The sequence below is a fragment of the Dyella flava genome (genome assembly GCF_016904955.1).
Classification (GTDB): domain Bacteria; phylum Pseudomonadota; class Gammaproteobacteria; order Xanthomonadales; family Rhodanobacteraceae; genus Dyella_B; species Dyella_B flava.
In genome coordinates, this window is record NZ_JADIKE010000036.1 from 115,343 (window position 1) to 172,854 (window position 57,512).

Consider the following 57,512-nt stretch of genomic DNA (forward strand, 5'->3'; position numbering starts at 1 on the left):
GTCGGCGCCAATGAGCAACCGCCAAGCAGACATGCGGCGGCGACGGCGGCTAACCGGAGATTAATGCGCCGATTCACTGCTTTTCTCCGTAGCCACGTCTTGCGTCGCCAGATTCTGATTCGTGTCGGTTTCAACACGGACCTTGTCGCCGTCCATCAGCGAATCGGGCGGATTCTCGATCACGTGGTCGGTGGGCTTGAGCCCCTGATCGATCTGCAGGCTCGAACCCAGATCCACCGCAATGTGCACATCGTGCAAGTGCGCGCGTCCATCCGGACCCAGCACCGCTACTTGTGCCCCCTTCGAACGGAAAATCAACGCACTGGCTGGCACGCTGACCATGTTCGGATCCACCGGCAGATTGAGCTTCACATCGGCGTAGTCGCCGGGCTTGAGTGCGCCATCGCTATTGTCGGCAACGAACTGCGCCAGCAAGCTGCCAGAGTTCTGATTGATGGCTTCGGATGTGCCGATCAAGGTGGCCTTGAACGTACGACCTGGCAATTCGGGCACGTTCAGCGTGACCGTCATCCCGGGCTTGATGCCGTCAGCATTGACCTCCGGTACCGGCACATACAGGCGCATACGTGTGGTGTCAGCGACCGTGAACAATTCCGGTCCACTGTCGGTGTTGGCCGTGATCAGATCACCCACGTCCGTTCGGCGCGCCGTGACAGTGCCATCGAACGGCGCGACGATCTTCTTGAACGCTTCCAACGCATTCAGGCGATCCACATCGGCCTTGGCGGCCAGCACCGTAGCCTGGGCAGCTTCGGCTTCACCGCTTTTCTCGTCGGCCTCCTGTTTGGAGACCGAGTCGGAAGAAAGCAAATGCTGCCAGCGCCGCGAGGTGATATTGGCAAGATTGGCATCGGCCTGCGCCTTGGCCAGTACGGCCTTGGCTTGCTCTAGCTGCTGGTCCAGGTCTGGCGTATCGATCACGGCGAGTACATCGCCGGCCTTGACCTTGTCGCCGATATCCTTGTACCAGACCTTCAGATAGCCGCCGACGCGCGCATAGATCGGCGCGCTGTACCAGGCATCCAGGTGACCCGGCAAGGTGATGGCGTAGTCCTTGGCGGGATCCATGGCAGGAGCCAGCCGCACGCTCGGAATCAGCTGCGCATCGGTCCACTGCACCAATTGATGATGCTCGTGGAAGCGGATCCCCAGACCAAGGGCGACGGCAAGCACAGCGACTACCGCACCGCCGATACCGACGGCCTTGAGACGTGGCGGTTTCTGCGCGACTTGCACGGTAGCGGGATTATGCGACATGGGGAAGTCCTGGGATAGAGTCCGGATTGGGAGCCACTTGTTCGCGGCCGTGAACGATGCTGAAGACCACCGGCACGAAGAGCAGCGTGGCGCAGGTGGCGAACAGCAAGCCACCGATGACGGCACGGCCCAGCGGCGCGTTCTGCTCATGCGTGATCGCCATCGGCAGCATGCCGATGATCATCGCGAGCGCGGTCATGCACACCGGGCGGAAGCGCGTAAAACCTGCCTCCAGCGCCGCCTTCAATGCGTCGCCATGCTCAGCCAGCCGTTCACGCGCAAAGCTCACTACCAGAATCGAGTTCGCCGTCGCCACGCCCATGCACATGATCGCGCCGGTCAAGGCAGGCACCGACAACGTTGTGTGCGTGACGAACAATATCCACACGATCCCGGCCAGCGCCGCCGGCAACGCCGTGATGATCACGAACGGGTCCTGCCACGACTGGAAGTTCACCACGATCAGCATGTAGATCAGCACGATCGCGCCCAGCAAACCGAACAGCAGGCCCGAGAATGCCGTATTCATGGCCGTCACCTGGCCGAACAGGCCCACCGTGGACCCTTTCGGACGCTCCTTCGCCGCCTGATCGAGCACGTGTTGGATATCGCTGGCCACCGAGCCAAGATCGCGTCCCTGCACAGCGGCGAAGATGTCGAACGACGGCTCGATGTTGTAGTGAGTAACCACGGCCGGCGCGGTCGTGCGCACAACCTTGGCGACGGCACCGAGGATCTGCTGCGCGCCGTTACCTGACGAGGTGATCTGCAAGCTGTTCAGATCAGCCATGGAGTCGACACTGTATTGCGGTGTCTGCGCCACGATCGGATACGACACACCGTTTTTCGGATTCAACCAGAACACAGGAGCTACCTGCGAGCTTCCGGCCAGCGTGGAGACCATGCTGTCGGTCACGTCGCGCTCGGTAATGCCCAGCTCGTCAGCGCGAACGCGATCCACATCCACATTCAACTGTGGCTCGCTGTCCGACTGCTGCAAGCGGACGTCGGCAATGCCCGGGATGCCGCGCATCTTGCGCATCAGCTCAAGCGCATAGGCCTGGTTCTCCTCGAAATTGCGGCCGGTCACTTTGACATCCAAAGGTGCCGGCGCACCGAAGTTGAGGATCTGGCTGGCCATATCCGCCGGCAGGAAGGCGAATTCCGTGCCGGGGAACAGACGCGGCAGCATCGCACGCAGCTTCTTGACGTATTCGTCGGTCGAAGCATGATCAGGCTTGAGCAACACCTGTATATCGCCATCCTGCGGCCCGACCGTACCGGTGTTGCTGTAGACCAAGTTGGTGCCGCTAAGCGGCAGACCGATGTTGTCGGCGATGGTGTCGAGCTGGTCCGGCGGAATGATGCGACGAATAGCCGCCTCGACATGGTCGAATTCCGCCGCTGTATCTTCGATACGCGTGCCGACCGGAGCACGAACGTGGATAGCAATGGAATCAGCCTCGACATTCGGGAAGAAATCGCGCCCCAGGAACGGCACCAACAAGAAGGACGCGAGCACCACGCCGAGAAAGCCGATGACGAAACGACGGCGGTTATCCAGCGCGAGCGACAGCGTGCCGTAGTACACCTCGCGGATTTTGGAGAAGCGATGTTCGAAACCTTGCTGGAACGACACCAGCATACTGCGCAACTTGCCGCGCTTCAGCGACGGATGCTGGTCACCGACGTGATGATTGATAAACGGATCTTCCGGATGATCGCCAGGCGCCTTCTCCAGCACGTGCGGCTTGAGCAAGTACATCGCCAAGGTCGGCACCAGGGTGCGCGACAACACGAACGAAGACATCATCGCGAAAATCACCGCCAGCGCCATCGGCCGGAACAGGAACCCGGCAATGCCGCCGAGCATGAACATCGGCACGAACACGATGCAAATGCATAGCAGCGACACAAAAGCCGGTGTCACGATCTGCTTGGCGCCATCCATGATCGCCGTATGCACATCCTTGCCTTGTTCCAAATGCCAATTGATGTTCTCGATCGTCACCGTGGCGTCGTCGACCAGAATACCTACCGCCAGCGCAAGGCCACCCAGTGTCATCACATTCAAGGTCTGCCCGAACGCCGACAGCAGCGCGATAGCGGACATCACCGCCAGCGGAATCGATACGGCAATGATGACGGTAGAGCGCCAGCTGCCTAGAAACACCAGGATCATGATCGAGGTAAGGCACGCGGCAATGATGCCTTCGCGCGCCACCGACGTAATCGCCGCGCGCACGAACACCGACTGGTCACCCATCAGGTTCAATTTCAGCGACGACGGCAGCGTTTCTTTGGCCAGTGGCAACAGTTTCTTGATGCCGGCAACAATGTCCAGCGTCGACACGTCGCCACCTTTGAGGAATGACATCAACACCGCACGATGCCCGTTCACACGCACCTCGTTAGTCTGCGGTGGCGAGCCAGCATGCACGTGCGCCACGTCACCGATGGTGATGGTGGCGCCGTTCACGGTTTTGATCGGCAGATTGTTCAGCTCTGCAATGACTTCGGGGCTATCGTTGAGATTGGCGATGTACTCGTAGTGGCCGATCTTGATCGTACCGACTGGAATGATCTGGTTCTGCGCCGCCAACGCATTGCTAACGTCTTGCGCGGAAAGACCCTTGGCGGCCAACGCCTGCGGGTCGAGGTCGATCATCACTTCAGGATTTTTACCGCCATAAGGCGAGGGAATCGCCACGCCATCTACCGACAACAGCATCGGGCGCAGGAAGTTTTGCGCGGTATCGAGAATATTTTCTTCCGACAGCTTGTTGCTGGATAGCGCCATCTGCAGGATGGGCACCGTGGAGGCGTTGTAGTTGATGATCTGCGGCGGCGTTGTGCCCGGCGGCATCTGCTTGAGCACGGTCTGCGAGATGGAGGTGACCTGCGCAGTGGCTGTGCGGATGTCCACACCTGGCTGGAAGAAAATCTTCACCACACCGAGGCCCGGCAGCGACTGCGATTCGATGTGCTCGATGTCGTTGACCGAATTGCCGAGCTGGCGTTCGTAGTAATAGATCACGCGACCCGACATATCCCTCGGCGACAGACCCGTGTAGCTCCACACCACGCTGATCACCGGAATGCCGATGTTCGGGAAAATGTCCGTCGGCGTGCGCAGCGCGGCAAGCGGACCGACCAGCAGGATAAACAGCGCGAGGACAATGAAAGTGTAAGGGCGCGCAAGCGCTATCCGGACTAGAGCCAACATTCGGTCACTTCCAGCATGCGTTAACGATGGAAGTGATTATCCGAATTGCGGCGCCGCAACACCTTTCGCCCGCATGAAGATTGTTTAATAAAGGGGCGCCAAACGGCCTCGCCGGATCATTTCCGGCCAGTCAGGCCGCTGGTTTCAGTGGGCATTCCATACCCATACGCGTGCCGGCACCATCCCCACCGATGCTCAGCTCAAAGTCATGCAATTTGGCGATGGCGGCCACAATGCTCAGCCCCAGACCGTGGCCCAAAGCATCCCGGTTGCCGTCTCCGCGATAGAAGCGCTGCCATACCGCGTGACGTTGCTCTTCCGGAATGCCGGGGCCGCTGTCGGCCACTTCGATATGCGCCAGATCCGGTCCGGTCCGCCGCACCGACAGACCAACCTGCCCACCTACCGGGGTGAACTTGATAGCGTTGCTGACCAGGTTGCCGATCGCTTCGAACAGCAGGTCCGGATCGGCTTGCACAATCAACCCGGGCTCAGTGTGAAGTTCGAACTGCAACTGCTGATCTTCGGCCAGCGGGGCATAAAGCTCATGCACCCTTTCCAGGATCTCGCCAAGATCGACATCCACAAAACCTTCGCGACGGCGACGGTCTTCCAGCTCGGAAATGCGCAGCAAGGCCCGGAATCGCGCCAGCACCTCGTCGACATCCGAAGCGCAGCGCTCGATCAGCGACGCATGCGGATCTTCTTCGCTGAGCTCTTGTTGGACGCGGTAGAGCTGCGAGCGCAGGCGCGTCAGCGGGGTACGCAGATCGTGCGCGATGCTGTCGCAGACGCCTTTCACCTCGCCCATCAGGCGTTCAATCTGATCAAGCATGTCGTTGACGATCGCCGCGAGTCGATCCAGCTCATCGCCGCGATGGCTGACCGGCAGACGCTGACGCAGATCGCCACGCATGATCGGCTGAGTAGCCGACTCAATCAATCGTATGCGGCGCCGAGGCCCCAGATTAAGAATCAAACCACCGATAAGACCCGGTACAAGGGTGAACGAAACACCCCACATCACGGCATGCGAAATGATGTTGCCAACCTGTGCTGCAATACGTGTGGTATGCGCCAGCACCAGTATCTGGCCGTTATTGAGGCGTGTAGCGATGACGGAAAGCGTCGACGTTGCAGGTGCAAACGGCCCGCTGATCACCTGCTCGGTGGGCATGCGCACGGAATCCGAATCGATCTTCAACCCGCCCGGAAATTGCAGCACGTCGCCGTAAAGCCATTTTTTGTTGGCGTCAAATAGCCCCCAAGCGTTGTAATTGGTGCGCTCCAGAATGATGTAGTCATTCAGCGCCACCAGCATATGGTCCGGGTCAAGACTACGCAGATAGGTGATCTGCTGCTTGAGCTGCATATCCGTACGCGTTTCCAGGTAATGCAGGGTTTCCCAATAGGTATAGCCCAACAGCGCCGTGCCCCAGATGACGAAAAACACACCGTAGGCAAGCAGCAGGCGCGACGTCGTCGCGCGCCAGTGGATCGACAGGTTTCTCGGGGTACTAACCAAGGCGATACCCCGAGCCGCGCATGGTGCGGATCAATGATGGCTCACCGTCGTTGTCGACCTTTCGGCGCAGGCGTGCGATATGCACATCAATCAAGTTGGTGCCTGGATCGAAGCGCAGGCCCCACACACTTTCGAAAATCATCGCCCGGGTCAGCACCTGTCCCGGGTAACGCATGAGGAATTCCAGCAGGCGATATTCGGTAGGCAACAAAGTCAACTCGCGACTGCCGCGACGCGCCGTGCGACTGATCATGTCCAGCTCCAGATCGGCGACGCGCAACCGGGTCTGCGCCGGATGCTCCTGCCGATGCCGTCGCAACAGCACCTCGACACGCGCTGCCATCTCATCCGGCGCAAAGGGTTTGGTGAGGTAATCGTCGCCGCCTGCACGCAGACCGCGCACGCGCTCATCGACATCACCCAACGCACTGATCATCAGCACCGGCGTGCGGATACCGCGCTCGCGCAACTGCGTCACGAGGGTCAGACCATCCATGCCGGGCAGCATCAGATCCAGCGTGATCGCGTCGAAGTGCGGCTCCAGCGCGCGTTGGAAACCCTGCTCGCCGTCATGCACGCGCTCGGCAGTGATGCCGTGCGAAGCCAGCTCCAGCACGATTTCGCGCGCAGTGATTTCGTCGTCTTCGATGACCAGGATATGGGACATGGGGTTATCGGCCGTTCCATCGATGCCGATAAGGGTAGGTCATGGAGGGGCTGAGGTGAATTGCGTGTGGTTTTGCTTGGGGGATCACAGGAAGAATCGACCTTGCCGTGAAATTCATCTCCCCTGACGCGTCGTCCGGATGAAGTCCGGGACGACGGCGTAACGCGGCGGCCGGCCCGATAGGCACCTTTTCCCAAACGGACGCGCAACGAAGGCGGCCTCCACGAGGGAGGCCGTCAGCGCTTGCATCGTTTTTATCGAAGGGCCGCGGATCAGGCCGCAAACAACCCGCGCATCTTCTTCATCGCGTTCGCCTCAACCTGGCGGATACGCTCGGCCGAGACCCCGTACTCATCAGCCAGATCCTGCAGCGTGGCCTTTTCTTCATTGAGCCAGCGGCGCTGGATGATGTCGCGCGAACGCTCGTCCAGCTTTTGCAGTGCGCTGGACAAGGTTTCCAACTGGTTGTCGGTCTGGTCAGCGTCGGCCACGTTCTCGTACGGATCGGCGCCTTCGTCGATCAGGAACGCCTCCGGTGCGGGCTTGGCGTCCTCGTCGGCGTCGGCCGGGGCCTCGAAACCGATGTCACGGCCGGACAGGCGGGACTCCATCTCGCGCACGGTAGCTTCCGGTACACCCAGGTCCTTGGCGACCATGCGCACTTCCTCGGCGTTCATCCAGCCCAGGCGCTTCTTGCTCTTGCGCAGGTTGAAGAACAGCTTGCGCTGGGCCTTGGTGGTAGCCACCTTCACGATGCGCCAGTTGCGCAGGATGAACTCGTGCATTTCCGCACGGATCCAGTGCACGGCAAAACTGACCAGGCGAACGCCCTGGTCGGGATCGAAACGCTTCACCGCCTTCATCAGGCCGATGTTGCCTTCCTGAATGAGGTCGGACAACTGCAGGCCGTAGCCGCTATAGCCACGCGCCACGTGAACGACAAAGCGCAGGTGCGACATCACCAGCTTGCGGGCGGAGGCAAGATCCTCCCCCTGCTGATAGCGACGCGACAGGTTCTGCTCTTCTTCCTGGCTGAGCACCGGGATACGGTGAACGGCCGAGATGTAGGCATCCAGACTGCCAACGACGCTGGGAACCGGCAAAGTAGCCGTCGCCAAGGCTTGGGACATGTTGGAACCTCCTGATAATGGGGTCAGCTTAGCACTCTGGTACTTAGAGTGCTAAAGACACCGGGTAGTTCCGGCGCCATTTATGTACCGAATAGTACATGAATGCCCCGGCCTTGTCCATGTCCATGGATGCCCAGGACCAGGGCTTCAAGCATGACTTCTGGGAAATGAAGGGGGGCCAACCGGCCCGGTTACCGTGGCCAATCGCCGCAGCCCCTCCTTACTGGGAAAAATGGCGGCGCTTATGCCAGCTGGGCGGGGCCTCGTTTTCCGCGCCATGACCCGGCGGTTCAACCCAGGTTGAGCTGCGCTCGCGGCGGCAGCGACCAATCGATGGGCTGCCGGCCGGCCTTTTCCAGGTAACGATTGGCGGCAGAGAAATGCCCGCAGCCGATAAACCCGCGATGCGCGGACAGCGGCGATGGATGCACTGACTTCAGCACCGCATGCCGGCGCGTATCGATCAACTGGCCTTTGCGCTGGGCATAGGAGCCCCACAGCATGAAGACAATGCCTTCGCATTCGCGGTTGAGTGCATCGATGGCCGCGTCGGTAAAACCCTCCCAGCCTTTGCCCTGATGCGAAGCAGCCAGACTGCGCTCCACCGTGAGCACGGCGTTGAGCAGCAGCACGCCCCGATCTGCCCACGGCGTGAGGCAGCCGTGATCGGGCGGCGCAATATTCAGGTCGCGCTGGATCTCCTTGAAGATGTTCACCAGCGAAGGCGGCGCCGGCACGCCAGGACGCACGGAGAAGCACAAGCCATGCGCCTGACCGGGGCCGTGATATGGATCCTGCCCCAGGATCACCACACGCACGGCTTCAAATGGCGTGTGTGCAAAGGCATTGAAGATTTCCGGTCCCGGCGGGTAGATCACCTTGCCGTTGTGCTTCTCGGCACGCAGAAACTCCGATAGCGCCCGCATATCCGGCCGTTGCAGGTAATCACCGATGCGTTCTTTCCAGGAAGGTTCGAGTTTGATACGTTCTTCGTCGCTCATTCCGGTGACCCAGCTTCTTCACGTGCGCGCAGATGTTGCGCCACACGCAATTGAAACAGAAGCTTGGTGACCAGCAAACGTTCTTCGACCGGTTTTTCAACCAGGTCATTGGCGCCGGCACGTATCAGCGCGGCCTGATTGTCCGGATTTTCATCGCCGGTCATGACCAGTACCGGCAGCTTGCCCTTGCCGTAGCCGAAATCGGTGCGGATGAATTTGAGCAGATCGCCGCCGGTCAATTCGCCCTTCAAGCTCACGTCGGTGAGCACGACATCGGCACCGACCGAACCTTGTGAGCGCTCGGTCTCCAGCAGTGCCAGCGCATCTTCCACACTTACGACGTGGCGCACGCTAAGGCCGATTTTTTCCAGCATGCGGCGCGTGGCCAGCGCCACCACGCGACTGTCTTCCACATAAAGCACCACGCCTTCCGCAGCGCTTTCAGGCTTGACGTAGCCACGGATGAATTCAGCGAGTGCCTGAAAGCCAAGTGACTTGTCGAAGTAGTCCGTGACGTGCTCACCCAGCGCACGGCGGTGCAGGCGAGCGTCCACGTCGCCGGATACCACCACGATGGGCACGTAGACTTGTGGCGCGGACTCGCGCACATAACGCGCCAGTTCCAGCCCGTCCATATCGGACAGGCGCAGCGCAACCGTAATGAAGTCGAATACACCTTCGCCGAGCAACTGTTGCGCTTCAGCGCCAGTACCGCAGCCCACGACCTCCGCCTGCGGCAGCTCCGCCATCAACACACGAGTAATCAGCTGGCGAACGACCTTGGAGCCGTCCACCACCAGTACTCGCGGCGCGGTGCTCAGATCGCGGCTGCTGATGCTTGCGCTCATCAAAAAAACCCCACCATCCCCCAGGCTTCCATGCTCATGCGTCAGCGGACACCCCCTGCGTCCACCGGGATACCTATGGTGCACCAGGACATCGGCGAATGGTTGCGAACAAATTCACCACCCGCCGCATCCATTCATGCGGCCCGTCGCAATTGCCAGGCGCTGACCAGCCGTGCGCCGAGCCAGCCCAGGAATGCGGCAGCTACCGGCACCGCCAGCAGCAACCACGGCGGCAAGCCGCCTACGTGCAATTTCCCTTCGTAAACCTGACTGAGGCGAGCGACCGGCTCGGCCAGGGCAAGCTCAATCGCCAAGGCCAAGCCCACCGCCAGAAGGCCACTGAACAGGCCATACCAGATGCCCGCATAAAGATAGGGGCGGCGCACAAAGGCTCGACTCGCACCAATCAGTTTCAGCACACCGATTTCCTCGGCACGGCTGGTGATATCCACGCGCACGGTATTGCCGACCACCAGCAACACAGCAAGCGCAAACATCGCCGCCAGAATCAGCACGGCACGATCGCCCACATCCAGCAAAGCATCCAGGCGCTGCCGCCAGGCGCCGCTGTCCTGCACCATATCCACGCCCTGCATGCTGCGCAGATCGTCGATGAGGTGGCTGACCGTGTCAGCAGAGATGCCATCCTGCGGCTGCACTTCCAGCACATACGGCAGCGGGTTGTCGTCCAGCGCATGCAATGAATCGGAGAAGCCTTGCATCTTGCTGAGCTCTTCCATGCCCTGCTGCGGGGTTTTCACCGTGACGCTTGCGACACCGTCATGTTGCTCGATCTGCTTGGCCAGCAACTGCGCATTGCTGGCGACCTGATCGGTTTTCAGAAACACGTTGATGACCTGGTTGCGGCCCAGTGCATCGCCCAGCGACTGCACATTGGACAGCAGTAGATAGAACGCCAGCGGCAAGGCCAACGCCAAACCCATCACCGCAATGGTCAGCAAGCTGCCGACCGGCTTGGCGCCAAGGCGGCGCAAGCTTGCACTGGCGCTCCAGCCATGATGCTCGCGCCAGCTTGCAACAGGGCGGCGGTGGCTGCGTTCGCTACGTGCCGGGGCCTGGACCGCGGCTTCGTTCGACGCCGTCATAGCACCTCCTCCGCCGCCACATCAGCGACCAGCCGACCATGATCAAGCACGACCACGCGTTTTTTCATGCGCTTGATCAGCGGCAGGTCGTGGCTGGCGATCAGGACGGTGGTGCCGATCTGTTGGAACTCGGCGAACAAACTCATGATTTCGACGGCGAGCTGGGGATCGAGATTACCGGTCGGCTCATCCGCAATCAGCACGCTCGGCTTGGCGACAATAGCGCGGGCAATGCCGACCCGCTGTTGTTCGCCGGTGGAAAGCGAAGCAGGCAGCTGGCGCTCGTAATCGAGCAGACCGACTTTCTCCAACGCCGCGCGCACGCGCCGACCACGTTCCTGTGGGGCAATGCCACCGATCACCAGCGGCAACTCGACATTGGCGAACACGGTGCGATCCATCAGCAGGCGATGGTCCTGAAACACCATGCCAAGGCTGCGACGCAACTTGGGGATGCCGCCTTGCCCGATCTTTGTCAGGCTTTGACCATCGAGGCTGATGTGCCCGTGCGAGGGGCGCTCGATCAACGCCAGCAACTTGAGCAAGGTGCTTTTGCCCGCACCGGAATGACCGGTGACGAACGCCATCTCGCCTTTGGCGACTTCGAACGTAAGCTGGGAAAGGGCTTCATGCCCCCCTTCATAACGCTTGCTGACTTGGTCGAAGCGGATCACCGCGTTCCTCACCCTTGAACCGTGTCAATGCCGGCAAGGATAAGGGATGGCTTGCTGTTCTGCGCGCCTTTGTTTATCGCTTCGCCACAAATCCGCCAGACGAAGCGATAACGGTTCAGCGACCAGTGAACAGATTGACCAGGCGACGGAAGAAACCCTGCTTCCTTGGAGCGGGCTGCTCGCCGGAGGGCGATTGCGCCACCACCTGCCGCGATGGACGACTGTTGTTGCCTGCCGAAGCAGTCAACGGATTGGCCACGGCCTCCGCACCCGGGGCACCGCCCGAACGGCGGCGACCGCGTCCACCGCGCCGGCGGCGACGTTTACCTTCGCCCGTGACATCACCCTGCGGCTGCTCGGAAGGCGATGGCGTAGGCGCTTTGTCCGTGTTTGCCGGAGCAGCTGCCTCGGCACGCGGTTTGCGCGGCCGGTCTTCGCGCCGACGCTCCGGCGACGAACCCGCGCGCGCGCCACTCCGCTCGCCAGCACGCCCATCGCGACGACGAGCCCCCCCTGGGGATTTTTCGCGCGGCGTCACCTTGTCGCCGAACGCTGCGCTGTCGGCAGCCGCCTCGGCGGCGAACTGCGGATCGACCTGCTTGGGCTCCGGCATGATCAGCAGCTCAGGTGCGATCGTTGCGGTGGGAATCTTCTGCCCGATGTATTCCTCGATGTCCGGCAGCGACATCGCATAAAGATCGCAGGCAAAGCTGATGGCATCGCCTTCGGCACCCAGGCGCGCGGTGCGGCCGATGCGATGCACGTAGTCTTCGGCGTCCTGCGGCAAGTCGTAGTTGAAGACGTGGCTGACCGCGGGAATGTGCAGACCGCGCGCAGCCACGTCGGTGCAGACCAGAATGTCGAGCTGGCCATCCTGGAAACGTTGCAGCAGTTTCTGGCGCTTTAACTGCGGCACGTCGCCGGACAGGGCGCCGACACGATAACCCTGCCGCTTGACGCGATCGGTGATGCGTTCGGCCGCGGCCTTGGTATTGACGAAGATGATGCTGCGCGACGCCGAGGCCTGCTCCAGCAGGTTCAGCAGCAGCGGCATCTTTTCTTCCTTGGCCGGGAAGTAGACCAGCTGGCGCACGCGGTCGGCGGTGACGTTATCGGTCTCCACCACCAGTTTCTCGGCGTTGTGCATGTGCTCGTAGGCCAGCTCCAGCACGCGGTGCGACAGCGTGGCCGAGAACAGCAGCACCTGGCGCTGCTCGCGTACCGGCAGGCGGCGGAAGATGAAGCGCACGTCCTTGATGAAGCCGAGGTCGAACATGCGGTCGGCTTCGTCGATCACCATCACTTCCACGCCGTTGAAGCCGAACACGTTCTGCTTGTGGTAGTCGAGCAGGCGGCCGGGGGTGGCGATGATGATGTCGCAGCCATCCTTCAGCATCTGGCGTTGCTTGTCGTAGTCGACGCCGCCGTAGATCAGCGCGGTGCGCAGGCCGGTGTAGCGGCCGATGTTCTTGGCATCTTTTTCGATCTGGATGGCCAACTCGCGGGTTGGTGCGATCACCAGCGCGCGCGGATCGGAATCCTTGCGCTCGGCCACCGCCGGCTGGGTCAGCAGGCGGTTCATCATCGCAACCAGGAAAGCGCAGGTCTTGCCGGTGCCGGTCTGGGCCTGGCCGGCGACATCGCGGCCTGTCAGGGCAACCGGCAAGGTCAGCGCCTGGATCGGCGTGCAGCGTGCAAAGCCGGCCTCGTCGAGGCCTTGCTGCAGCAGCGGATGCAAATCGAATTGGGTGAAGAAGGTTTCAGTAAGTACGGTTTGGGACATGAAAGGGGAGTCTGGTACGGGCTGGCGTGGAGCGCCCGGCCCGGTCCCGCAGTCAGTCTGGCAACTTTGGGACAGGTGGATGAAGGCGGCGCGCTTCACACAGCGGCACCGAAAGGGCGGCACGCCCCGCCGACATAGGTGAAACGGCTCGAAAACCACTTCACCTATGCCAGCCGGACCCGCCGCTTTGCCCTTGAATCGCTTGAATCGCGTCCCGACTTAGGCTGGAATGGAGCCCTGCCGCAACGGCACCGCTTCCATTCCCGGATCGACCCGCGCCTCATGGGCATTCCTATAGTGTAGCTGATGATCAGCACGCGGTCGTGAACCCTTACCCCGCCTACCTCGGAGACCCACGGTGAGCGAACTTATAAGCCATGTGAGCGACGACGCCTTCGATCAGGAAGTGCTGAAGTCGGAAACCCCCGTCCTGCTGGACTTCTGGGCCGAATGGTGCGGCCCGTGCAAGGCCATCGCACCCACCCTCGAAGATCTGGCCAAGCAGTACGAGGGCAAGCTGCGCGTGGTCAAGCTGAACATCGACCATAACCAGAAAACCCCCCGCACCTATGGCGTGCGCGGCATCCCGACCCTGATGGTCTTCAAGAACGGCAAGGTCGAAGCGACCCAGATCGGCGCGGTCAGCAAGGGCCAGCTGGTTCAGATGATCGACAAGGCGATCTGAGAGCGCCGCGTGCTCATCTCGCTGCGCAGGCCCTTTACGGCGCTGCGCGGCGAGTGCTAGATTCCTCTCAGTCGGGGCTGTCTTGCCCCCTCGCGCATTCCGCGCAACGCTCGTCCTCCCTCCTGTCATCAACGGCGCCCCGTGAGGTTTGCCCGTGTCCGATATCGAAAGCAAAGATTCTTCCGACGCCATCAGCGCCGAATCCAAACCTGTGAGTGATACGCCTACCCGTACCCGTGCGCCACGACGTTCCGCCGCCGCCGCGGCCGAAGCCAGTGCACAAAACGCGCGGCCCGCAGACGCCCCCGCTCCCGCTATCGAACGTCCGGCGCCCCCGATGGAGCGCCCCGAACTGCCCCCCATACCGGCCCCGTCGCAAGAACAACTGCGCTATGGCAATGGCCAGGGCAATGAAGGACAGGAAGCACCTCGCGACAACAACCAGGGCCAGGGCGGTCAAAACAATGGCGGCCAGAACCCTTACCAGGGTCAGGGCAACAACGACCGCCGTAATGATCGCAACGACCGCAACCGCCGCCGCCGTCACGAGCGCGGCCAGCGCCCACCGGGCCCGGGTGGCGGCCTGCCGCGCAACCCGCACGGCCTGCCGGTGGATGACGAGAACGCGGATATCGGCAGCAACGATCGCGTGATCAACCTCACCGAACTCAAGCGCAAGAATCCGGTTCAACTGCTGGAATTCGCCGAATCGCTCGGCATCCAGGAAGGCGTCGCCCGCCAGCGCCGCCAGGATGTGATCTTCAACATCCTCAAGGCACACGCCCGCTCAGGCGGTGGCATCTGGGCCGAAGGCGTGCTGGAAATCCTGCAGGACGGCTTCGGCTTCCTGCGTTCGGCCGACGAGTCCTATCTGGCCGGCCCCGACGATATCTACGTCTCGCCCAGCCAGATCCGCCGCTTCAACCTGCGCACCGGCGACTACATCACCGGACGCGTGCGTCATCCGAAGGAAGGCGAGCGCTATTTCGCCCTGCTGAAGGTCGACGACATCAACGGCGATCCGCCGGAAGCATCGAAGAACAAGATGCTGTTCGAGAACCTCACGCCGCTGTTCCCGCGCAAGGCGTTCCGCCTGGAGCGCGGCAATGGTTCGACCGAGGACATCACCGGACGCATCCTGGACCTGGTCGCACCGGTCGGTCGCGGTCAGCGCGGCCTGATCGTGTCGCAGCCGAAGTCCGGTAAGACGATGATGCTGCAGAACGTGGCGCAGGCGATCCAGTACAACCATCCGGACGTTCATCTGATCATGCTGTTGATCGACGAGCGCCCGGAAGAAGTTACGGAAATCGCCCGCACCGTGCGTGCGGAAGTGATCAGCTCCACCTTCGACGAGCCGGCCGTGCGTCACGTGCAGGTGGCCGAAATGGTGATCGAGCGCGCCAAGCGCCTGGTCGAGCACAAACGGGACGTGGTGATCCTGCTCGACTCGATCACGCGTCTGGCCCGTGCCTACAACACCGTGGTGCCCAGCTCCGGCAAGGTGCTTACCGGTGGTGTGGATGCCAACGCGCTGCAACGTCCAAAGCGTTTCTTCGGCGCCGCGCGCAATGTGGAAGAAGGCGGCTCGCTCACCATCATTGCCACCGCGCTGATCGATACCGGCAGCAAGATGGACGAAGTGATCTACGAAGAATTCAAGGGCACCGGCAACATGGAAGTGCACCTGTCTCGCCGCATTTCCGAAAAGCGCGTGTATCCGGCCATCGACATCAACCGCTCCGGCACGCGCCGCGAAGACCTGCTGATCGAGCCGGACCTGCTTGCCAAGATCTGGATTCTGCGCAAGCTGCTGCATCCGATGGATGAGCTGGCGGCGATGGAATTCATGCTCGACAAGATGAAGAACACCAAGTCCAACGACGAGTTCTTCAATTCGATGAAGCGCTGATGTTTCGCTGGAACGTATAGCAAAAGGCCGCCCGTAAAATTCGGGCGGCCTTTTTGTTTGCCGCATCACAATGCAGCGAGATAAGGTCCCGGATCCACCCGCTGACCGCTGCAATGGATTTCAAAGTGCAGATGCGGACCGGTGGAATGCCCGGTCGATCCAACCTTGGCAATCGGCTGCCCCGCCTTGACCTTCTCACCCACCTTCACCAGCAACTTCGAATTGTGCGCGTATAGCGTCTTGTAGCCGTTGTGATGGTTGATCACCACGACGTTGCCATACGAACGATCGTTGACCGCCCTGATGATGGTACCCGCCGCAACCGCATAAACCGGCGTGCCCACGGGTGCGGCGAGGTCGATACCGCGATGAAACACATGACCTTTGCCGAGCGGATTCGGGCGATCGCCGAATTCCGAGGTAACGCGCGCCATCGCAACTGGCATATGCGTTTCCATCTGATGGAATTTCGCCACTTCATCCAGTGGCATGGGCTCATTCGCCTGTACCGGCGGCTCGATGTGCGCCAGCGCATGATGATCGACTGACGCCCCATAAATGCGGGTCAACGCGCGAAAGTAGGTTCCGGGAGCGGCGAAGGACTCATTAACGTTGTCGGCCGTTGCCGCATGGGCTCGCTTGAAAACATTCGCATGGAAGAACCGGGCTTTTTCCGTCGGTCGCAAAAGATCATGCCGCTGATCGCGTGTTTGCGCACTGATGTTCTCATCAATCTGCTCGCGTTCACCTAGTGCCGCCACGGTGTAGGCCGCCAGCAAGGCGGCAAACATGCTGCCGGCAACAATGGGCCAGCGAAGCCGCGAAAGACGTTTCCTGACGGGGAAGAGAATCATCACAGACATCGTTTTTCCGGCACGCAGAAACCACATGCCCGTATTCATGGGCCCGCGAGTTTCCGTGGAGGGAATAGCGAGAATTTCCGTCATCTCGCCGGCTTGCTGAATAGCATCGCCGAGGCAGCGATCAGCGTTGATGGTCATTGAGCCAAAATTCGCCCGCCGCGAATATCGGATGAGTCTCAAAAAAATCCAAAAAACGCTCCAATGCCATTGATTTGCATCAATAAAGATGCCGGCTTAATTTTTTACTGACATTGACATAACCGAACGCCTACCTCATTCAGCAAATTCCTGGCAAGCAGAAAATGCCGCGGCAAGCCTAGGGTCCATACCAGTCTGTGTCGCCAGCGCGTCAGCTGTTAGGATCTTGCGACCCTCATTGTCCTTGGCCGTATGCGCATCCTGCTAGTTGAAGACGATCCCCTGGTATCCGACGCCATCGTGCGGGGCCTGGCCACCGCTGGCTATGTGGTAGACGCGGTCACCGACGCCGAATCCGTCCAAAGCCGCCTGGACACCACCCACTACGACCTTGCGATCGTGGATCTGGGACTACCTGGCGAAGATGGCTTCACCCTGGTCCGCCGCCTGCGCCGCGAGGGCAGTCCGCTGCCGCTGCTGATCGTGACCGCGCGCGATGGTCTGGACGACCGCGTCAATGCGCTGGACCTGGGCGCGGACGATTACCTGGTCAAACCTTTCGCCCTGCCCGAGCTGGCCGCGCGCTGCCGCGCGCTGATTCGCCGCGCCACGGCCGCCACCGCCAATGAAATGGTGGTGGGCCGCCTGCGCATTGACCTGGCTGGACGCCGCGCCATCGATGACAGCGGCCGGGTGCTCGAACTGACGCGTCGCGAATGGTCGATCCTGGAATGTCTCGCCCACCATAGTGGCCGGGTGGTCAGCAAGGAACGCCTGATCCAGGCCATCGTCAGCTGGGATGAGGAAATTTCCGGCAACGCGATCGAAGTGCATGTATCGCGTTTGCGTGCAAAACTGGGCGAGGCGGCCACGGTGCGCGGCATCCGTGGCCTCGGCTACCGCCTCGATGACGCCTAGGAAACCCTGACGATCCGACGTAGGCGGCACGATGTCCCGTTCCCACCCCAGGAGAGCTCCCAGCATTCGTGGCCGTTTGCTCGGCTATCTGCTGCTGCCTCTCGTGCTGTTGCTGATCGCCAGCATCTGGGCTGACCATCGCACCTACGTCACCCCGATGTACGACATCTTCGATCGCGCGCTCTCGCATTCCGCGGTGGCGATCGCATCGCATGTGCAAAAGGCGCCCGATGGGCGCCTTTACGTGGATAGGCAGGATCCGGGACCGCCACTAATTCATCCCCCGGGCGCGGAACCGATGCCGCCACCGCCCGGCGATGAGCCCTTTGAGCGAGCCAGACCACCTGGGCGCCTCGATCCCGAGTATCGCCCCATGTCTTGGATGCGGTTTTATTCGGGTGCGCGGGAAACCTTCGTCTACCGCGTCAGCCTGGCAGACGGGAGCACCCTGGCCGGCGAGGAAGGATTACCCATCGCTACCGGCAGGATCGTCGACAACCTCACCTATGGCGACGCGCATTACAAGCAGCGTTCCCTGCGCATAGCCAGCTATCACACCGAAGTCGGCGGCCAGCCCGTCATCGTGACCGTCGGCGAGACGGTGAATCGGCGCGACGCGGTGGTGCGGCGGCTGGATACCGTGGTCGGACTCAGCGACGGCATCCAGCTGGCGCTGGTGCTCGGCGTTTGCCTGTTCGGCATCACAGTGGCGTTGCGCCCGATCAACCGCTTGCGCGACCAGATCATGCGCCGCGAACCGCAGTCGCTACAGCCTCTGGCACTGGAGCCGGTGCCGGGCGAAGTGCGTCCGCTGGTGGAATCGCTCAATACCTTGCTGGTGACGGTGCGCGACTCCACCCTGGCCCAGCAACATTTTCTGACCAATGCCGCGCATCAATTGCGCACCCCGCTCACCGGTCTGAAAGCACAGCTGGAAGTACTTGCCAGCGAAATCCAGGACAACGCGCAGCAGGAGCGGATCAGCCGCCTGCAAGGCAGTGTGGATCGCCTTGCGCATACCGCCAACCAATTACTGGCGTTGGCGCGCGCCGAGCCCTCGGCACACGGTCCAGGCGATTTCGTCGCGATCCAGCTCGACTCGCTGATCGGCGCCGTCGTCAGCTCCCTGCTGGATCGCGCGCTGGCGCATGACATCGACCTCGGCGCCGAATGCGAACCGGCGCAGGTCCACGGCGTGTACTGGCTGCTGCATGAGTTACTGATCAATCTGCTCGACAACGCCATCCGCCACACGCCCAAGGGCGGCAATATCACTCTGCGCTGCGGTCGGCATGCAGGGGCGCCCTATCTGGAAGTGGAAGATAGCGGTCCAGGCGTTCCGCCCGCCGAGCGCGAACGCGTGCGCGAGCGTTTCTATCGCGCGGCCGGCAGCGATGGCCAAAGCAGCGGCCTGGGGCTGGCGATCGTCGAGGAAATCGCGCGTGCCCATCGCGCACGTTTCGAGATACTTGATGCCCTTGAGGGAACCGGTGCGCGCATGCGTATCGAATTCCCGGCAAATGCCTAAGGTCATCTTCACACCCGTTCGAATCCGTACCAAGGTATAGAACCCATCCAATAGAGGGGTGGGACTCGGCTTGCCGTCAAGCAAGTCCGATCGCTTTGTAGCTGTACTGTCACGTACAATTTTTTTGATTCACCCCCTTTTCAGCGCGATATCGCGCCTCCATAGTCGGAGGCCATCCCCTTGAGGCATGCCACGTGTCTATACCCAGTGCCGTCAAGAGCACCCCGATCCACGGTCGCCAGCAGTTGATCGATTACCTGGCCGCGGGCGAGAAGCCGCGTGAGGCGTGGCGGATCGGTACCGAGCACGAGAAGTTCGGCTTTCGCACGGATGATCTGCGGCCGCCGGCCTTCGAAGGCGATCGTGGCATTCGAGCCCTGCTGGAAGGCATCGCCGGACGTTACGGCTGGGACATTGCCCGTGAGGGCGAGACACCGGTGGCGCTGACGCGCGACAAGGCCAACATCACGCTGGAACCGGCTGGTCAGCTTGAGCTTTCCGGTGCACCGCTGGAAACCATCCACCAGACTTGCTGCGAAGTGAATTCGCACCTGGAAGAGGTGCGCTCTGTCGCAGACGGCCTGGGCCTGGGTTTCCTTGGCATGGGCTTCCAGCCCAAGTGGCGTCGCGACGAGATGCCGTGGATGCCCAAGGGCCGCTACAAGATCATGCGCGAATACATGCCCAAGGTCGGCTCCCTCGGCCTGGACATGATGACGCGCACCTGCACGGTACAAGTGAACCTGGACTTCGGCAGCGAAAGCGACATGGTGCGCAAGTTCCGCACCAGCCTTGCGCTGCAACCGATCGCCACCGCGCTATTTGCCGATTCACCATTTAGCGGAGGCAAGCCCAACGGTTATCTCTCGTATCGCTCGCATGTATGGACCGATACCGATGCGAACCGCACCGGCATGCTCGATTTCGTGTTCGAAGACGGCTTCGGTTACGAGCGCTATGTGGATTACATCCTCGATGTGCCGATGTATTTCAGCTATCAGGATGGCCGCTACATCGATCTCGCCGGCCAGGACTTCAAGCGTTTCATGACGGGTACGCTGGATGCCCTGCCCGGCACACACGCCACCATGAAGGATTGGGCCGATCACCTCACCACCGCGTTTCCGGAAGTGCGTCTGAAGCAATATCTCGAAATGCGCGGCGCCGATGGCGGCCCATGGAATCGCTTGTGCGCGTTGCCCGCGCTATGGGTCGGACTGCTCTATGACGACGATGCCCTGTATGCCGCTTGGGACCTGGTGAAGGATTTCACGCGCCAGGAACGTCACGCGCTGCGCGATGGCGTGCCGAAACACGGCTTGAAACTGCCATTTCGCAACGGCACCGTAGGTGATCTCGCCCGGGAAACTTTGCAGATCGCCGCCCACGGCCTGAAGCGCCGCCATCGGCTCAACCGCCACGGCGCGGACGAAAGCATCTTCCTCGAACCGCTGATCGAGATCGTCGATGCCAACCAGACACCGGCCGAACGCAAGCTCGAACTGTTCCATGGCGCGTGGAACGGCAGTGTGGATCCGGTATTCAAGGAATTCGCGTATTGATCGCCACAGGGATGGCACACGCTCCGTTTCTCGCCGGATTGCTGCTCGGCGCATCGTTGATCGTTGCCATTGGCGCGCAGAATGCTTTTGTTCTGCGTCAAGGACTGTTGCAGGCACATCGGTTCCCGGTAGCCTTGTTTTGCGCACTCTCCGATGCCGTGCTTATCGCTGCGGGAGTCGGTGGGCTGGGGATCGCGGTAGGACAGCATCCGCGTGTGCTTGCACTGATCGCATGCGTCGGCGCGCTGGTGTTGATTTGGTACGGCGTGCAGGCACTGCGGCGTGCCTTTCATCCGCAGGTGCTGACACCCGATACACACGGCAAGACCAGCAGCATGTGGCGTGTGATCGCCACATGCGCCGGATTCACCTGGCTCAATCCGCACGTGTACCTGGATACGGTGCTGCTGATCGGCAGTCTGGCCTCGGCCTGGCCTGCACCGTTGCCGCGTACGTTATTCGCCATCGGCGCCGCCACCGCATCCTTTATCTGGTTTTTTTCGCTAGCTTACGGCGCGCGCCTGCTTGCTCCATTGTTCCGTAAAGCAACCGCCTGGCGCGTGCTCGACGTGCTGATCGCCGTAGTCATGTGGAGCATCGCCATCAAGCTGTTGCTGTCGTTTCTGACAGACTGATCAGTCCCGCGTGCGAATGCCCAGCCAGCGCGCCACCAAGGTATCCAGACTGATCTTGCCGGGACCGGCCATCAGGAACCAGCAGAAGATCAGCGTGTAGACCACTTCGTCGGCTTCGACGTAATCGTCCAGCCCCATCAGGTTGCTCGACACCACCAGGGTGACGGCCACAATCATGTTGATGATCATCGGAATGGTCACCAGGCGAGTGAACAGTCCAAGCATCAACAGCAAGCCGCCCAGCAATTCCGTCCAGGCCGACAGTGCCGCACTGAACGCCGGGAATGGAATGCCCCATCCCATGAAGCGCTGGGTGAAGCCAGCCAGGTTATGCACTTTGGCGATGCCGGTCTCGAGCCAGAAGTACCCAAATACCACGCGTACCACCAGCGGCCCAAGCCAACGCCCGGCATGCAGGATGCTGAGCACTTGCGAGCACTTTTCAGCGAGAAATTGACGCATTGCACATATTCCTTGGCATGAAGTAGGTGCATGATGCGCGAACCCGCTTTAGGCCTGCCATATCCATGCGTCCAGGCTTTCTTGCTCGGAATCCGGGGCTAACAAGCCCGCATGCAAACCGGACGATCGGGCATAAAAGCGGGATGCGCAGATGCAGTCCTCTAGGCAACGAAGCAACACAATGACCCTGTCGAAGCCGGCAAGCGGATCACCCCGGTTACTGGATAAGACATTCCCAAAGCCGCATGGCGGCGAACGAAACCTTTAGGAGCCATAGACATGAATATCAAGACAGTCAACGCCAGCGCCATGGCCGTTATCGTGGCCGGCCTGTTCGCCGCTGCCGCCATGAACACCGCCGTGGCCAGCACCCCGGCCGGCGACCAGGCGGGGGTCAAGTGCCTGAATTCCTCGTCCTGTAAAGGCCAAGGCGCCTGCAAGCAAGCCACCAATTCGTGCAAGGGCCAGAATGCTTGCAAGGGTCAGGGCTTCACCATGCAGAAGACCCAGGCTGACTGTGCTGCCGCACAAGCCGCTGCGAAGAAGTAATGCTTGTAGTGGGGCGCAGTGCAAAGCAGTGCGCCCCACTCTTACATTCATTGTCCGGTAGCCCAGACCATGGCCATGAACAAGATGGAACGCGCCGATCGCCTCCCCTATCTCGGCTACGGGCTGGGTTTGCGCACCGAACATTACGAGGCACTGCTGGCCGATCCGGGCAAGGTGCAATGGCTGGAAGTGGTTTCGGAAAACTACATGGTGAGCGGCGGCCTGCCGCTGGTATGGCTGGAGCGATTTCGCGAACGCTTTCCATTGGTGATGCATGGCGTATCGATGTCGATCGGCAGCACCGATCCGCTCGATAACGACTATCTCGCGCGACTGGTTGCACTGGCGCAACGCATCGAACCGGCCTGGATTTCCGATCACCTGTGCTGGACTGGCGTACAAGGCGTGAATCTTCACGACCTGATGCCGCTGCCTTATACCGAAGAAGCCCTTGATCACGTCGTCGATCGCGTCAGGCGTGTGCAGGACACGCTCAAGCGCCGCATCTTGCTGGAGAACGTTTCCAGCTACGTGAGCTTTGCCGATTCTCAACTGACGGAATGGGACTTCCTGGCCTCGGTGGCCGAACGTGCCGATTGCCTGATTCTGCTCGACATCAACAATGTGCATGTCAGTGCCATGAATCATGGCTTCTCGCCGCAGGATTATCTGCGAGGCATTCCTGTCTCGCGCGTGCAACAGTTTCATCTCGCCGGTTATGAGCAAGGTGAGCAGCTGATCATCGATACCCATGACGCACCCGTGTCACATGCCGTGTGGGATCTGTATATCGACGCCGTACGCAGGTTCGGGCGAGTCTCGACCATGATTGAACGCGACGACCACTTTCCGCCACTGACCGAACTACTAACCGAACTTGAGCATGCACGCGCATTGGCTGAGCCCTTGCTGCGAGATGCTGCATGAATTCGTTGCAAGCCATCCAGCAGCAAATGCTGCAAGCCGTGCTGGCAGAAAGAGCGCACTTGCCTTTCACCATTCGTGGCGACGCCATTGCCGATGCCGACAGCCGGCTCGCCGTTTATCGGCACGGTTATCGAATTCGTTTGCGCGATGCCCTGAAAAACGAATTTGCCGGCCTGCGCAGCATGGCTGAACAGCGATTCCAGCGCATGCTGGACAAATACGTCGCCGCGCATCCTTCCGAGCACTACAACATTCGCTGGTACGGTGCAGGGCTGGCGGCTTTCCTCGACTATGCGCGCCCTTGGCGCGAGCAGCCGCAATGGGCCGAAATGGCTCGCCTGGACTGGGCCATCTCGACCGCCTTCGATGCCGAGGACGAAGCCTGCATCGGCATGGTCGAGCTGTCATCCGTGCCATCTGATACCTGGCCCGGTCTGCTCCTTTCGCTGCAGCAGAACCTGCACATCCTGGCCGCCCACTACAACATCGAGGCCTTCCGGCGTGCCGCCGATCGTGGCGACAAACGTCCACGCCTGCGCCGTTTTGAGCAGGCCCGCCAGATACTGGTGTGGCGTAAAGCGATGTCCGTCCACTACCGCCTGCTGGAAGAGGATGAGTGGCAGGTCCTGAGCGCCGTCATACAAGGCGAGCCCTTCGCTTCATTGTGCGAACGCATGGCCAACCTCCACGACGAAACCAGCGCGACGCCGCGCATGGTGATGCTGCTGCAAGGCTGGCTGGAAGCCGGCCTGATCCGTGGCTGGAGCTTCGGCTAACTCGTGTTTCCGCGCCTGCCGGGACCCCACCTTACCCTGGCTGATCCGCCTTGCTGCCCCTCCGAGGCGGCCTATCGCCTGCGCGAAAGGTAGACACTCCGTGTAACCCGCACCAGCTTCCGGCGAAGAAAGAGGCATAGCGCCACGTCACGGAAGCCCTGCCCATGTCGATTGAGCACCACCCCACCCTGGCCGCCCACACCCATCACCATGCTGTCGCACCTGCCCTCGAGTCCTTGCTCAATCACTCGATGCTGCGAGTCGACATAGTCGCTGAGGAGCAATACTGCGGCTCCTGGTTCATGGACGAACCTCGCTACCATTGCGGCCTTTTCCATCTCGTCGGCACCGGCGAATGCCTGGTCGAAAGCTCCGCTTTCAGCGAAGCGCTACATCTGGAAGCCGGCGATCTGGTCGTGCTTCCGCATGGCGATCCGCATCGACTTTACGCACGCAACGACCACGAAGAAACCGTCACCAGTCTTATCTGCGGCGAATTGCACTTCTCCAGCCATACCCAGCACCCGCTCAGCCACGCCCTGCCAACCTGTTTTGTGGTGCGCGCGGCGCAGGCCGATGCAGTATTCCGACATCTGACGGCCATGATGGTCGACGTTGCCCACTCCGGCATGCCAGGCCGCAAAGTGCTGTTGAACAAGCTCGCCGACACGTTGTTTACCCTGGCGGTATGTGACTACGCCCATCGCAACACCGACCATCGCGGATTGTTCGCCGCGCTGGCCGACGGCCGTATCTGCAAAGTTCTGCAGGCGGTGCACGAAAATCCCGGACAGTCGTGGACCATGCAATCCATGGCGTCGCTCGCGTGCATGTCCCGTTCCGCCTTTGCCGAACGCTTTGCACAACTGATGAAGATGCCACCGATGCAATACGTGACGCAGTGGCGTGTCAGCGTCGCCGAACGGATGCTGCGTGATAAGCAGCTATCGGTTGCGTGGATTTCCGAACAGCTTGGCTACAGCAGCGAAGCCGCGTTCAGGCGACTGTTCAAGCGTGTCAGCGGCATTTGTCCGGGACGTCTGCGCAATTTAAACGAAGAGCGTGTCTTGAACTGAGCTGCCTGCCGCACGTAGGTTCGGCATAAAAAAAGCGGGCCGTCATGCCGGCCCGCTTTTATGAAGAGACGTAAACTAAGGCTTACTTCGCCGGCGTCTGCTTCAAGCCCCGATCGATCAGCATCGGCTCGATGCTCGGATCCTGACCACGCCAATCCTTGTACAGCTTGGACAGTTCCACCGTATTGCCGCGCGAAAGAATCATGGCGCGGAAACGATCACCGTTTTCGCGGGTCAGACCACCATGCTGCTTGAAGCCTTCGAAGGCGTCGTCAGCAAGCATCTGGGTCCATAGGTAAGCGTAGTAACCGGCTGAGTAGCCGTTGCTCCAGATATGCAGGAAATAGCTGGAACGGTAGCGCGGCGGAACATAGGAAAGATCCACGCCATCTTTCTTCAGCGCAGCGGCTTCAAACTCGTCGGCATTCTGCTTCGGCTCGTCAGCGCTCAGCATGTGCCAGTTCATGTCCAGCATCGCCGCCGCGACCAGTTCGGTCATGTCATAACCCTTGTTGAACAGGCCGGCCTTCTTGAGCTTGTCGACCAGCTCCTGCGGCATCGGCTTGCCGTCCTTGTAGTTCTTCGCGTAGTTGGCGAACACCTTCGGATCGGTAGCCCAGTGTTCGTTGAACTGTGAGGGAAACTCAACGAAGTCGCGTGCCGTAGCCGTACCCGACAACGTCGGATATTCCACGTCGGAGAACAGACCATGCAGGCCGTGACCGAACTCATGGAACATGGTGACGACATCGTCCAGCGACAGCAGCGCAGGCTGGCCGTCGGCAGGCTTGGTGAAGTTGGCAACGTTGTAGATCACCGGCTTGGTGCCAAGCAGCTTGGACTGGCCGACGAAGTTATCCATCCAGGCGCCGCCGTTCTTGTTGTCGCGCTTGAAGTAATCGAAGTAGAACAGCGCCAGCGACTTGCCATCCTTGTCGAACACTTCGAACACGCGCACATCCGGGTTGTAGACCGGGATGTCCTTACGCTCCTTGAAGGTCAGGCCGTAGAGCTGGTTGGCGGCATAGAACACGCCGTTCTGCAGCACATTATTCAGTTCGAAGTACGGCTTGATCTGTGAATCGTCCAGATCGTACTTGGCCTTGCGCACCTCTTCTGCGTAGTGCTCCCAATCCCACGGCTCAAGCTTGAACGTGGGCTGGTGCAGCGCGGCTTGATCCTTGTCGATCTGTTTCTGGATATCGGCCGCTTCGATCTTGGCGCGCGCCACCGCTGCGGGCGCGAGCTTGTCCATGAAGCTCATGACCGTCTCGGGCTTTTCGGCCATCTGGTCTTCAAGCGTCCATGCCGCGTAGTTCGGGAAGCCGAGCAGTTTGGCTTCCTGTGCACGCAGCTGAGCAAGGCGTTCAATGATGTCGCGCGTGTCGTTGGCATCGCCCTTTTCGGCGCGCGTCCACGACGCTTCGAACAAGGCCTTGCGCGTGGCCCGATCGGTCAGATCCTGCAGCAGCGGCTGCTGAGTAGTGTTCTGCAGCGTCAGCACCCACTTGCCATCCAAGTGACGATCCTTGGCGGCTTGGACGGCGGCGGCGACATCTTCATCGGAAAGACCGGCAAGCTTGCTCTTGTCGTCAATGACCAGCGCACCGTCCTTCGAGGCGGCGAGCAGCTTGTTATTGAACTGTGCTTCGAGGCCGGCCTCTTCCTTGTTGTAATCCTTCAGCTTGGCTTTGTCGGCATCGGAAAGCTTGGCACCGGCCATGACGAAGTTACGGTAGACCACTTCAATCAGGCGCTGCGACTCGGGATCGAGCTTGAGCGAGTCGCGCTGGTCGTACACCGTCTGAAGACGTTGGAACAGCTTGTCGTTGAGGTGGATCGCATCCTCATGCTCCGCGAGCTTCGGAGCCTCGTCTTCCTGCACCTTCTGCAGCGCGTCGTCAGTGTTAGCGGCCGTGATGCCGTTGAACACGCCCATCACGCGATTGAGCAGCACGCCGGTTTTCTCCAGCGCCACGTAGGTGTTCTCGAAGGTTGCCGGATCAGGATTGTTGGCGATCTTGTCGACCTCGGCGAGCTGCTGCTTCATGCCCTCTTCGATCGCCGGCTGGTAGTCGCTGTCCTTGATCTTGTCGAACGGCGGCGCCTGGTACGGCAGCGTGCTGGCGGTGAAGAACGGATTGCTGGCCGGCGCCTCGGCCACGGCCGCGGTAGATGCCTTGGCTGGCGCGCTGCCCGAGGACGCCGGCGCCGAGTTGCTGGCATTGTTCGGCGACTGGGAACAGGCGGCGAGCGCGATCGATGTGGCAATCGCAAGGAAACGAAGACGAGGCATGAAAGCTCCCCAGGGTTGCGGCCCGGCTACAGGCAGGGCGTGAATAGTTAGCTTCTGACTGTAGCCAGAGCGTCCCCATCTTCCAACCCTGCCTGACGGCATGGGACGAAAACCGCCCGCGTCAAGTGCTGTAGGTACGGTCCTTCCAGCGCGAGCGGACGCCGCGCCAGTAACGGATCGCCGAGCTCCAGGTCATACCCAGGTACAGCGCGGCGCCAAACGGCAACAGCAGCGCCCAGGCTAGCCGCATGTGGTAGTAGCGCAGCATGGGCAGGTAGCTGAGCATCATGGCGACGAGAGCGATGAGCCCCAGGCGCCAGGTGGCCGCATGCGCCAGGAGCAGGAACGGCAGGCCGTAGGCAAGCACGAAGAGCACCGTGACGACCAGCAAAACAGCAGTGGAGTAGCCGAGCTGGGTGAATGCGGAGCGCGCCACCATGTCGTGGATCGAGCCCAGCGTGCCATACGGGCGCAGGCTGACCACGCCGCGGCTGAGGCCCAGCCATGTGCGATAGCCGGCGTTCTTGACCTGCCTTGCCAACGTGCAGTCATCGATCAGCGCGTTACGCAAGCTCGCGAATGCGCCGGCGCGCTGCAGGGCTTCGGTATCGACCAGAATGCAGCCGCCAGCGGCCGCCGCAACCAGGCGCGAGGATGAATTGGAGACCGAGAAGGGATACAGCAGCTTGAAGTAGTAGACGAAGGCCGGTAGCAGCAGGCGATCCCAGAAACTCGTACGGCGCAGATCGGCCATCAGCGAGACAAATTGGCGGTTGTCGCGCCGCTTGTGCGCCAGCAATGCGGCGAGCAGCCCGGGCTGAAGTTGGATATCGGCGTCCAGCAGCAGGGTGATCGGCGTGCGCACCTGCGACTTACCCTGCTCCAGCGCCCACAGCTTGCCCGCCCAGCCTTCCGGCAAAGGCTGGCCGCGGATAACGCGTGTATTCGGGAACGAAGCGGCAATCTCGGCCGTCTTGTCGCTGGACTGGTCGTCAACCACCACCACCTGCAAGCCACTACCCTGCGCTTGCAAGCCAGCCAGCGTGAGGCCGATGACATCGGCCTCATTGCGTGCGGGAATCAGTACGGTGATCTCGCTGAGATCCTCCGACCCGGCTTGCGGGTCGGGCTCAATACGCTCGCGAGTACTCCAGGGCCGCCACGGTACCAGCAGCAGGCCCAACCACATCAGCACTGGTAGCGACGCGGCCACCCATCCCAGGATGCTCATTGATGACCGTGGTCGACGTCAGGGATTGGCGTCGACGCCGGTCGTCGAATTGCGGCGCTGGATCGAGCTGATCGGAATATGGATCGCGGTGGCGTCGGCACGATTGCCATACTTCACCGGCAGATCCGGTGCCATCGGACCATCGGTACGCGGACCGAACATCGACACCTTCAGCGCCTTCAGCGGATGCGCGAACATGTCATCCACCGCCGTGCCTTCGAAGCCGCAGTGCGCCATGCAGTTATCGCACTTGGGATTGATGCCCACACCGTACTTCTCCCACTCGGTGTCTTCCATCAATTCCTTGTAGGTCTTGGCGTAGCCTTCATCCACCAGCAGGTAACACGGCTTCTGCCAGCCGAAAATGTTGTAGGTCGGGTTGGACCACGGCGTGCACTGATAGGCCTGGTTGCCCGCGATGAAATCCACGAACAGCGCCGACTGATTGAACGCCCACTTGCGCTTGCGTTCCTTACCGATCTTGAAAATGCTGCGGAACAGCTGCTTGCTTTCGCTGCGACCAAGGAACACGTCCTGACGCGGCGCATGCTGGTAGCTGTAGCCCGGCGACACGGTGATGCCTTCCACGCCCAGTTCCATCGCGTAGTCGAAGAAGTCGGCGACCTCTTGCGGCGGCTCGCTGTTGAACAGCGTGCAATTGACCGTCACGCGGAAGCCCTTCGAGAGCGCCAGCTTGATCGCGGCCACGGCCTTGTCGAACACACCGTCCATGCAGACGGATTCGTCATGGCGCTTTTCAAGGCCATCGAGGTGCACCGACCACGTGAAGTACGGCGACGGCTTGTATTCGTCGATGTGCTTGGGCATCAGGATAGCGTTCGTGCACAGGTACACGAACTTCTTGCGCGCCACGATACCTTCGACGATCTTCGGCAGATCCTTGTGGATCAGCGGCTCGCCACCGGGAATCGAAACGACGGGTGCATCGCATTCGTCCACGGCTGCCAACGCCTGCTCCACGCTCATGCGCTTCTGCAGGATTTCCTTGGGCTGATCGATCTTGCCGCAACCGGCGCAGGCCAAATTGCACTGGAACAACGGTTCCAACATCATCGCCAGCGGATAACGTTTCTGACCGCTCAGCTTCTTGCCGAGGATGTAACGCGCGATCGTGGTCTGCTGAATAAGAGGAATACCCAAAGGATTCTCCAGTACGTCAATGCTGCGGATGCTTGCCGATCACCATCTGGCGATGCTTGCGCATCCGCAAACTGTAAGTGTTTACAAAGGCTTAGTATAAGCCACCCGGGTGGCCGCCGTTATTCCTGCCTTGCCTAACCCTTGGACAAGGGGGCGAACACGTGAGCATGCTCACGGCGGATCCGCTCCCATTCGATCTTGAACCAAGGGGTGAAAGCCTCGGGTTTGGCCGCCATTTCCGCATCGAGCGCGTCGGGCGAGATGTAGCGCAAACCTGAAATCTCGTTCACATTCACGGTCGGCGCATCATCGCTGCGCCCCGCATAGACCCAGCACAGCTCGTGTTCGGCACCATCAACATCGAACTGCGCCTGGTATTCGAACTTGAACAGATACTGCAGCGGGCAGGCCAGGCCCAGCTCTTCCTTCAGGCGGCGATGAATGGCGGTGTCCACCGTCTCACCGCGACGCGGATGGCTGCAGCAGGTATTGGACCAGTAGCCCGGCCACAGGCGCTTGCCCGGCGCACGCTGCTGCAACAGCAGCTCGCCCTTTGTGTTGAACACAAATAGCGAGAAGGCGCGATGCAAGGTGCCCTTGCCTTCGTGGGCCGAAGCCTTGTCGAGGAAACCAACTTCCTGGTCGTTGGAATCGACCAGCACCAAGGGTTCATCGTCGAAGGAGACGATTTCGTTCGAGTCACGCCATTCCTGGCGCTCGAGCTCTTGGTTATCCAATGTCCACCTCCATCGCCTGGTAGCCGGCATCGCGCATCGCGGCGGCGACCTTTTCGCGGTTCTGCGGGCACAGCGCGACGATCGAACCGCCGCCACCGCCACCCGTGAGCTTGGCGCCGAGCGCGCCGTGTTCCCGCGCAATCTGCACCAGCTCCTCCACTTCCCAGCTCGATACACGCAGCGCGTTGAGCAGGCCGTGGCAGATGTTCATCAAATCGCCCAGACGCTCCAGGTCGTACTGCTGCATGGCTTCCATGGCTTGCAGCGTGAGACCGTCGATCTGCTGGAAGATGCCGTCATACAGCGCCGGGTTGCGCTGCCATGCACTGCGCACCTTGCCGACCGTCACCGCGGTGAGGCTTTCCTTGCCGCTGATGCCGATCACCAGCGGAATACGCTTGGGCAACTGCAGCTCACGCACCATCGGTGCTTCGCCCTTCTTGCTGGCGCGCTTGTAGAGCAGCGGCTTGCCGTAGGTGGCGACGGTGTTGTCGATACCGGAGGCCGAGCCGTGTGCGACTTCTTCGCAGCGGAAGGCCAGTGCGTTGATCTCTTCATCGCTCAGGCCGAGCTTGTAGTGCTGATCGAGCGCGCGGATCACCGCCACCGCCATCGCGGCCGAACCACCCAGGCCCATGGCCCGCGGCACGTTCGGGAACACTTCGATGCGCATCGAGCGCTCGGTCAGTTCCAGCGTGTCGAAAATGATGCCCAGCGAGCGCTGGAAGGAGTCGCGATGTGCCGGGTCACGATGCAGGCGATATTCCACGCCCCAGCGCGGGATGAACATATCCACGCCGCCGGACTTGGTGTCCTGCGCGACCGCACGCACCGCCAACGGCACCGGCGCGGCAATCGCATGGCTGCCGTAAACGACCGCATGCTCGCCGAGCAGGATGATCTTGCCGTGACCGCAGGCGCGATGATCCACCGCGGGCTGTTCGGTCACATCAGGCACTCCGCGTGACTCTTTGCGCACCTGCTCGACGATTTCCTGGGCCTTCCAGATCTTGATCTCGCCGCTTTCCACCAGACGCTCCACCACGGTATCGAAGATTTCCGCAGTAGCGCCCGCGGCGACGGCGACACTGCGCGCATGCAGTGTCATGTGACCTTGCTGGATGCCCTCGGTGACCAGCGCACGCAGCGCAGAGAAGTTCTGCGCCAGACCAACCGCACCCATAATTTCTGCCAGCTCGCGCGCCGTCTTGACGCCGAGCAGGCGCAGGTTGAGCGCCACGGTGGCATTGGATTGCAGCGGCCCCCCGACGGTGCCGACCTTCATCGGGATATCGAGTTCGCCGATCAGCTCACCCTTCTCACCCTTGTACCAACGGGTCAGCGAGGTGTAGCGGCCACCGCGCGCAGCGTAGGCATGAGCGGCAGCCTCGATGGCGCGCCAGTCGTTGCCGGTGGCCAGCGCAACGGCATCGACACCATTCATGATGCCCTTGTTATGCGTTGCTGCACGGTACGGATCGATACTGGCGAATTCATTCGCGAGCACGATGCCGTCGCGCACTTCCTCACCGGTAAAGCCCTTGCCGGTGAGCTGCTCGGCCGGAATCACGCAGCGCGCGCGCACCATCGAGCGATCGGTAAGGTTGGAAAGAATGCGCAGGAAGACGCGGCCGCCGGTCATCGTTTCCACCAGCGAGGCGATGCCTTCGCACATGGTGTTGACCAGGTTGGCGCCCATCGCGTCGCGCGTATCGACCAACAGGTGCACCACCAGCATGTCGCCGCCTTCGGGACGCGGATGCACGTGCACTTCCAGATCCTGCGCACCGCCGCCACGTGCCACCATCTGCGGGTGGAGGCTGTTGGCAAGATTGAGCAACTCGTCCTTGCGCTGAAGCAATGCAGCCTTGGCGTGCGCAAGATGCGGCACATCCACCACCTGCACCTGGCCGATCAGCACCGGCTCGGTGCTTTCGACGGTGAAGCCACCAGTTCCACGCACCACTTTGGCGGCGGAGGACAAGGCGGCAACGATCGACGGCTCTTCCACCACCAGCGGCACGATGTAGTCGCGACCATTGACCAGGAAGTTGAGGCCGAGGCCGACGGGCAGACCCATCACGCCGACGACGTTCTCGATCATCTTGTCGGCTTTATGGATCTTCAGCGTGTGCTCGCCGGAGACCAGGGCCTGGTAATCCTCTGCGGATAGCCAGCCCCGCTCGTGGATGATGCGAACACGATCAGAAACCGAAAGTTTGTAGAAAGCGGGGAATCGGGACCGTTCGGCACTCGATGATTCGGCGCTCATACCGTAAGCACTCCGTATTGGACGTTAGTCATGCACCCCAACGTCAGGACGTTGCGTGCAGCACGTCGACCATGACGTTCAAGAACATTTGCGATCACGTCAAAATCCTTGAGGGGGGAAGATTTCGCGCAAGGCGCATATGGCTGCTGACCCCGTCGGAATCAAGTCCCAGGGGGACGACGTGCATGCCGGCCGGAACAATGGCTCGTTCAAATGTCGCCAACCTTTCTGGGTCGTCGGCAAAAACCACGCCGAAGTCGCCGCCTGCGCCGCACGGCTTGTAGCTGACACCTGCTTCAGAAGCCATATCTGCCAGCTTTTTCTGCTCTGGCGAATAGATCTCCAGACCGCACGCATGACCAAACTGCTGCAGGGCCGATGCATACGCTTTTGTCAGCTCAACGAAAGATTGGGCATCCTGGCGACCCAACGCATCCAGCCCCGCTTCGGAAAGCGTGCCGAGTTCACGCATGTGTGATGCGTAGTCAGCGGCGCGACTGACGCGCCACTGCGCCAAGCGCTGCAGGAAGTCATTGGTCGATACCGACTGGCCCGACCATACGAACAGACAATGCACCCCAGTCATCGGCCACGGCAGCGGCGCGAAAGTAGGTTCACGCGCCTGCCCTGCCAACTGGTAGCGAATCAAACCACCGGCGACGCTGGCAGCAACATCCACACCACTGCCCCGCCCACCTTGCCATCCGCCATGCATATGCAGCAGACGACGCAACCATTGCGTGCGATCGCTCAGCACATCGGCGTGTCCGGCGAAAGCCGCCAAGGCCGAAGCCAGCGCAACGGTCAGTGCTGCGCTGGAACCGAGCCCAAGCTTGGCGCGCGATGCGCCATCGACGTGGAAGAACCCGGAGGTATCCAGATGCAGGCTGAAACCTTCGCCCGCTTCAGGTGCAAGCCCTTCGCGCACCAGGCCTTGCCACACGTGCTCGACCAGTGACAGCTTGGCTGCGGCAACGTCATCACACCGCCAGCGCAAAGCACCACCTTCCACCGTCATGCGCGCACCACTGACACCAAGATCCGGCGCATGCACATCGCACACACCATCACTGCGCACTTCGATGCGCACATGGGCGCGACGATTCACCGCCAGCACCAACGCAGGCGCACCTTCCAGTACGGCGTATTCGCCCAGCAAAACCAGCTTGCCGGGAGCGCTTGCGGTGAGCTCCATCATGTCTCCAGCACACCTACCGGTCGTTCGCGCGCACCGGCGCCCAGACCCGTATCCAGTACGTCGAGCACACCGGGCACATCACGCAGCGCAGCCTTCACTTGCTCGATGGCCGATGGCGCGCATACCGCTTTCAACTGCGGTCCCGCGTCGACCGTGAAGAATACGGGCACGCCTTGTTGCCGCAGCGCACGCACGCGATGCATGCATTCCACCGTCGCGCCATTCCAGTAAAGCAGACCCGGCTGCGCGGCCATGGCCAGCGCATGCATCTTCAGGCAGCTGTACTCGGAAATCGCCGCAAGTCCATCGAAATCACGCGCAAGAATGGCGTTGCGCGCGCTATCCAGATCGGCCTCCTGGGTGTCGACCCAGGCCGATTGATAAGGCGACGTCTGCGCCGTGCGGCGCATGCCTTCGCTTGAACCCACCTGCTTGGCTGCCTTGGATGTAATGGCCACGGCAACACGCAACGGCCATGCATCGGCATCCAGCAAGGGACGAGCGACGGAGTCAGTGCCATCGGCCAGTCTGCCATGCGCCCACTCCACGTAACCGCCAAAAATGGAACGCGCCGCCGAGCCGGAGCAACGACGCGCCAGCACCGACTGCTCGGCGAGACTTAATTCAAGGCCCAGCGCTCGCGCGCCGGCATGCACCAGCGCAGCAAAACCTGAAGCGGAGGACGCCAGACCGGCAGCAGTGGGAAAGTTGTTCTCGCTGGCGACTTCTGCACCGTAGTCGACGCCCGCGCGCTCACGCAGCAGGTTCAGGCAGGCGGTGACGCGCTTGGACTCGGCCTCGTCGCTGCGGCCATTGAGACTCACCTGATCGTGCTTCTGCCCTGGCACAAAGCGCACTTCGGTGCGCGTCCACAGGCTGTCCAGGGTAATCGAGATGGAACCGACCGCCGGCAGATTCAGCAGCGCATCACGCTTGCCCCAGTATTTGACCAGCGCGATGTTCGGCTGGGCTTGCGAGGCAGCATGGAATGCTCCGGACACATCGGCGCGTGATTCGAGGTTCATACGTCTCGCAGGGGGAAGGGGAAAATCAACAAAAAACACAAGCCGGACAAAGAGTTACTTGTCTAGCACATCCATCACAAAGGGTAGGCCACCATCTACGGGGGTTCGCATGGTGACCCGGCTCCACACGGTATTTCCGCCAAACAGGCTGATGCCGATGTAGCCTCGCAGTTGCAGCCGGTTCGCACTCGTCAACCGGATCAGACAATTATACGTCCGTCCGTTCTCGGAATTATAAACGCGCCCATCGATCCACTTTCTGCCAGCAGCGTCATAGTGCAGCCCATTCAACAGCCGCAGGCCTGTCAAGGGCTGGGAACGCAAGGCAGGGTCGGGGTTGTTGCGGTCCGTGACGATCTTGCCGTTCAGTTCGGGGCCATCTTCCGGACCATAAGTGTCGTGCAGTTGCCAAAGAATGCGGCCCTGATATTCGTCGCCTACCTGCTCGATCCGGATCACCGCATCCCGGCTCTCCACCAGCCAGTCCCCCACAATCGCCGACGGGCCAGACGGCGTGTAGGCATTGCTCGCGCAAACCCCGCCGGGCGAAGCCCAGAGCAGAAAAAAAGCCAGTAAATACAATCCTGAATGTCGAAACAAACGTATGTGCCGCGCAATCTTCATCGCGCACCCTTGCATGGATGGTGATCGGCCCTCATGTCCCGCCCCTTGGTCTGTAGCATAAGCGTCCATGTCTTTAAGCTGGATTACCACCGCCATTATCCACGGACTCGGCATCGGACTCGCCTTTGCCGCCGCGGGCTATGCCTGTGTGGCCGTGTGGGCCGTGGTGAAAGGAATGCGCTCCCGCGTCATCAAGAACCCTACGCCCCCTCAACCGGTCGCCGTGCTCAAGCCCTTGCACGGCGCAGAGCCTCGCCTGTACGAGAATCTGCGCACTTTCTGCGTGCAGACGCACCCGAATTATCAATTGGTTTTCGGTGTACGCGAACCGGATGATCCGGCCATCGCCGTGGTCCAGCGCTTGCGCGAAGAATTTCCGCAACGATCAATTGTTTTAGCCGTCGATCCACGCATCCATGGCGCGAATTTCAAAGTCAGCAACCTGATCAACATGCTGCCTCACGCACAGCATGGCTGGCTGGTGCTGGCCGATGCTGACATTAGCGTGCCCGCGGATTATCTGGTGCGTGTTACGGCGCCGCTGGCCGATCCTGATGTCGGCATTATCACGTGCCTTTATCACGGCATATCCGGCCCTTCCTTCTGGTCACGCCTTGGCCGTCTGTTTATCGACGACTGGTTTGCGCCCTCGGTACGGCTCTCGCATGCGTTTGGCTCCACTCGCTTTGCGTTCGGCTCCACCATTGCGCTGCGGCGTGACGCCTTGCAGGCCATCGGCGGCTTCGAGGCCTTGCGCGATACACTGGCCGATGACTTCTGGCTGGGCGAACTTACCCGCCGTGCAGGCCTGCGCACCGTGTTGTCTGAAGTTGTCGTGGGCACGGATGTCGGCGAAAGCAAACTGAAAGAATTGTGGACGCATGAATTGCGCTGGCTACGTACCATCCGCTCACTTGCTCCGGCAGGTTTTGCCATGACTTTCGTGTGCTTTACATCGCCCTTATTGCTGCTCGGACTATGTCTGGCACCGGGTGCGGCGACCGCGGGTCTGGCCCTGCTCGGTGGCGGGGCTCGGGTTTTGCTACACTTTTTACAGCGGCGCACCAGTGACCGACGCTTCGCCTGGCACGAAGTCCTGCTGATTCCCCTCCGCGACACCTTATTGCTGATGGAATGGGCAGCAGCCCTCGCCGGTTGGCAGGTAAGATGGCGCGGTCAGGTTTTGCATGCTCGAGGCGGCGGTTCAGCGCCGTAAACCTAAGATTTCTGAACTATCTGCTGTCCCTGGGCACGGTTGAGTGCCTCCGCAGGAGTCCTCCGTAATGAAAACGCTTTTTCTGCAAGCTCCCTCCTTCGACGGCTTTGATGGTGGCGCCGGTTCGCGCTATCAGGCCAAACGTGAGATCAAGAGCTTTTGGTATCCCACCTGGCTGGCTCAACCGGCTGCGATGGTGCCCGATTCGCGCGTGCTTGACGCACCGGCCGACGAGATTTCGGTCGAAGACAGCCTGCGCATCGCCGAGGGCTATGACCTGGTGATCATCCACACCAGCACGCCTTCCTTCCCGACCGATGCCAAGTTCGCGGAGCTGTTGAAGGCGCGCAAGCCGAGCGTGCTGATCGGCTTGGTCGGCGCAAAAGTCGCGGTGGATCCGAGCGGTTCGCTCACCGCATCGCCTGCCATTGATTTCGTCGCGCGCGAAGAGTTCGACTACACCTGCAAGGAAGTCGCCGAGGGCCGTCCGTTCGAAAGCATCACCGGCATCAGCTACAAGCTGGCCGATGGCACCGTGCAGCACAATCCGCCGCGCGCGATGATCGAGAACATGGACGACCTGCCCTTCGTGGCACCGATCTACAAGCGCGACCTCACGATCAACAACTACTTCATCGGCTACCTCAAGCACCCGTACGTGTCCATCTACACGGGCCGTGGTTGCCGCTCCAAGTGCACCTTCTGCCTGTGGCCGCAGACCGTGGGCGGTCATCGCTATCGCACGCGCTCGGCCGCGAACGTGCTGGCCGAGGCGAAGTGGATCAAGGAGAACATGCCGGAAGTGAAGGAACTGATGTTCGACGACGACACCTTCACCGACAGCTCCAACATGGAGCGTGTGCATGACATCGCGCGCGGCCTGGGTGCGATGGGCTGGACCTGGTCCTGCAACGCGAAGGCCAATGTGCCGTACGAGTCGTTGAAGATCATGAAGGAAAACGGCCTGCGCCTGTTGCTCGTGGGTTACGAGTCCGGCGACGACCAGATCCTGCACAACATCAAGAAGGGTCTGCGCACCGACATCGCGCGCCGCTTCACCGAAGACTGCCGCAAGCTGGGCATCACCATCCACGGCACCTTCATTCTTGGCCTGCCGGGCGAAACCAAGGAAACGATCGACAAGACGATCCAGTTCGCCAAGGAGATCAACCCGCACACCATCCAGGTGTCGCTGGCCGCTCCCTACCCGGGCACCACGCTGTACAACCAGGCGGTCGAAAACGGCTGGCTGAAGGAGAACGAGGCGGTCAACCTGGTCAATGACAAGGGCGTGCAGCTCGCGCTGATCAGCTACCCGCATCTTTCCAAGGAAGACATCTTCCACGGCGTGGAGAAGTTCTATCGGGCCTTCTACTTCCGTCCGTCGAAGATCTGGGAGATCGTCAAGGAAATGCTGGCGAGCTGGGAAATGATGAAGCGTCGTCTGCGCGAAGGCGTGGAGTTCTTCCGCTTCCTGCGCGCGCACGAGGCGTGACCTTTTAGCCTCCTCCTCTCCCCGCTGGGCGACCCGAAGGTAGTCCCTGTGGGAGAGAGGATCGAGGTGAGGGGCCACGGCTTGCCTCAGTCGTCACATGAAATCGCGCACTGAACCTTCCATTCGGCGAGAGCAACCCCTCACCCCACCCCTCTCTTCGGAAGGGAAAGGGATCAAGGGTGAACGCCCTCGCCTGATCGTTACAGCTGATGATTTCGGCTTGCATGCAGCCGTCAACGAAGCGGTCGAGCGCGGTTATCGCGACGGCGTGCTGCGCGCTGCCAGCTTGATGGTTGGAGCGCCTGCCGTGGCTGATGCCGTGGCGCGCGCCAAACAAAACCCCGGCCTTGCCGTGGGTCTGCACCTGGTGCTTGCGGATGGACGCGCGATGCTGCCACCGTCGCGCATTCCTGATCTCGTCGACGCGCAGGGCATGTTCAACTCGGACATGGTGCGCAACGGTATTCGCTTCTTCTTCCTGCCGCACGTCCGTCGCCAATTGGCTGACGAAATCCATGCGCAATTCGAAGCCTTTGCGGCGACCGGTCTGCCACTCGATCACGTCAATGCGCACAAGCATTTCCATCTGCATCCCACGATCCTGTCGCTGATGTTGAGCATCGGCCGCCAATACGGCCTGCGGGCGATCCGCCTGCCATCCGAACCCGGCATGGGGCCGTGGCTGCGGCCCTGGCTGGCGCTCATGCGCTGGCGCATGAAGCGTGCGGGCATTGCCTACAACGATCACGTATTCGGCCTCCGGCATAGCGGCGGCATGGATGAAATGGTCATGCTGGACATCCTGCAGCAGCTGCCAGACGGTCTCTCGGAGGTGTATCTGCACCCCGCCTCGCACGGTCACCTGACCGCAAGCATGGCCGATTACCGGCATGCCGATGAGCTTGCCGCACTGCTGTCGCCACGTGTGCGCGATGCGATCGCGCAACGCTACCTGCTTTGCAACGGCTTCTCGGACCCAGCGGCGGCGACATGAGCATGAAGCTTTTCAGCTATATCGCCGGCTTCCTCGGTCTGGCTGTCGCGATCGCACTCGTAGCGCATCAGGGCTGGGGCGAGATTGCCGAGGCGATCGATCACGCCGGTTGGCCGTTGTTGTGGCTGTTGCCCTTCCACGCCCTGCCCTTGCTGCTGGATGTGGTCGGCTGGCGTGTGCTGATCGCCCCGCGCGATCATCATCGCCGGCTCACGCTGCCCTTCTTGTTCTGGGTAGCCTCCGTTCGTGAAGCCAGCAACCGCTTGTTGCCGGTGGCGAACATCGGCGGCGAGATTATCGGCATACGCCTGGTGAAATGGCGTGGCATCGGCGGTGCCGCCGCCGCGGCCAGCATCATCATGGAAGTGCTGTTGACGCTGGTGAACCAGTATCTGTTTACTGCGCTCGGCATCATTCTTCTGATCGAGCTGACCAGCAATATCAGTGCGTTCAGCACAGTGATTTCCGCGCTTGTCGCAAGCCTGCCGCTACCGATCTTCCTGCTCATCCTGCTTCGCCACGGCAAGGTGTTCTCCCGCATCGAGGCGTTTGCGGAGAAATCGTTGGGGGGACGCTCCAAGCTCACCGAGCTGATCGACGGCGCCAATCTGGATCTGGAGATCCGCTCGCAATATTCCCGCCCCTTGAGACTGATGCTGGCGTGCGGCTGGCAGTTCCTGGGCTACGTGGTCGGCAGCTTCGAAACCTGGCTGGCACTGCACCTGCTGGGTTATCCGATCAGTCTGTGGGATGCGATCGCCATCGAGGCCGTCACCCAGGCGCTGCGTCACATCATTTTCGTTGTGCCAGCCGGCATCGGCGTACAAGAAGGCGGTCTGGTGCTGTTCGGCAACATCATTGGCCTGCCGCCCGAGGCCAGTGTCGCCTTGTCCCTGGTCAAGCGCATGCGCGAAATAGGCTTTGGCGTGCCAGCCCTGATTTCCTGGCAATGGGCCGAAGCCCGCCGACTGTATACGGGCTCCTCCGCACGCGCCGGTTCCAGTCAGCCGCCTACCTGAAGAGAATTTGAGTATGACGTTCCAACACGAGGCCTTCGATACCCAGTCCTTGGTGCCCGGCTTTCATGAGCCTGTGCTACCGACGGGTGAACCGGATGCTGCGACCATCGCTGCCTCCGAGGCGCGTACCCGGCACTGGTCGGGCAATGACCCGCAGCAACGCATCAAGTACGGCTCTGACGTGCACAAGCAGATGATGTGCCGGATGTTCGAGGAGACCTTCAATCCTTATCGTCCATCGGTGCTCAAGTGGCCGACATTGGATGAGGCCGCCCTGCATCGCATCACCTCGCTGCCGATCTGGGATATCGCCGTACAGACCGAAGGCAAGGCGCGCCTGCGCATGGCCGCCTATGCGCGCACGCTTCTCGATCCGCAGATGCGTAACGCGCTCGCGCAAAATGCCTGGGAAGAAAATCGCCACAAAGAAGTGCTGTCCAAGATGGTGCAGCACTACAACATTCCGCTGGTGCCGGAACCGCCGTATGAATATCCCAAGGATCCGGAATGGGCGTATCTGGTAACAGGCTATAGCGAATGCATCGACAGCTTCTTCGCTTTCGGCCTGTTCAAGGTGGCGCACGATTCAGGCCTGTTCCCGCCGGAACTGATCGACACCTTCGAACCGGTGATGCAGGAAGAATGTCGTCACATCCTGCTATTCGCCAACTGGGTGGCCTGGCATCGTGCCAACCTGGGATTCATCAAGCGCATCGCGTTCGAATGGAAGGTGTTCCGCGTGTGGTGCTTCCTTGGCCTGGAACGCATGGACCTGGCCAAAAGCCTGGACGCTGAAGGCAAGGAACACGCGCAGGACAACAACTTCACCGTCAATGGCGCCCAGTCGGTGACCGAAAAGGATCTGAGCGTCGTCGAGCTGATGGAATGGTGCCTGCGCGAAAACGATCGCCGCTTCGCTGGCTACGACCAGCGCCTGCTGCGCCCGACCACCATGCCGTTCATGGTGAAATGCGCATTGCCGGTGCTGAAGTTTTTCGAGCGGCGCAAGAAGGCCAAGAAATAAGAACTAGCGACGTAGGTTGGGATAAGGCGCAGCCGCATCCCAACGCCAACCCATATATTGCGATGTTGGGATGCGGCTGCGCCTCATCCCAACCTACGAGTGCCTTTGGACCTGGAACCACTTCACCGCATCTTCCAGCGCCTTGCGCGCAGGACGCGCCGTGTAGCCGAGCTCACGCTCGGCTTTCGCGCTGGTGAAGAACATGCGTTTCTTCGACATGCGCACTTCTTCCACCGTGGCAATGGGATTCATGCCCGTGAGGCGCGCCCACGCTTCGGAGATGTACGCGATCGGCATCACCACACCATGCGGCAGGCGCACCCTGGGCGGCGATCTCCCGGCGATATCCGCAATCTCCGTCAGTACCTCACGCAGGCTCATGTTGAAGCCGCCGAGAATGTAGCGCTCGCCAACCACACCGCGCTCAAAAGCCAGCCAATGTCCGTGCGCCACATCTTCCACGTGAACGATGTTGAGACCCGTATCGACATAGGCCGGCACACGTCCCGCCATGGCGTCGCGCACCACGCGACCTGTCGGCGTGGGCTTGATGTCATGCGGGCCAATCGGCGTGGACGGATTGACGATCACGATCGGCGCCCCCTCTGCCGCATACTGCCGGGCCACTTCCTCGGCCAGGAATTTGGAGCGTTTGTAGTGGCCGATCATGTCGTCCACCGAAACCGGCGTGCTCTCGCTCCCTGGCGTGCCGTCCTTGGGGATGCCCAGGGTGGCGACGCTGCTGGTGTAGACGATGCGCGGCACTCCAGCCCTTCTCGCAGCATCCAGGATCGAGCGCGTCCCATCGACATTGGCGCGATACAGCTCACTCGGATCCGGCGCCCACAGGCGGTAATCCGCGGCGACGTGGAACAGCGCATCACAGCCATCGCAGGCCGGCAACAGGGACTCGGCCCGGGTCAGGTCGCCCTCGACCACGTCCACATCAAGCCCCTGCAGATTGCGGCGATCCGAGCCCGGGCGGGCCAGAACCCGCACGCTGTGCCCGTCGCGCAACAGATGCCTGGCCACGGCCGAACCCACGAAACCGGTGGCCCCGGTAACCAGCGCCCTCACAGCGAAACCGCCGCGAATGCTAGCGGTGGCAAAGTGGCGGCAAAGGTTGACGCATTCGAAGAAATGAGAATTGTCATCACACAATTATGGACGAAAACCGCCTGCTGCTTCAGCATATTGGGCATGCCAACCCCACTTAGCCAGCCCAAAGCCAGCAAGCGTGCGTGTTCGCCTTACTCGTTCCTGAAGGGTTCGGGAGCTTCGATCAGAACCGCCATTCAAAAAGCGCACCCGTATTGGTGTGTCATAATTCCGCGGATTGAGGCACACCAATGATCGAATTTCACAATGCCACCGCCCCTGCCGGAAGCGAAGAGGCCAACACCTACCAGGACGCGATCCTGCCCAAGGTGTCCCGGACTTTTGCGCTGACCATCCCGCAACTCCCACCGGAGCTGCGTCGTGCGGTTGCGAACGCTTACCTGCTTTGTCGCATCGCCGACACCATCGAAGACGAGCCGGCCCTGTCGGCCGAACAGAAGCGCTCGTTCGAGAATGCTTTCGTCAGTGCGGTCACCGGTGACATTGATCCGCAGGACGTCGCCGACGAAGTCGCACCCCTGCTGTCGAACGAAACACTGGACGCCGAACGCGATCTGATGCGCCGGCTGCCGCTGGTGCTGCAAGTAACGCGTAGTCTTGCACCACCGCAACAGGCATCGATCGTGAAGTGCCTGAAGATCATGTCGCACGGCATGCACGAGTTTCAGCGCAAGGCCGGCCTGCATGGCCTGCCCACGCTGCACGACCTGGATCGTTACTGTTACTGCGTGGCCGGCGTGGTCGGTGAAATGCTCACCGAGCTGTTCGTCGATTTCGAACCGGCCCTGATCCCGCACCGAAACACCATGCTGCGGATGGCGGTGTCGTTTGGGCAGGGTCTGCAAATGACCAACATCCTGAAGGACCAGTGGGAAGATCGCACGCGCGGCGCTTGCTGGTTGCCGCAGGATATGTTCGCGCGTCACGGCGTGAAGCTGATCGAGCTGAAGTCGGGCAAACAAAACGCCGGCTATGCCGCCACCATGTCCGAACTGGTGGGCATTGCCCATGCGCATCTGCGCCAGGCACTCGACTACACCCTGCTGATCCCGGCCAAACATGCCGGCGTTCGTCGTTTCTGCCTATGGGCGATCGGCATGGCGCTGCTGACCCTGCGCAATCTGCAGAACAATCTGGATTTCTCCGCCGGCACGCAGATCAAGATTTCGCGCAAGGCCGTTGCGCGCACCATCCTGTTTACGCGGCTGTTCGGCAAGTCCAATGCGGCCCTGCGCTGGCTGTTCACGAGCACTGCACGCGGACTGCCGCTAACGCCGTTGACCGCCGAGTGGAGCGAGCCATCCAGTCCTGCACGCACGTGGCCCAAGCGCTCCATCCCGCATATTGCCGACGTCACCTGGCGTGAAACGGCGGATGCGCAGGAAGTCCACCATCAATGATGAATTCTTCGACGCCCAACACCGCCACCGCTACCGTCAACGACCTCTTCCAGACAGCCGAAACCAACGGCCTGGATGAAGCGATCGAACGCGGCCGGGTGGCCCTGCTCGCGCGTCAGCAGCAAGATGGACACTGGTGTTTCGAGCTGGAATCCGACGCCACCATCACCGCCGAATACATCCTGATGATGCATTTCATGGATGAGATCGACGACGTGCTGCAGGAGAAGATGGCGCGCTATCTGCGCGACACTCAGGTGAAAGATGCGCACGGCGGATGGCCGCAGTATTACGGTGGCGACATCGATCTGTCGTGCACGATCAAGGCGTATTTCGCGCTCAAGGCTGCCGGTGACGATCCCGAAGCCGAGCACATGCGCATGGCACGCAAGGCCATCCTTGCGCTCGGCGGCGCGGCGAAGGCCAACGTGTTCACGCGCATCCTGCTGGCACTGTTCGAACAGGTGCCGTGGCGCGCGACGCCATACGTGCCGGTCGAGATCATGTTGCTGCCGCGCTGGTTCCCGTTCCACATCGAGAAGATCTCGTACTGGGCGCGCACCACGCTGGTGCCGCTGACCGTTCTCTGCTCGCTCAAGGCGAAGGCCGCCAATCCGCGCAAGATCCATATTCGCGAATTGTTCGTCACGCCGCCGGAGCAAGAGCATCACTACTTCGTTCGGGGCGGGCTGCTCAATCGCACCTTCCTCGTGCTGGACAAGATCGGTCGTTTCGCCGACCGCTTCATTCCGAACAGCGTACGACGGCTTGCAGTGAAGAAGGCCGAGGCTTGGTTCATGCCTCGCTTGAACGGCGAGGACGGCATCGGTGCGATTTTCCCGCCGATGGTCAACAGCTACGAAGCCATGAACCTGCTGGGATATCCCAAGGATCATCCGGCTCGCCAGACCTGCCTGCGCTCGATCCAGAAACTGGTCGTTCACCGCGCCGACGGCTCGGCCTATTGCCAGCCCTGCGTATCTCCTATCTGGGATACCGTCTGGAGCGCACTCACCCTGATGCACACCAGCGGTGACGACGCCACGCAGGACGCCATCGCCAGGTCGACCGACTGGCTGACGTCCAAGCAGGAACTGGAACTCAAGGGCGACTGGGCCGTGCAGGCACCCGACCTCGCGCCAGGCGGCTGGGCCTTCCAGTACAACAATGCGTACTACCCGGATATCGACGACACGGCGGTGGTCGCGGCGTTGCTGCATATCCAGGATCGCCGTCGCGGCGAGTCAGGCCGTCATCGCATCAATACCGACCGTGCCATGGACTGGATGATCGGGTTGCAATCGAAGAACGGTGGTTTCGCCGCATTCGATGCCAACAACACGCATTACCACCTCAACGCGATTCCATTCGCTGATCACGGCGCGCTGCTCGATCCACCCACCGAAGACGTCACCGGCCGCGTGGTCGCTGCCTTGGGCGTACTCGCGCGCCCGCAGGACCAGGAAAGCCTGCGCCGTGGCATCGACTACCTGCGTTCGACGCAGCTGGAAGACGGTAGCTGGTGGGGCCGCTGGGGCAGCAACTACATCTACGGTACCTGGAGCGTGCTCGCCGGTCTTGCCCTGGCGGGTGAAGATCCGCGCCAGCCCTATATCCGCAAATCGATTGAATGGCTGCGCTCGCGCCAGCACGCAGATGGCGGCTGGGGCGAAACCAACGACAGCTATATCGATGCGGCGCTGCGCGGCACCAACCGCAACGTCAGCACGCCGCAATCCACCGCATGGGCCGTACTCGCGCAACTCGCGATGGGTGAAGCGCAGTCCGATTCGGTCAAGCGCGGCATAACCTTCCTGCTGGCCCATCAGCAAACCAGCGGTGCGCTTGCCGGGCTCTGGTATCACCCCTCGCACAATGCGCCTGGTTTCCCGCGCGTGTACTACCTCAAGTATCACGGCTACACCGCGTACTTCCCGCTGTGGGCACTGACCCGTTACCGGCAACTGACGCAATCGGCCGCAGCTTGAGCAAGCCCTCGGCCATCCGCACAACCGGCATCGTCGTGGCGCTGGTATCGGAGGCCAGGACGCTAACGTCTCGGAACGCACAACCGGATGGCATGACACCGCTCGACCAGGGTGCTGCGCTCTGGCTCAGCGGCATGGGCCCGATCGCTGCGCGGCGCGCAGCGCAAGGCCTGGCCGACGCAGGCGCAACCGCGTTGGCGGTGTTCGGCGTCGCGGGTGCGCTGGATGGACGCTTGCGCAACGGCTCGCTGTTCTGCCCGGAGCAGATCGTTGACGAGCGTGGTCGTGCCTATCCCACCGATGCACCGTGGCGCACACGCCTGCAGCAACGACTTGCAAGCACGCAACTGCCGCTGCACACGAACGGCTCCCTGCTTAGCGTGCAGAACCCGTTGCTGACCACCGCCGACAAATCGGCTGCACAGCAGCGACATGCGGCATTGGCGGTCGACATGGAAAGCGGCGCCGTCGCTGAAGTTGCCGGCGAACGCGGCCTGCCCTTTATCGTCTTGCGGGCGATTGTCGATGAAGTGGAAGACACCATTCCTGCCGCCCTGAATAACAGCGTCGACGCATGGGGACGTCCCCGCCCCCTCGCCCTGATCACCGCCCTGTGCCGCCACCCGTCGGTCTTGTCCGACCTGCCCCGACTATACTCACGCATGCAGCGCGCCACCCAGGCGCTGAGCACCGCCGCCAAGGCGACGGGCTCCGCGATGGCCTGGCCATCCTGACTGAAATTTTCGTATGCCGTTAACGGCAAAGCCCTACTGGAGAACAGCCTGATGTCCTTGCGTCGTCATTTTGGAACTTTCCTGGTTGCTGCGGCTTGCACCGTCGCCAGCATGTCCGTCTCGGCCCACGCCATCCTGATCGACAGCATGCCCAAGCCCAATGGCACGGTGACCGCGGGTCACGTCGACATGTTCTTCAAGTACAACAGCAAGATCGACCAGCATCGCTCGCGCCTGACCCTGGTCAAGTCCGATCAGAGCCAAACCGTGCTGACCATCGCCGTCGACAGCGGCAAGCCCAACGAGCTGGACACCAGCGCCGATCTCGCACCCGGCACCTACACCATTCGCTGGCAGGCGCTTGCGCTGGATGGCCATATCACCCGCGGCGACGTGCCGTTCACGGTCACGGCCAAGCCGTAACCTCAAGGATGAGCGAAGAAAAAAAGTGAGAGAAAGCCTGTCACTTCGGCTCGCTGCGAGCTGAAGCGGCTTTTCTCTCACTTCTCTCCACTCACTCCTCACTCATCTTCCTTGCCCGAGCGCACCCGTGGAACTTCTCGTCGACATCTTCGGCTACCTCAGCATCATCCTGCACGGCTTCACCATCGTCGCGCAGTCGATGACGCTGGGCGGCATCCTGTTTCTGGTGTTCCTGGTACGGCCGTTTGCACGCCTGATTGAGCAAGGCGACGACCTGCAGCGGCGCATCACGCGCCTCACCATCTATAGCGCCATCGGCCTGATCATTGTCGAACTCGCGGGCGTGGGCTTGCAGGTGGCAGTAGTGATGTCAACGGTCGACCTGGGCTTTTTTGATGTCATGCAGGCACCGTTCGCGATTGCCGGCACGGTCAAGATCCTGTGCGCGCTGCTGCTGATTCCGTGCCTGGGCAAGCGTGTTGCTGCCAGCCCGCTGGCGTCCGTATTGCCATTGCTGATCGGCGCCGCGGAACTGACCGCCGCCACCTTCACCACGCACGCCTATGCGCGTCTGGATAACAACGCGCTGCTGCTGTTTGTCGAAGGCTTGCATCAGTTCGGCGCCGCGATCTGGGTTGGCGCAATTCCATGCTTCGTCCTGGCGCTGAGTCATCTGCGCGATGTGAACGGATGGCGTCTGGTTGGCGCACGCTTTTCGCGTATGTCGATGATCGGCGTGGCCAGCATCGTGATTTCCGGTGCCGTGATGAGCCTGTTCTATATCGGCAGTCTGCAAGGCTTCTACGGCACGGCCTATGGTGTGATGGTGGGCGCGAAGATCGCCATGTTCCTCGCCCTGCTTGCATTGGGCGCGGGCAACCTGATGGTCACCGAGCGGCTGCGCAAGAATCAGGATGCCTCGGTCATCCGCCTGCGCCGCTTCGCCGAAGTGGAAATCGGCATCGGCTTCACCATCTTCTTTGCGGCAGCATCACTGACGTCCGTACCACCCGCCGTCGATCTCACCACCGACCGCGTCACCTTGCACGAAATTGCCGTGCGCAATGCACCAGCGTGGCCGCGCTTCACCTCACCCGATCACGACAAGCTCGCGATTTCGCAAATGCAAGCGCAATTGGACCAGGAAGCCACCCAACGTGGGCAGGTCGCCGCACAAGCCAATGTGCCAGGCTCGGGCATCCTGCCGCCACGCAACGCCGACGACATTGCCTGGTCCGAGTACAACCATCACTGGGCCGGTATCTTCGTCTTGCTGATTGGCTTCCTGGCCTTGCTCAACCGCGCTGGCGTCAGATGGCTCAAACATTGGCCGCTGCTATTCCTGCTGATGGCCGGTTTTCTGCTGGTGCGATCCGATCCTGAAGTGTGGCCGATGGGCAGCGAGGGGTTCTGGGTGGCCTGGCGCGATGTGGAAGTGGCCCAGCATCGTTTCTTCGTGGCGCTGATCATCCTGTTCGGCATGTTCGAATGGGCGGTGCGCACGGGACGCTTGCACAATCCGAAAGCGGCACTGGTATTCCCGCTGCTCGTCTCGGTGGGCGGTGCGATGCTGCTGACCCACAGCCACCAGATTTCCAACGTCAAGGATCAGCTGCTGATCGAGCTGACTCACACCCCGCTGGCCCTGGCCGGCGTCTCGGCCGGCTGGGCGCGCTGGCTGGAACTGCGCCTGCCTGGGCGCGGTGGCCGCATCGCGGGCTGGGTCTGGCCGATCTGCTTCATGCTGGTGGGCGTGATCCTGCTTTGGTATCGCGAAGCCTGAGCATGAGATATGCATGGAGAGGGCGAGAAGTGAGCAAAAGCCTGGGCTTTCGCTCACTTCTCGTTCCTCACCGCTGCCACCCTCCGCGGATAGGGCAGCAGCCATAGCGGGATGTTAAAATCGGCGGATCCCTGCGCGCTGCCCGGACCCTGCATGAGCCTGATTTCACCCCAAGTTTCCGCCTTCGATACCCGCGTGACCGCCTACCTGCAAAGGCTGGAGCGCACCATGGATGCGGTGCTTCCCGCTGCCTCGACGGATCCCGCGCGATTGCACGAGGCCATCCGTTACGCCTGCGAAGGCGGCAAGCACCTCCGTGCGCTGATGGTGTACGCCGCTGGCGAAACGCTTGCCGTCGCTCCTGAGAAACTCGATGCCGCCGCCTGTGCGGTGGAACTGATCCACGCTTATTCGCTGGTACACGACGACCTGCCTGGCATGGACAACGACGACCTGCGTCGCGGCCGACCAACCGTGCACAAGGCCTATGACGAAGCCACCGCAATCCTGGTGGGCGATGCCTTGCAGACGTCTGCATTCGAAGCGCTCGCCACGACGAATGCACTCGACGCGGAGCAGAAGGTGCGGATGATCACCGCGCTCGCGCACGCCTCCGGCTCACTGGGCATGGTTGGCGGGCAGGCGGTGGACATGGCGTCCGAGAATCTCACCCTGACGCTTGCACAGCTCGAATCGCTGCATGCCCGTAAAACCGGCGCCTTGATTCTGGTCACCTGCCAGCTCGCCGCGATCGCCGCGAACGCATCGGAAACGGTTCGTAACGCACTTGATCGATACGGCCGTTGCATCGGCCTTGCGTTCCAGATTCAGGACGACGTGCTGGATCAGATCGCTGATACCGCCACGCTCGGCAAGACTGCCGGCAAGGATCTCGCCCAGCACAAATCCACCTTCCCGTCCCTGCTTGGACTGGAGCAGGCGCAGCAGCGTGCAAATGACTTGTTCGACGAAGCACGCGATGCGGCACGCAGTATTTCAGGCAATGCCGATCCGTTGCTGTGGCTGGCCGATCATATTCAGCAGCGCAAGCACTAACCGCGCAACCAGAAGTCGAAACAGTGAAAAGCAGCTGCGCACACGCGCAGCTGCTTTTTTATGTCAGTGCGTTTGTCAGACGCCGGTCAGGTAAAACACCTCATCTCGCTCAAACCGCACCGACTACTTACGCCGGGCGTACGTCGTGCAATTGCCAATGGTTACCGATCAACCAGTTCAGGCGTTGGCGCAGGATGCTCATCGGCAGATCGGAAGTCACTTCCACGTCGGTGTGCAGGTCCACCGCCTTCGCGCTTACATTTGCCAATTGATCAGTGACGCCAAGTCGCACATCGACGCTATCCGGATCAGGCTGCAATGCACGCCAACGCTGAAACAGCAAAGGGCTACGCAAGGCTTCCTGCAGGGCAGCGGCAAAATCATTCGGACCGGCACCGTCATAGCTCAACGCCGCCTCTGCGCCACGCGCATGCGGAAGGTCTTTGATCTGGATGTAATAGCGGCTGCGGTTGGTCATTAAAGACTCCCTCTGTGGCTGACCGTATCGTCAGGAACCGGTGTGCGATTCCTGTTCCTGTTCAAAAAGTGATTGCTGCGCAGTCGAGCAAACTCGCCGCCTGTTCCGGCGCCACGCCGTGCGGCAGGATGCCAAGACAAGGCACCGGCAGCAGCGTGCGCAAAGTCTGGATATTGTCCTCCACCGCGTCCATGTGCGGGTCGACGCGGTTCCCAATCCAGCCAATCAGCTTGCAGCCGTCCGCCACTACCGCTTCTGCCGTCAACAAGGCGTGACTCAGGCAGCCCAACCGCAAGCCGACCACCAGCACCACGGGCAAATCCCAGGATCTGGCGATATCCGACGCAAACAATCCCGGCGCCAGCGGGACACGCCAGCCGCCCACGCCTTCGACCACCACCGCGTCATAGCGCGCGCGCAAAGTGTCAAACGCAGCGCGCAACGGCGGCAGCGTGATCGTCACGCCTTCATGCGCAGCGGCAAGATGCGGCGACAACGGTTCGCGTAGCGCAAGCGGATTGACGATCTCGTAAGCAGGCGCGGAAGAACCTGTTGCGATCAACAAGGCGAGCGCATCTTCGTTACGCAATCCGTCGGCGGTTTCCATGCAACCGCTTGCGACCGGCTTCATGCCGCAAACGCTTTGCCCTGCTGCGCGCAGGGCATGGATCAAGGCGCAGGCCGAATGGGTTTTGCCGATGCCGGTATCGGTCCCGGCGATAAACAATGCAGACTTCATGTTACTTGTGCCAATGCGCGTCTCGACCAGCGCCCCGCCGGATGGCAGACCGCAGTGAGCAAGACATAAATCATACCCGGCAGCGAGAGCGACTCGCTGTCGTTGATCGGTGGCAGGACCGGCATCGTCAACGAGGACAGCGGGGCCATCGCCAAGGGGCCGTATTGTACGTAATACGTCGCGCGCGCCTCGATAAACCGGCTGGCAGAAAGTGATCGTGATGGCCGCCGTTGCGCAGACTCGTCATGCTTGCTCATGATCCGCAGGCTCCCCTTGTGCCAAGGCACTTGGCATCCCATGTTAGATCACCAGCTTTCAGAATTCGGATTGTCCGCCATGTTCGAGATCAAGACCGGCCAGGCCAACAGCAAGCGCGAGCTTTACGCCGACCTGGCCCAGCAGGCCGAAGGCATGCTGGCCGGAGAACCCGACCTGATCGCCAATGCCGCCAATTTTTCCGCACTGGTATTCCACAGCCTGCCCGATCTGAACTGGGCCGGCTTCTACCTCTATGACGGCACTGAGCTGGTCGTCGGACCGTTCCAGGGCAAGCCCGCCTGCATTCGCATCGCGCTGGGCAGGGGCGTATGCGGCACCGCAGCGCAAACCCGCGAAACCCAGGTCATCCGTGACGTACACAGCTTCGACGGCCATATTGCCTGCGACGCGGCGTCGCAGTCGGAGATCGTGGTGCCACTGGTCAAGGCCGATGGCAGCCTGCTGGGCGTGTGGGATGTGGACAGCCCGTCGATCGCACGCTTTGACGACGAGGACCGCGCCGGTATGCAGGCACTGTGTGACATCTTCATGCGGGCGGTAAACCAGCAAGCGTAAGCCCGGCAGGGGCGTGGTTATCGCTCCGCCAGGCTTTTCGTTCTGACATTACCTTCCAGGAGCTGCATCACCGCACTGCGCGCTTCTTCCACGCCGGTGCCATCCGCGGAAGAAAAAATCTGCACCGTGGCCGGGGTGCCCACCGGCAGCTCCTTGCGCAGCGCCGCAAGCGACTGGCTTGCCTGATTCCGCGACAATTTGTCCGCTTTCGTCAGCAAGACATGGCAGGCAAGCTCGGTATTGAGACAGAAATCGAGCATCATCCGATCAAATTCTTTCAAGGGATGACGGATATCCACGATCAGCACTACGCCGCGCAGGCTGCGACGCTCATGCAGATAGCGATCAATCTCGCGCCGCCAATGTTCGCGCAAGGCTTCAGGCACCTTGGCGTAACCGTAACCGGGCAGATCGATCAGGCGCGCGTCCAGCGCTGGCAACGCCGTGCCGTGCACGATGGGCGGCAACGAGAACGCCACCATCTGCTGCGTGCGGCCCGGCGTCTTGGAGGTACGCGCCAGCCCTTTGTGGCCAGTCAACGCATTCAATGCGCTGGACTTGCCCGCGTTGGAGCGGCCGGCGAATGCAACTTCCGCTCCCTCGTCGGCGGGCAACTGATTGATGCGGTGGGCGGCGAGCACGAATTGTGCGCCTTGCAACGGGTTAGAACTCATCTGTCGTCGTTTGACCGGCTAGTATGGCGTGGGGATAATTTGGAATGCTCTGATCAGAGTACCCCAAGGTTCTGCCAGTCACGGTCGCTGAGGGTGCGTACCGAACATTCGTAGCAGTATTTCCTGGAGGCAAGTGTATGAGTTTTCGGCTCGCCGGTTTTCGGCCCGCTGTAGTGAATGCAGTAGCCCTGATTCTTGCTCTCTCTGCCGGCGTCGCACTTGCGCAGAACACCAAAGGCCAGACAGCCCCGACACCCGCTACGACAGCCGCCGCCAAGCCGGCCGCCGCGAGCACGGCAGCGGCGCCTGCCGCATCCGCCGCGGCGGCAGGTGACAACGACATGGCCTCTGCCAAACCGGGCGACGCCACCGCAGGCCAGGCCAAGGCTGCCGCCTGCGGCGCCTGCCATGGCATGGACGGCAACTCGACCGATCCGCAGTATCCGAAACTGGCCGGGCAGCACGAGATGTACATCGCGCACCAACTGCATAACTTCAAGTCCGGCTCCCGCCAGAACCCGATCATGCTGGGTATGGCTACCCCGCTTTCCGATCAGGACATGCACGACATCGGCGCCTATTTCGCCAGCAAGCGCTCACTGCCTGGCGTAGCTGATCAGGCCCTGGTCGACCGGGGCCAGAAGCTCTATCGCGAAGGCGACCCGGCCCGCGGCATTCCGGCTTGCATGGCCTGCCATGGCATGGACGGCCGCGGCAATCCGGGCGCGATGTACCCGCAGCTCACCAGCCAGCATGCGCAATACGTGGAAGCCAAGCTGAAAGATTTCCACGACGGCGTCAGCTGGGGCAACGAACCGCATGCGCAGATCATGCCGGCGATCGCCAAGCAGCTCGACCCACAGGACATCGCCGCGCTGGCCAGCTATATCGAAGGCCTGCACGTGGCCGACAATAACGCCTCTGTGGCCGCATCACCGTAACTTTCGACCGGTTATGTTGTCCAAGGCTTTTCCGTTTCCCCCTCCCGAGACCAGCCATGCTGAAGCGTCTGACTTTCCTTTGTGCGGCACTGCTTGCGGTAAGCGCCTGCAGTCATAACGGTTCCGATAACGGCACCGCCCCACAGCCCGCCCCAGCACAGACCTCGGCTCCGGCCGCACCAGCCTCGCCGGCTCCGGCGGCCAGCACGCCGGCTGCCGCCTCGACCGCCGCAGCAAGCAGCAGCACGGCCCCTGCGCCGGCAGCCGCCAGCACCACGGCTCAACAGCAGAAGCCCTCCACCCCGGCCGCGCCATTCGTGGATGACGGCAAGTGGGTGGAAGGCAAGAACTACTTCACCATCGAGCCGGCCCAGCCGACCAGCAATCCGGACAAAATCGTGGTGACGGAAGCGTTCTCCTACGCCTGCCCGGCCTGTAACGCGTTCCACACCACCGCCGACCAATTGGCCAAGAGCCTGCCCTCGAATGCGGAGATGAGCTACCTGCCGGTCTCGTTCCGCCCCGACGAAAACTTCCCGCTGTTCCAGCGTGCGTATTTCGCCGCCAAAGCCATGGGCGTTGCGGACAAGACCTACGACGCAATGTTCGATGCGGTCTGGAAGTCCGGAGAGCTGGCCTCCGACGATCTGACCACCGGCCGGCCGAAGCCGCAGTCCGCCTGGCCGACGATCGATGACATCGCCAAGTTCTACGCAAAATATGGCGTCGATCCGAAGGAATTCGTCGCCGTGGCCAACTCTTTCAGCATCAATACGCAGATGAAGCGCGCCGATGACATGGTTAAGGCTTATGGTGTCGACGCCACCCCAACCATCATCGTGAACGGCAAGTACCGCTTCACGCCCGGCGACGCTGGCGGCTATGCGCAAAGCATCGAGCTCACCAAATGGTTGGTCTCGAAGGAAGCGGCCGGCAAGTAAGTCCAACACTCCAGCGCCCGGTTCGCCGGGCGCTTTTTCTTTGATTGATCGACAACGGCACGAGCGCCGTTACCCAGCAGGAAGAACCATGTTCAAGACCGCCCGATCCCGTTTGACTGCCCTGCTCTGCGGCCTGGTGCTGACCACCGCCTGCAGCGCGGCCAGCTCCGACAAGTCTGCCGCGCCGTTCACCGACGGCAACGAATACGTCACCTTGCCTGCGCCTTATCAACGTTACAGCAGCAGCGGCAAGGTCGAAGTGGTGGAAGTGTTCTCCTATGCGTGCATCCACTGCGCCGAGTTCTCGCCCTATGTGGACCAGCTGCGTAAGGATCTGCCGCCGGGCGTGGAGCTCAAGCAGGTGCCGGCGCCGTTCAACGACGCCTGGGTACCGTTCGCCCGCGCTTACTATGCAGCAAAGAAGCTGGGCTTGTTCGAGCGGACCAACGACGCGCTCTTCGACAAGAAGTTCAAGGAGCAGTATCCGATCAACTCGATGGATGAAATCGCCGACTTCTATGCCAGCGAGGGCGCCAATCGCGGCCAGTTCATGGTGATTGCCAACTCACCCGAAACCGATGCGCAGATCAAGAAAGATCTCGCGCTGATTCAGACCTGGGGTGTGGACGGCACGCCGACCATCGTGGTTGACGGCAAGTATCGCAGCGCCAACATCAAGGACTTCCCGCAACTCGTGGCGCTCACCAAGTGGCTGGTGCAGCGGGAACTGAACGCCGACAAAGGGAAATGACTGCTCGCAGCGTCGTTCACACGAATGACGCCGCAAGCGTATAACGTTGGATCATGACCCGCGCCCCCGCCAAACAACGGCTGCGCTTGCTGAGCTGCAACATCCTGGCCGGCGCCAGCGTGCAGCGTTACCGGCAATACGTAACACGCAGCATCAACGCGGTGCTGCCTGGACGCAGCAAACTCGAGAACCTCGATCGTCTGGCCGAACTGCTCCCGCAGTTCGACGTGATCGGTTTGCAGGAAGCTGATGCCGGCAGCCTGCGCTCGGGTTTTCTCAACCAGACGCGCTACCTCGCCGAAACCTCGGGCATGCCGTTCTGGAGCCATCAGCCGAATCGCCCGGTAGCGCAGCTTTCGCACACCGCCAACGGCTTGATCTGCCGACTCGAGCCGCAGGCCGTGATCGACTATCCCTTGCCCAGCCGCATTCCCGGCCGCGGCGCGCTGCTCGCGCACTTCGGTGATGATGCCAACGGCCTGGCGGTGATGATCGCGCATCTCTCACTGAGCGCACAGGCGCGTACCAAGCAGCTCGGCTTCATTGCCGAAGTACTGCAGGATTATCCGCATGCCGTGCTGATGGGCGATCTCAACACCGATGCACATAGTCGGGAAATGCAGCATCTGTTCGAGCGCTGCGATCTGCAGCCGCCAGCGCATCCAGTGCTCACCTTTCCCAGCTGGAAACCCAAGCGCGCACTGGACCACATCCTGGTTTCACCCGGCATCCGGATCGAAAAAGTATGGACGCTGCCGCAAGCTTTCTCCGATCATCTTGCGTTGGCCGCTGAAATCCAGCTCCCCGCCCCTTTCGTCAAACCACATCATCGATGACCGCAAAACAACTGCTCAACGTAACCTGGCCATGGCTTCTGATCGTGCTGATCGGACTGTTTTCGACATGGCTGCGCTACGGCTTTATCGAGCCGCCGGCATTGGCGCATATGTGCGACGACCCCGCCCATGGGCCGTCCTCATGCGGCATACGCCGCTTCATCGTGCTTGGCTTCAACAGCTACAGTTTTGGCATCGCCGCCCTGGTGGCCTCCGCGCTTGCACTGATCATGAAAAAGCCGGCGATGGCCTGGCTGGCCGCGGCGCTCGGCTTGTTCGCGGTGATCATGTATTGCTATTACGCCGGTGCGGTCGCGCTGCTGATCGGCTGCTTACGCCTGCTGCGCCTGCAAGCGAACCGTATGCCAGCGCCAGGCCACCAGCACGGGCAAGCTAATCGCCAGGTTAAGACCCAGCCATAGCCACGCCACCTTGTTCATGCCGACTTCGGCCACCACCGGCGCGATCGCGAGCAATGGACCGACACAGGCCATGAAGCGCTGCTCCGCGGACGGCATGGACCGCTCATGCGTAAGCAGTCCGAATACGCCGTAAGCCACGCAGGGCAACAGGAACAAACCCATCGGGAAATCCAGATAACGGCCGTCGAACGCCATCAGGATGTCGTAGAGCACCAGCCCGAACAGCGAACAGAAACGCCACCAGGATGCCGGCTCGGAATGATCATGATGATCGGCCAGATGCGCGGCGATGCGCCGGGCCAACACCGCAGCGACACACAACGCGGCGAATAGACAGACCGACGACAGCACCCACTCCCACGGCGCTGCGCACGCAAACGTCATCTGCCGGATCTGCCACGCTGCCGAGGTACCCGCGGCAAAGCCAGCCATCAGCAAGGCCAGCCAGCCTCTCACACCGCGCCACTTGCGGCCCACGCTGCCTACGATGGTAAAGACGACCGCACCAAGCGCACCAGCCAGCCAGCCCAGCCACCAGCGAGGATCTTCAGTCACCGGTCCGCGCATCGGAAATTTCGGGTGCGCATTCGAATCGAAAATGCCCCAGTAGCCACCCACGGTGCCTTCCAGCGCACGCTTCCATGGCTGATCGAAGGTCTCGATCACGTTGTACGGCATGTTCACGGTCGCCGCGTAACGCAGGAATTCACGCAGGTAAAGCGCTTCATCCACGATGCTGGGTTCGGCCGAACGACGCAGGCGCCCCGCGCTGGGCCAACCGGTTTCACCGATCATCAGCGGCTTGTCCGGGAACACCTGCTTCATGTGCGTA

Annotated in this window: 54 protein-coding genes (2 of these 54 running past the window's edge); 27 read left to right on the plus strand and 27 right to left on the minus strand. The window is 61.3% G+C overall.

Annotation, left to right across the window (positions count from 1 at the left end; all coding sequences use genetic code 11):
* The 11 genes from ISP19_RS11970 to ISP19_RS12020 all read right to left on the minus strand — a co-directional run.
* Positions 1–77, minus strand: partial view of an efflux transporter outer membrane subunit gene (locus ISP19_RS11970; RefSeq protein ID WP_204682390.1) — the 5' end (the start) only. The gene continues 1,408 nt to the left of window position 1, outside the view; only the first 77 of its 1,485 coding nucleotides appear in the window; the start codon lies at positions 75–77; its stop codon lies off the left edge, out of view.
* Entirely contained in the window at positions 61–1,278 is a 1,218-nt protein-coding gene (locus ISP19_RS11975; protein WP_204682400.1) for an efflux RND transporter periplasmic adaptor subunit, read from the minus strand. The genes ISP19_RS11970 and ISP19_RS11975 overlap by 17 nt, the downstream gene beginning before the upstream one ends.
* Positions 1,268–4,504 (minus strand): efflux RND transporter permease subunit, encoded by a 3,237-nt coding sequence (locus ISP19_RS11980; RefSeq protein ID WP_204682402.1) that lies wholly within the window; start codon positions 4,502–4,504, stop codon positions 1,268–1,270. Before ISP19_RS11980 ends, ISP19_RS11975 begins: the two co-directional genes overlap by 11 nt.
* Positions 4,505–4,634: 130 nt before the next feature.
* Complete coding sequence (locus ISP19_RS11985) at positions 4,635–6,029, minus strand: sensor histidine kinase (RefSeq protein ID WP_239556757.1); 1,395 nt, start codon at positions 6,027–6,029, stop codon at positions 4,635–4,637.
* Positions 6,022–6,696, minus strand: coding sequence for a response regulator transcription factor (locus ISP19_RS11990; protein WP_204682404.1), 675 nt, complete (start codon positions 6,694–6,696; stop codon positions 6,022–6,024). The genes ISP19_RS11985 and ISP19_RS11990 overlap by 8 nt, the downstream gene beginning before the upstream one ends.
* A 272-nt stretch (positions 6,697–6,968) precedes the next feature.
* On the minus strand, positions 6,969–7,826 hold the full coding sequence (rpoH, locus tag ISP19_RS11995) for an RNA polymerase sigma factor RpoH (protein WP_204682406.1): 858 nt from the start codon (positions 7,824–7,826) through the stop codon (positions 6,969–6,971).
* 290 nt (positions 7,827–8,116) lie between these two features.
* Positions 8,117–8,827, minus strand: coding sequence for a uracil-DNA glycosylase (gene ung / locus ISP19_RS12000; RefSeq protein WP_204682408.1), 711 nt, complete (start codon positions 8,825–8,827; stop codon positions 8,117–8,119).
* Complete coding sequence (locus ISP19_RS12005) at positions 8,824–9,675, minus strand: response regulator (protein WP_204682410.1); 852 nt, start codon at positions 9,673–9,675, stop codon at positions 8,824–8,826. The genes ung and ISP19_RS12005 overlap by 4 nt, the downstream gene beginning before the upstream one ends.
* Before the next feature lie 134 nt (positions 9,676–9,809).
* Entirely contained in the window at positions 9,810–10,781 is a 972-nt protein-coding gene (ftsX, locus tag ISP19_RS12010; protein WP_204682412.1) for a permease-like cell division protein FtsX, read from the minus strand.
* Positions 10,778–11,455 carry a cell division ATP-binding protein FtsE gene (gene ftsE / locus ISP19_RS12015; RefSeq protein ID WP_204682414.1) on the minus strand — a complete coding sequence of 226 codons (678 nt, stop codon included), beginning with the start codon at positions 11,453–11,455 and terminating at the stop codon, positions 10,778–10,780. The genes ftsX and ftsE overlap by 4 nt, the downstream gene beginning before the upstream one ends.
* Positions 11,456–11,570: 115 nt before the next feature.
* On the minus strand, positions 11,571–13,238 hold the full coding sequence (locus ISP19_RS12020; RefSeq protein WP_204682416.1) for a DEAD/DEAH box helicase: 1,668 nt from the start codon (positions 13,236–13,238) through the stop codon (positions 11,571–11,573).
* A gap of 358 nt (positions 13,239–13,596) precedes the next feature.
* Here ISP19_RS12020 and trxA point away from each other — a divergent pair, with 358 nt between their 5' ends.
* Together trxA and rho are read left to right on the plus strand one after the other, a co-directional pair.
* Positions 13,597–13,923, plus strand: coding sequence for a thioredoxin TrxA (gene trxA, locus ISP19_RS12025; protein WP_204682418.1), 327 nt, complete (start codon positions 13,597–13,599; stop codon positions 13,921–13,923).
* A 154-nt stretch (positions 13,924–14,077) separates the two neighbouring features.
* Positions 14,078–15,835: a transcription termination factor Rho gene (gene rho / locus ISP19_RS12030; RefSeq protein WP_204682420.1), complete on the plus strand. Its 1,758-nt coding sequence runs from the start codon at positions 14,078–14,080 to the stop codon at positions 15,833–15,835.
* Between the two features lie 65 nt (positions 15,836–15,900).
* Here the strand turns inward: rho and ISP19_RS12035 are convergent, their stop codons facing one another.
* The gene (locus tag ISP19_RS12035) at positions 15,901–16,698 is read right to left on the minus strand and encodes a M23 family metallopeptidase (protein ID WP_204682422.1); all 798 of its coding nucleotides are present in this window, start codon (positions 16,696–16,698) and stop codon (positions 15,901–15,903) included.
* Positions 16,699–17,088: 390 nt separating this feature from the next.
* On the opposite strand from ISP19_RS12035, the gene ISP19_RS12040 reads away from it, so the two are divergent.
* From ISP19_RS12040 to ISP19_RS12055, 4 genes are all read left to right on the plus strand, one after another.
* Entirely contained in the window at positions 17,089–17,754 is a 666-nt protein-coding gene (locus ISP19_RS12040; RefSeq protein ID WP_204682424.1) for a response regulator, read from the plus strand.
* A 31-nt stretch (positions 17,755–17,785) separates the two neighbouring features.
* A complete protein-coding gene (locus ISP19_RS12045; RefSeq protein ID WP_204682426.1) occupies positions 17,786–19,282 on the plus strand; it encodes a sensor histidine kinase in 1,497 nt (498 codons plus the stop codon).
* Positions 19,283–19,476: 194 nt separating this feature from the next.
* Positions 19,477–20,844, plus strand: a complete 1,368-nt coding sequence (locus ISP19_RS12050; RefSeq protein ID WP_204682428.1) for a glutamate--cysteine ligase — start codon at positions 19,477–19,479, stop codon at positions 20,842–20,844.
* An 11-nt stretch (positions 20,845–20,855) separates the two neighbouring features.
* Positions 20,856–21,479, plus strand: a complete 624-nt coding sequence (locus tag ISP19_RS12055) for a LysE/ArgO family amino acid transporter (RefSeq protein ID WP_204682876.1) — start codon at positions 20,856–20,858, stop codon at positions 21,477–21,479.
* Here ISP19_RS12055 and ISP19_RS12060 read toward each other — a convergent pair whose 3' ends face one another.
* A complete protein-coding gene (locus ISP19_RS12060) occupies positions 21,480–21,941 on the minus strand; it encodes a DoxX family protein (protein ID WP_204682430.1) in 462 nt (153 codons plus the stop codon).
* A 279-nt stretch (positions 21,942–22,220) separates the two neighbouring features.
* Here ISP19_RS12060 and bufA2 point away from each other — a divergent pair, with 279 nt between their 5' ends.
* The 4 genes from bufA2 to ISP19_RS12080 all read left to right on the plus strand — a co-directional run bounded on the left by bufA2 (position 22,221) and on the right by ISP19_RS12080 (position 25,269).
* Positions 22,221–22,490: a BufA2 family periplasmic bufferin-type metallophore gene (gene bufA2 / locus ISP19_RS12065; protein WP_204682432.1), complete on the plus strand. Its 270-nt coding sequence runs from the start codon at positions 22,221–22,223 to the stop codon at positions 22,488–22,490.
* A 75-nt stretch (positions 22,491–22,565) separates the two neighbouring features.
* The gene (gene bufB, locus ISP19_RS12070; RefSeq protein WP_204682434.1) at positions 22,566–23,417 is read left to right on the plus strand and encodes an MNIO family bufferin maturase; all 852 of its coding nucleotides are present in this window, start codon (positions 22,566–22,568) and stop codon (positions 23,415–23,417) included.
* On the plus strand, positions 23,414–24,193 hold the full coding sequence (locus ISP19_RS12075; protein ID WP_204682436.1) for an HvfC/BufC N-terminal domain-containing protein: 780 nt from the start codon (positions 23,414–23,416) through the stop codon (positions 24,191–24,193). Before bufB ends, ISP19_RS12075 begins: the two co-directional genes overlap by 4 nt.
* A gap of 164 nt (positions 24,194–24,357) precedes the next feature.
* Positions 24,358–25,269: an AraC family transcriptional regulator gene (locus ISP19_RS12080; RefSeq protein ID WP_204682438.1), complete on the plus strand. Its 912-nt coding sequence runs from the start codon at positions 24,358–24,360 to the stop codon at positions 25,267–25,269.
* A gap of 82 nt (positions 25,270–25,351) precedes the next feature.
* On the opposite strand, the gene dcp is transcribed toward ISP19_RS12080, so the two are convergent.
* The 8 genes from dcp to ISP19_RS12120 all read right to left on the minus strand — a co-directional run bounded on the left by dcp (position 25,352) and on the right by ISP19_RS12120 (position 35,813).
* Complete coding sequence (gene dcp, locus ISP19_RS12085) at positions 25,352–27,565, minus strand: peptidyl-dipeptidase Dcp (RefSeq protein WP_204682440.1); 2,214 nt, start codon at positions 27,563–27,565, stop codon at positions 25,352–25,354.
* Positions 27,566–27,686: 121 nt separating this feature from the next.
* Positions 27,687–28,796 (minus strand): glycosyltransferase, encoded by a 1,110-nt coding sequence (locus ISP19_RS12090; RefSeq protein WP_239556758.1) that lies wholly within the window; start codon positions 28,794–28,796, stop codon positions 27,687–27,689.
* An 18-nt stretch (positions 28,797–28,814) separates the two neighbouring features.
* Complete coding sequence (gene hpnH / locus ISP19_RS12095) at positions 28,815–29,957, minus strand: adenosyl-hopene transferase HpnH (protein WP_204682442.1); 1,143 nt, start codon at positions 29,955–29,957, stop codon at positions 28,815–28,817.
* Between the two features lie 134 nt (positions 29,958–30,091).
* Complete coding sequence (gene idi / locus ISP19_RS12100) at positions 30,092–30,694, minus strand: isopentenyl-diphosphate Delta-isomerase (RefSeq protein ID WP_239556759.1); 603 nt, start codon at positions 30,692–30,694, stop codon at positions 30,092–30,094.
* Complete coding sequence (locus ISP19_RS12105) at positions 30,687–32,966, minus strand: hydroxymethylglutaryl-CoA reductase, degradative (RefSeq protein WP_204682446.1); 2,280 nt, start codon at positions 32,964–32,966, stop codon at positions 30,687–30,689. The genes idi and ISP19_RS12105 overlap by 8 nt, the downstream gene beginning before the upstream one ends.
* A gap of 94 nt (positions 32,967–33,060) precedes the next feature.
* Positions 33,061–34,164 (minus strand): mevalonate kinase family protein, encoded by a 1,104-nt coding sequence (locus tag ISP19_RS12110; protein ID WP_204682448.1) that lies wholly within the window; start codon positions 34,162–34,164, stop codon positions 33,061–33,063.
* The gene (gene mvaD / locus ISP19_RS12115) at positions 34,161–35,189 is read right to left on the minus strand and encodes a diphosphomevalonate decarboxylase (RefSeq protein ID WP_204682450.1); all 1,029 of its coding nucleotides are present in this window, start codon (positions 35,187–35,189) and stop codon (positions 34,161–34,163) included. The genes ISP19_RS12110 and mvaD overlap by 4 nt, the downstream gene beginning before the upstream one ends.
* A 54-nt stretch (positions 35,190–35,243) precedes the next feature.
* Positions 35,244–35,813, minus strand: a complete 570-nt coding sequence (locus tag ISP19_RS12120; RefSeq protein WP_204682452.1) for a DUF2147 domain-containing protein — start codon at positions 35,811–35,813, stop codon at positions 35,244–35,246.
* 67 nt (positions 35,814–35,880) lie between these two features.
* On the opposite strand from ISP19_RS12120, the gene hpnI reads away from it, so the two are divergent.
* The 5 genes from hpnI to ISP19_RS12145 all read left to right on the plus strand — a co-directional run bounded on the left by hpnI (position 35,881) and on the right by ISP19_RS12145 (position 41,561).
* Positions 35,881–37,029 (plus strand): bacteriohopanetetrol glucosamine biosynthesis glycosyltransferase HpnI, encoded by a 1,149-nt coding sequence (hpnI, locus tag ISP19_RS12125; RefSeq protein ID WP_204682454.1) that lies wholly within the window; start codon positions 35,881–35,883, stop codon positions 37,027–37,029.
* Between the two features lie 67 nt (positions 37,030–37,096).
* Entirely contained in the window at positions 37,097–38,524 is a 1,428-nt protein-coding gene (hpnJ, locus tag ISP19_RS12130; protein ID WP_204682462.1) for a hopanoid biosynthesis associated radical SAM protein HpnJ, read from the plus strand.
* A gap of 196 nt (positions 38,525–38,720) precedes the next feature.
* On the plus strand, positions 38,721–39,518 hold the full coding sequence (gene hpnK, locus ISP19_RS12135) for a hopanoid biosynthesis-associated protein HpnK (RefSeq protein WP_338082385.1): 798 nt from the start codon (positions 38,721–38,723) through the stop codon (positions 39,516–39,518).
* On the plus strand, positions 39,515–40,537 hold the full coding sequence (locus ISP19_RS12140; protein ID WP_239556761.1) for a flippase-like domain-containing protein: 1,023 nt from the start codon (positions 39,515–39,517) through the stop codon (positions 40,535–40,537). Before hpnK ends, ISP19_RS12140 begins: the two co-directional genes overlap by 4 nt.
* Positions 40,538–40,550: 13 nt before the next feature.
* Positions 40,551–41,561: a ferritin-like domain-containing protein gene (locus ISP19_RS12145; RefSeq protein WP_204682472.1), complete on the plus strand. Its 1,011-nt coding sequence runs from the start codon at positions 40,551–40,553 to the stop codon at positions 41,559–41,561.
* A 93-nt stretch (positions 41,562–41,654) separates the two neighbouring features.
* Here the strand turns inward: ISP19_RS12145 and hpnA are convergent, their stop codons facing one another.
* Positions 41,655–42,638: a hopanoid-associated sugar epimerase gene (gene hpnA / locus ISP19_RS12150; RefSeq protein ID WP_204682475.1), complete on the minus strand. Its 984-nt coding sequence runs from the start codon at positions 42,636–42,638 to the stop codon at positions 41,655–41,657.
* A 272-nt stretch (positions 42,639–42,910) separates the two neighbouring features.
* On the opposite strand from hpnA, the gene ISP19_RS12155 reads away from it, so the two are divergent.
* The 6 genes from ISP19_RS12155 to ISP19_RS12180 all read left to right on the plus strand — a co-directional run bounded on the left by ISP19_RS12155 (position 42,911) and on the right by ISP19_RS12180 (position 50,064).
* Positions 42,911–44,080: a phytoene/squalene synthase family protein gene (locus ISP19_RS12155; protein WP_204682477.1), complete on the plus strand. Its 1,170-nt coding sequence runs from the start codon at positions 42,911–42,913 to the stop codon at positions 44,078–44,080.
* Positions 44,077–46,068, plus strand: coding sequence for a squalene--hopene cyclase (shc, locus tag ISP19_RS12160; RefSeq protein ID WP_239556762.1), 1,992 nt, complete (start codon positions 44,077–44,079; stop codon positions 46,066–46,068). The genes ISP19_RS12155 and shc overlap by 4 nt, the downstream gene beginning before the upstream one ends.
* Positions 46,065–46,802, plus strand: coding sequence for a phosphorylase family protein (locus tag ISP19_RS12165; RefSeq protein WP_239556763.1), 738 nt, complete (start codon positions 46,065–46,067; stop codon positions 46,800–46,802). Before shc ends, ISP19_RS12165 begins: the two co-directional genes overlap by 4 nt.
* A 51-nt stretch (positions 46,803–46,853) precedes the next feature.
* Entirely contained in the window at positions 46,854–47,225 is a 372-nt protein-coding gene (locus ISP19_RS12170; RefSeq protein ID WP_204682479.1) for a copper resistance CopC family protein, read from the plus strand.
* 127 nt (positions 47,226–47,352) lie between these two features.
* Positions 47,353–49,008 (plus strand): copper resistance D family protein, encoded by a 1,656-nt coding sequence (locus ISP19_RS12175; RefSeq protein WP_204682481.1) that lies wholly within the window; start codon positions 47,353–47,355, stop codon positions 49,006–49,008.
* Positions 49,009–49,161: 153 nt separating this feature from the next.
* Positions 49,162–50,064, plus strand: a complete 903-nt coding sequence (locus ISP19_RS12180; RefSeq protein ID WP_204682483.1) for a polyprenyl synthetase family protein — start codon at positions 49,162–49,164, stop codon at positions 50,062–50,064.
* A 127-nt stretch (positions 50,065–50,191) separates the two neighbouring features.
* Here the strand turns inward: ISP19_RS12180 and ISP19_RS12185 are convergent, their stop codons facing one another.
* The 3 genes from ISP19_RS12185 to ISP19_RS12195 form a co-directional block, all read right to left on the minus strand.
* On the minus strand, positions 50,192–50,542 hold the full coding sequence (locus tag ISP19_RS12185) for a hypothetical protein (protein WP_204682485.1): 351 nt from the start codon (positions 50,540–50,542) through the stop codon (positions 50,192–50,194).
* Positions 50,543–50,603: 61 nt separating this feature from the next.
* A complete protein-coding gene (gene bioD, locus ISP19_RS12190) occupies positions 50,604–51,281 on the minus strand; it encodes a dethiobiotin synthase (protein ID WP_204682487.1) in 678 nt (225 codons plus the stop codon).
* Positions 51,278–51,538, minus strand: a complete 261-nt coding sequence (locus tag ISP19_RS12195; protein WP_204682489.1) for a hypothetical protein — start codon at positions 51,536–51,538, stop codon at positions 51,278–51,280. Before ISP19_RS12195 ends, bioD begins: the two co-directional genes overlap by 4 nt.
* 79 nt (positions 51,539–51,617) lie before the next feature.
* On the opposite strand from ISP19_RS12195, the gene ISP19_RS12200 reads away from it, so the two are divergent.
* Complete coding sequence (locus ISP19_RS12200; RefSeq protein WP_204682491.1) at positions 51,618–52,115, plus strand: GAF domain-containing protein; 498 nt, start codon at positions 51,618–51,620, stop codon at positions 52,113–52,115.
* 17 nt (positions 52,116–52,132) lie between these two features.
* Here the strand turns inward: ISP19_RS12200 and yihA are convergent, their stop codons facing one another.
* Positions 52,133–52,789 carry a ribosome biogenesis GTP-binding protein YihA/YsxC gene (yihA, locus tag ISP19_RS12205; RefSeq protein ID WP_204682493.1) on the minus strand — a complete coding sequence of 219 codons (657 nt, stop codon included), beginning with the start codon at positions 52,787–52,789 and terminating at the stop codon, positions 52,133–52,135.
* Between the two features lie 137 nt (positions 52,790–52,926).
* Here yihA and ISP19_RS12210 point away from each other — a divergent pair, with 137 nt between their 5' ends.
* The 5 genes from ISP19_RS12210 (at position 52,927) to ISP19_RS12230 (ending at position 56,680) form a co-directional block, all read left to right on the plus strand.
* A complete protein-coding gene (locus ISP19_RS12210; RefSeq protein ID WP_204682495.1) occupies positions 52,927–53,730 on the plus strand; it encodes a c-type cytochrome in 804 nt (267 codons plus the stop codon).
* Positions 53,731–53,786: 56 nt separating this feature from the next.
* Complete coding sequence (locus ISP19_RS12215) at positions 53,787–54,671, plus strand: thiol:disulfide interchange protein DsbA/DsbL (RefSeq protein ID WP_204682497.1); 885 nt, start codon at positions 53,787–53,789, stop codon at positions 54,669–54,671.
* A gap of 88 nt (positions 54,672–54,759) precedes the next feature.
* Positions 54,760–55,422: a thiol:disulfide interchange protein DsbA/DsbL gene (locus ISP19_RS12220; RefSeq protein WP_204682499.1), complete on the plus strand. Its 663-nt coding sequence runs from the start codon at positions 54,760–54,762 to the stop codon at positions 55,420–55,422.
* A gap of 53 nt (positions 55,423–55,475) precedes the next feature.
* The gene (locus tag ISP19_RS12225) at positions 55,476–56,258 is read left to right on the plus strand and encodes an endonuclease/exonuclease/phosphatase family protein (protein ID WP_204682501.1); all 783 of its coding nucleotides are present in this window, start codon (positions 55,476–55,478) and stop codon (positions 56,256–56,258) included.
* Positions 56,255–56,680, plus strand: coding sequence for a hypothetical protein (locus tag ISP19_RS12230; RefSeq protein WP_204682503.1), 426 nt, complete (start codon positions 56,255–56,257; stop codon positions 56,678–56,680). Before ISP19_RS12225 ends, ISP19_RS12230 begins: the two co-directional genes overlap by 4 nt.
* Here the strand turns inward: ISP19_RS12230 and ISP19_RS12235 are convergent.
* On the minus strand, positions 56,591–57,512 hold the 3' portion of the coding sequence (locus ISP19_RS12235) for a glycoside hydrolase family 17 protein (RefSeq protein ID WP_204682505.1). Its footprint extends 677 nt past the window's final position; only the last 922 of its 1,599 coding nucleotides appear in the window; the start codon falls outside the window, past its right edge; its stop codon occupies positions 56,591–56,593. The genes ISP19_RS12230 and ISP19_RS12235 overlap by 90 nt on opposite strands.

What these genes read in the sequence shown, in the direction of transcription:
- ISP19_RS11975 (WP_204682400.1), bottom strand. Translation starts at nt 1,278, where the DNA reads ATGTCGCATAATCCCGCTACCGTGCAAGTCGCGCAGAAACCGCCACGT.
- ISP19_RS11980 (WP_204682402.1), bottom strand. Translation starts at nt 4,504, where the DNA reads ATGTTGGCTCTAGTCCGGATAGCGCTTGCGCGCCCTTACACTTTCATT.
- ISP19_RS11990 (WP_204682404.1), bottom strand. Translation starts at nt 6,696, where the DNA reads ATGTCCCATATCCTGGTCATCGAAGACGACGAAATCACTGCGCGCGAA.
- rpoH (WP_204682406.1), bottom strand. Translation starts at nt 7,826, where the DNA reads ATGTCCCAAGCCTTGGCGACGGCTACTTTGCCGGTTCCCAGCGTCGTT.
- ung (WP_204682408.1), bottom strand. Translation starts at nt 8,827, where the DNA reads ATGAGCGACGAAGAACGTATCAAACTCGAACCTTCCTGGAAAGAACGC.
- ISP19_RS12005 (WP_204682410.1), bottom strand. Translation starts at nt 9,675, where the DNA reads ATGAGCGCAAGCATCAGCAGCCGCGATCTGAGCACCGCGCCGCGAGTA.
- ftsX (WP_204682412.1), bottom strand. Translation starts at nt 10,781, where the DNA reads ATGACGGCGTCGAACGAAGCCGCGGTCCAGGCCCCGGCACGTAGCGAA.
- ISP19_RS12020 (WP_204682416.1), bottom strand. Translation starts at nt 13,238, where the DNA reads ATGTCCCAAACCGTACTTACTGAAACCTTCTTCACCCAATTCGATTTG.
- ISP19_RS12035 (WP_204682422.1), bottom strand. Translation starts at nt 16,698, where the DNA reads ATGTCTGTGATGATTCTCTTCCCCGTCAGGAAACGTCTTTCGCGGCTT.
- ISP19_RS12040 (WP_204682424.1), top strand. Translation starts at nt 17,089, where the DNA reads ATGCGCATCCTGCTAGTTGAAGACGATCCCCTGGTATCCGACGCCATC.
- ISP19_RS12045 (WP_204682426.1), top strand. Translation starts at nt 17,786, where the DNA reads ATGTCCCGTTCCCACCCCAGGAGAGCTCCCAGCATTCGTGGCCGTTTG.
- ISP19_RS12055 (WP_204682876.1), top strand. Translation starts at nt 20,856, where the DNA reads ATGGCACACGCTCCGTTTCTCGCCGGATTGCTGCTCGGCGCATCGTTG.
- ISP19_RS12060 (WP_204682430.1), bottom strand. Translation starts at nt 21,941, where the DNA reads ATGCGTCAATTTCTCGCTGAAAAGTGCTCGCAAGTGCTCAGCATCCTG.
- bufA2 (WP_204682432.1), top strand. Translation starts at nt 22,221, where the DNA reads ATGAATATCAAGACAGTCAACGCCAGCGCCATGGCCGTTATCGTGGCC.
- bufB (WP_204682434.1), top strand. Translation starts at nt 22,566, where the DNA reads ATGAACAAGATGGAACGCGCCGATCGCCTCCCCTATCTCGGCTACGGG.
- ISP19_RS12075 (WP_204682436.1), top strand. Translation starts at nt 23,414, where the DNA reads ATGAATTCGTTGCAAGCCATCCAGCAGCAAATGCTGCAAGCCGTGCTG.
- ISP19_RS12080 (WP_204682438.1), top strand. Translation starts at nt 24,358, where the DNA reads ATGTCGATTGAGCACCACCCCACCCTGGCCGCCCACACCCATCACCAT.
- dcp (WP_204682440.1), bottom strand. Translation starts at nt 27,565, where the DNA reads ATGCCTCGTCTTCGTTTCCTTGCGATTGCCACATCGATCGCGCTCGCC.
- ISP19_RS12090 (WP_239556758.1), bottom strand. Translation starts at nt 28,796, where the DNA reads ATGAGCATCCTGGGATGGGTGGCCGCGTCGCTACCAGTGCTGATGTGG.
- ISP19_RS12105 (WP_204682446.1), bottom strand. Translation starts at nt 32,966, where the DNA reads ATGAGCGCCGAATCATCGAGTGCCGAACGGTCCCGATTCCCCGCTTTC.
- ISP19_RS12110 (WP_204682448.1), bottom strand. Translation starts at nt 34,164, where the DNA reads ATGATGGAGCTCACCGCAAGCGCTCCCGGCAAGCTGGTTTTGCTGGGC.
- mvaD (WP_204682450.1), bottom strand. Translation starts at nt 35,189, where the DNA reads ATGAACCTCGAATCACGCGCCGATGTGTCCGGAGCATTCCATGCTGCC.
- ISP19_RS12120 (WP_204682452.1), bottom strand. Translation starts at nt 35,813, where the DNA reads ATGAAGATTGCGCGGCACATACGTTTGTTTCGACATTCAGGATTGTAT.
- hpnI (WP_204682454.1), top strand. Translation starts at nt 35,881, where the DNA reads ATGTCTTTAAGCTGGATTACCACCGCCATTATCCACGGACTCGGCATC.
- hpnJ (WP_204682462.1), top strand. Translation starts at nt 37,097, where the DNA reads ATGAAAACGCTTTTTCTGCAAGCTCCCTCCTTCGACGGCTTTGATGGT.
- ISP19_RS12140 (WP_239556761.1), top strand. Translation starts at nt 39,515, where the DNA reads ATGAGCATGAAGCTTTTCAGCTATATCGCCGGCTTCCTCGGTCTGGCT.
- ISP19_RS12145 (WP_204682472.1), top strand. Translation starts at nt 40,551, where the DNA reads ATGACGTTCCAACACGAGGCCTTCGATACCCAGTCCTTGGTGCCCGGC.
- ISP19_RS12155 (WP_204682477.1), top strand. Translation starts at nt 42,911, where the DNA reads ATGATCGAATTTCACAATGCCACCGCCCCTGCCGGAAGCGAAGAGGCC.
- shc (WP_239556762.1), top strand. Translation starts at nt 44,077, where the DNA reads ATGATGAATTCTTCGACGCCCAACACCGCCACCGCTACCGTCAACGAC.
- ISP19_RS12170 (WP_204682479.1), top strand. Translation starts at nt 46,854, where the DNA reads ATGTCCTTGCGTCGTCATTTTGGAACTTTCCTGGTTGCTGCGGCTTGC.
- ISP19_RS12180 (WP_204682483.1), top strand. Translation starts at nt 49,162, where the DNA reads ATGAGCCTGATTTCACCCCAAGTTTCCGCCTTCGATACCCGCGTGACC.
- ISP19_RS12185 (WP_204682485.1), bottom strand. Translation starts at nt 50,542, where the DNA reads ATGACCAACCGCAGCCGCTATTACATCCAGATCAAAGACCTTCCGCAT.
- bioD (WP_204682487.1), bottom strand. Translation starts at nt 51,281, where the DNA reads ATGAAGTCTGCATTGTTTATCGCCGGGACCGATACCGGCATCGGCAAA.
- ISP19_RS12195 (WP_204682489.1), bottom strand. Translation starts at nt 51,538, where the DNA reads ATGAGCAAGCATGACGAGTCTGCGCAACGGCGGCCATCACGATCACTT.
- ISP19_RS12200 (WP_204682491.1), top strand. Translation starts at nt 51,618, where the DNA reads ATGTTCGAGATCAAGACCGGCCAGGCCAACAGCAAGCGCGAGCTTTAC.
- yihA (WP_204682493.1), bottom strand. Translation starts at nt 52,789, where the DNA reads ATGAGTTCTAACCCGTTGCAAGGCGCACAATTCGTGCTCGCCGCCCAC.
- ISP19_RS12210 (WP_204682495.1), top strand. Translation starts at nt 52,927, where the DNA reads ATGAGTTTTCGGCTCGCCGGTTTTCGGCCCGCTGTAGTGAATGCAGTA.
- ISP19_RS12215 (WP_204682497.1), top strand. Translation starts at nt 53,787, where the DNA reads ATGCTGAAGCGTCTGACTTTCCTTTGTGCGGCACTGCTTGCGGTAAGC.
- ISP19_RS12220 (WP_204682499.1), top strand. Translation starts at nt 54,760, where the DNA reads ATGTTCAAGACCGCCCGATCCCGTTTGACTGCCCTGCTCTGCGGCCTG.
- ISP19_RS12225 (WP_204682501.1), top strand. Translation starts at nt 55,476, where the DNA reads ATGACCCGCGCCCCCGCCAAACAACGGCTGCGCTTGCTGAGCTGCAAC.
- ISP19_RS12230 (WP_204682503.1), top strand. Translation starts at nt 56,255, where the DNA reads ATGACCGCAAAACAACTGCTCAACGTAACCTGGCCATGGCTTCTGATC.